Genomic DNA, 56560 nt, shown 5'->3' with positions numbered 1-56560 from the left:
AGATAAGCTTTCCCTGAAAGAAAGATACGAGCATGATAAAAAGATCAACTTGCAGAAGCAATTTGAAGTAACTCATGAATTACAAAAGTTAGTTTCATCAGCATTACCTCTGGCTCTAATTCCTGAGTTGCTTGCTAGCACCTCAAATCAGCTTCATATTGAGAAAAATGCTCAGATATTTAAAAGTGCTAATAAGCTACTTGAACAACAAAAAAATGAGATTCTAAATATTTTAGCTAGCGAATTTGGCACAAAAAAATCTCTATCTAGCATTAAGAAAAAGATTGAAAAACTAGAAATTGAAAAAGAAGACAAGTATAAAACTGATTGTTACATCAATATTGATCCGGTTTATTTTGATGGGCTTAATGAAAAATTATCTTGTGAAAAAAATAATGCTAAACAATTAGTGCAAACAAAACATCAGCTTAAAGATGAGCTGATTTTTATTGAAAGTAACATAAATACAATACCTAGTTTTGATGCTGTCAAAGATTTATTGTCCAATAGCGCGGTTAGAGAATCTAATCTGGATAAGACCAGAAATGATATTAATAATTTAAATAAAGAAATCGTGGAATTGGACGATAAGATAAAAACTTTAGAGAATAAGTATAATTCCGTTCTTTTAAGAAATAACTCTGTTCATTTTGAGCAAAAAAGGCAGAATCAGATTATTAGCCATATCGATGTCTTAAATGATATAGTTAATTCATTCAATGAAGAACTTGTTAAAGAAAACATCTCTAAACTTGAAAGAAATATAAAATCAAAATTTGACTTATTGAAAAGAAAAGATAGTTTAATTAGTAAGTTAAATATTGACCCCATTGATTACACCATTACTTTATTTACAACAAATAGAGATACTATTACCCCTGACAGGCTTTCCGCTGGTGAGAGACAGTTATTTGCCATTGCTATTTTATGGGGTCTCGCGGATAGCTCTGGTAAAGAGTTACCAACTATTATTGATACTCCAATGGGTCGATTGGACGGACAACATCGAAATCGTTTGATTGAAAAATACTTCCCCAATGCCGCTTCACAAGTAATCTTACTTTCTACAGATGAAGAGATATATGGTAAATATTATAAAGATATAAGACCTTATCTAGCTCAAGAATATAGTATAAGTTATGATGAATTCCGAAAAACGTCTTATTTTGAGAAAGGATATTTAGAGGTTGCAAGATGAGTATTGATAATGTCCGATTATCAGAAAAAGCAAAACAACAACTTATAACACTTAAGCGCAGGACAGGCATTGAAAATTGGAATGTGCTTTGTCGTTGGGGCCCTTTGCCTATCATTAGCTGAAAAGTCACTTCCGCCTCACGAAGATATTATTACTGACAGTTCTGTTGAGATGACATGGAAGACTTTCGGTGGAGAACATTCAGAAATTTATACGGCTGTGCTTAGGCAACGATTTTATAAAGATTATGGTAAAAATACCAATTTCAACTATTATTTTAAATTGCATTTACATAGAGGTATATCTTATTTGCTCAATAAAGTTGATAATATAGAGGACATTTTTTCTTTATAATATTAAAACTGGTATACCTTATTTTAAGTTTGTACCAGTTTTAAATTTTTCGGAAGATATAGCATTAGCAACCCACTCTACTACCTCTTGAGCTGAGTATTTTTTTGATAAACATGCAGCAATTTCTCTCGCATATCTAATTTTAATAGTTCTTGATCTTGCATAGGATATCGCGGATTTACTTAGCTCATTATTAGTGAAAAAATGGTATACAACTTCAAGAGCTAAAGAGTGCTCTTTTACGTTTATTTTTTTAAGATGCTGAGACAAAATATCCTTTCTTATAATCTGATCCCAATAATTTGCATGTTCATAAATCACCATTTCTTTTCCTATGGAACTGCTAGCTTTTTTCACCTGTGCTAATACTACTTGGCAATTATAATCAGAATTTTTATTCTTTGCTATTAGATCAACACCACCATCATTGGGGGCCGTCATTCACAACCACCATATAGTTCCCGTCAGATATTAAAGCAAGACCAGAGATTAATAATAATTGCTTTGGCTCGGCTTCGATAATATATTTTTCTATCGTTTTGAATTCATCCCATTTTATTTCGGTACTATAGTTAATATGATTAAATGATTGAATACTTCCAGTATCTTCATTTCTCGAATATGGACAATCAACCCCAGCAGATTCAAAGTAAGTTTGTACATCATCAAAAATATCTTCCAAACGTGAAATTAATTTTATGGCAAGATCGTCCGCTTTTAATTTTTCGAATGAATATTCTGAAATCAGAAAACGTTTAAACTCTGATATGAGAGTGAAGGTTGGGGTATGAACCCCTAACCCACATAGGTGATTTTTAAACATAGCCAAGAAATTATTGGACATTTTATTCAATCATACCAAGGAATTTATGGATAGATTCTTTAATATCTTCAAGCTGCTTTTTTGCATCTGCTAAATATTTAGCAGGAATATGCTCGATAGCTTTTTTTGCACGATCTAATTCATTTTTCCAATCATATTCCTTACTTTCATCTGCTCGGGCCAGTTGCCTGTTCAATGGTAATTTCAAATTGGTCAATTTGTGAAATAAGATCGTCTCTATTTTTACTTATTAAATTACCAAGCATTCTAACATGTCGTGAGTCATGCAATCTTCTAGGGGATTCATTAGAATTTTCACGATCTTCATCTTTCGATATCCAGCTACAAAATTGTTTGAAGTTATCAGGTTCCTCAAATAGATACTTCTCATCATTCCATTTCATCCATTTTCTAACATCTTTATTTTTATGAGCTTCCTCAAAAAGAGTAAAATAATCATTCTGGGCTTTATTCGAAAACTCAGAATCTTCTTTCATTTGTTGCAATCCTCTATAGCCGCGATATAAGCGTCCAACAGCGATCGCACTTAAACCAAATTGCTTACCAACACTTGTAAAATCTTGATCTTCATTTTCAATGAGTTCACTAACAAGTTTAGCTCTTTGAGTCGGAGACCAATCTTTTATTCCAGAAATATGTCTGATGCCTTGAAGCATCCAAGAAATATTATTTCTATCACCTTTATAGATCAACACTTCAATATTTTCTAAGCTTTTATTTAATGCTGTGTAATAACTTTCAGTTAATTTATCGTCAAGTTCTACAGAATTACTATCAATTTGATGTCTAATACTTTTTATGGATGCGAGCCTTCTATTCCCTTCAAGTGCATAATAGTTTTCTGTATCACCAATTTGTTTGACAACAATTCTATCCATTGGCAAAAAACCATTAGCAATTATACTGTTGACCAAATCATTTACGTTATAATCCTTTATAGCTTTTAAAGCTTCATCTTGTATCTTCTTTTCAGTATATCTTGCTAACGGTATTTTTTTGTTTTTTTCAAAAAACCTAGGGTTATTAGGATCCAAATAAAGGTTATCAACTGGAATTTTAGCAACTTCGAGTTCATCATTATACATTTGTTACATCCTTATCTAAATTAATATAATAGCACTCAGCATAAAAACAATATTCATTATAATGATAACCTTACCATACAAAACATTACATATAATAGCAATTAGTTTTTCTAAGCGACAACTTAAGAAATTAAATTTTTATGATCCACATCTATTAAAGATGTTTCACTGTTTAAAAGAAAAAGCTAATAAACGTTTGATATCTTGTAAAAAGGACACAAAAAAAGCCACCCGAAGGTAGCCTGATTTGCATAACGATGGTGCCGAAGGCCGGACTCGAACCGGCACGTATTTCTACGGTTGATTTTGAATCAACTGCGTCTACCGATTTCGCCACTTCGGCACGAAGAGGTATGCGGAAAACGTTGTGGATTATACCTGTAGTGTGTCGCCGTGCAAGCAACTCCGCTTGTAAGTGGTACTGAGTGCTGAAATTTTCAGCGCATCATTCGCCTGAAATCCCCGCCCGAATAAACTCCCTTAGCCAGCGGTGCGCCGGGTCGCGATGCACGCGCTCGGGCCAGAACATCGCCATCTCAAAGCCCGGCAGCTCGACCGGCGGCGGCAGGACGATCAGCGTCGGGTTCGCCGTCGCTAACCTTGCCGGCAGCATCGCAACCAGGTCGCTGCTTTCCAGCACCGCTTTCATAAACAGGAAGTGCGGCACCGAAAGCACCACGCGGCGGGACAGGCCTCTGCCCGCCAGAATTTCATCGGTAATGCCCTGAAAGCCGCCGCCGGTGGGCGAGACGATAACCTGCTCCAGCTCGCAGAACGCTTCCGGGGTGAGCGGCTGCCGCAGCCGTGGATGGTTCGCCCTTCCTGCCAGCACATACTTTTCGCTAAACAGCGCCTGCTGGCGTAGCCCCTGCGCGCCTTCGTCGCCGGTGTGAAAAACCAGGTCAACGCCTTCCTGCACCGTCTGCTGCGCCAGGCGCTGCGGGGCGTGTTCAACCATCGCCATTCGCGTAGCCGGAGCCTGCCGACGCAGCTCCGCCATCAGCGGCAGTAAGATGGCGGATTCGCTGTAGTCCGAGGCGGCCACGCGCCAGGTATGGGCGTCCCGCTGCGGGTCGAAGGGCGCGGCGGGCGCAATCGCCTGTTCCAGCGCCGCCAGCGCCTGCCGCAAAGGTTCGCGCAGCGCTTCGGCTCTTGCCGTAGGCTGCATGCCGCGCGGGCCGGGCAGCAGAAGCGGGTCGGCAAATATTTCCCGCAGCTTCGCAAGGTGCACGCTTATCGACGGCTGCGAAAAATGCAGCCGTTCGGCGGTACGGGTGACGTTTTGCTCCTTCAGCAGGGCGTCCAGCGTCAGCAGCAGGTTGAGGTCGATGCGGCGAAGATTACTCATCTTAATACCTGGTATAGTAGCTATTCATTTCAACTATACCTCGCGGCGGCCTATCCTGCTGTTATCCATTACCAGCAGGAGCGCCCATGAATATCTTAATCGTTTACGCCCATCCGGAACCGCAGTCGCTTAACGGCTCGCTGAAAGATTTTACCGTTGAGCGCCTGAGCAACGCCGGGCACCACGTGGAAGTCTCAGACCTCTACGCCATGAACTGGAAAGCAGCGCTGGACCAGTACGACAGCGCAGACTTCGACGCGCGGCAGCGTTTCGATCCCTCTTCCGCCTCGCTTCACGCCTTTGAGCACGGGCTGCAAAGCGCCGACATCGCCGCCGAACAGCAAAAGCTCGACCGCGCCGATATGCTGATCCTGCAGTTCCCGCTGTGGTGGTTCTCCATGCCCGCCATCATGAAAGGCTGGGTAGACCGGGTGTACGCCTGCGGCTTTGCCTATGGCGTCGGCGAACATTCGGACAGCCACTGGGGTGACCGCTACGGCGAGGGAAGAATGGCCGACAAGCGGGCGATGCTTATCGTGACGGCGGGCGGCTGGGCGTCGCACTACGGGCCGCGCGGGGTGAACGGCCCGATTGACGATCTGCTGTTTCCCATCCAGCACGGCATGCTGTGGTATCCGGGGTTCGCGGTGCTGCCGCCGTTTGTGGTGTATCGCACCGGCCGGGTGGACGAGCAAAAGTACGCTCGGCTTTGCGATGAGCTAGGAAAGCGGCTGGACACACTGGAGCAGACACAGCCCATCGCCTGGCACCGGCAAAACGGCGGGGCCTACACCATTCCGGAGCTGACGCTGCGTGAAGATATCGCCCCGGGCGAAGAGGGTTTTGCTATCCATAAGGTGCTCTGACCGGCGCGCCCCGCTGCCGTGCGCCGGGAATTGCTCTACACTGGTTGGCTGAGCCAACACAGAGGAAAAGCTGATGTCCATTATAAAAAGTTACGCCGCGCAGCAGGCCGGCGCAGAGCTTGAGCTTTATGAATACGACGCGGGCGAACTGCTGCCGGAAGACGTTGAGGTCAAAGTCGAATACTGCGGCATCTGCCATTCCGACCTGTCGATGATCGACAACGAATGGGGCTTCTCGCAGTATCCGCTGGTGCCGGGGCACGAGGTGGTTGGCCGCGTGCATGCCCTGGGCAGCGCGGCGCAGAACAAAGGCCTGAAGGTGGGCCAGCGCGTGGGCATCGGCTGGACGGCGCGCAGCTGCGGGCACTGCGACGCCTGCATCAGCGGCAACCAGATTAACTGCCAGCAGGGCAGCGTGCCGACAATCGCCAACCGCGGCGGCTTTGCCGATAAAATCCGCGCCGACTGGCAGTGGGTTATCCCTCTGCCGGAATCCATCGATATCGAATCCGCCGGCCCGCTGCTGTGCGGCGGCATCACCGTCTTTAAACCGCTGCTGATGCATCACGTTACGGCCACCAGCCGCGTGGGCGTGATCGGCATCGGCGGCCTCGGGCATATCGCCATCAAGCTGCTGCACGCCATGGGCTGCGAGGTCACCGCGTTCAGCTCCAACCCGTCCAAGGAGCAGGAAATCCTGAAGATGGGCGCGGATAAAGTGGTTAACAGCCGCGACCCGCAGGCGCTGACGGCGCTCGCCGGGCAGTTCGATCTCATCATTAATACCGTCAACGTCGATCTGGACTGGCTGCCGTACTTCGAAGCGCTGGCTTACGGCGGCAAGTTCCACACCGTCGGCGCGGTGATGAAACCCTTCGCCGTTCCGGCGTTCAAGCTGATTGCCGGCGACCGCAGCATTACCGGTTCGGCTACGGGCTCCCCGCACGAGCTGCGCACGCTGATGAAGCTTGCCGGACGCGCGAAGGTCGCGCCGCAGACCGAGCTGTTCCCGATGTCGAAAATCAACGAGGCTATCCAGCACGTGCGCGACGGCAAGGCCCGCTACCGCGTGGTGTTAAAGGCTGATTTTTGATGTGAAAAAGGCCCCGTAAAGGGGCCTTTAGTATCGGATGTTTTAACGTCGGATGTTTTAACGTCGGATGGCGCTGCGCTTATCCGACCTACGTTATTTGACCAGTGCGGTAAAGACTTCAGCTACGGCGACCGCGCCCGGATCTTTCACTCCGTCCAGGTTGCCGCTGTTAACGTACGACGAGCGGCCCGCGTTGGCTTTTTGCATCTGCGCCGTCGCGTCTGCGCCTTTGCGTGCCGCTTGCGCCGCGGCGTTCAGATTTTTATCCCTTAAGGCTTCCAGCGCCGGCTGCAGGGCGTCGATCAGCGTGCGATCGCCCAGATCCGCGCCGCCGTAGCGCTTCATCTGCTCCAGGCCAAACAGCAGCGCTTCCGGCAGCGGCTTTTTCTCGCCCACTTTCTGCCCGGCCGCGGTAAAGAAGATCGACATCAGCACGCCGCTTGAACCGCCCATCACCGTCGCCAGCCTGTCGCCCACCAGCTCCAGCAGGGCAGCCGGATCGTTGAGCGGCAGCTTGCCGCTGTCGTTAAGCTGCGCGATATCCCTCGCCCCTTCGGCGAAGGTGGAGCCGGTATCGCCGTCGCCCACTTTCGCATCCAGCGCGTTCAGGTGGTTTTCCTGCTCGATAAGGGTTTTCGCCACGCTCGCCACCAGCGCTTTCGCGGCGGCGTTGTCGGACGGGGTGATTTCCACGTCGCGGCGCAGCAGGCTGTGCTTCTGCGTGGGCATTGCGTGGCATTTCACCATCGGCTGCCAGCCTGCGGTTTCCACCTCGGCCTGCAGCGCCCTGGTAAAGTCGTCGTTCAGAGTAATGGCCGAAAGCGAAAAGCCTTTCATATCCAGCGCGCTCACCAGCGGCGCCGGGCCAATCAGGTAGTCGAGCTGATCTTTAAGGTCGGAGTGCGCCAGCTCTCTGGTCAGCAGCGCCATCTCCAGCGACGACACGCCGCCCAGGTTGTTAATCAGCACCGCAAGTTTTGCCTCCGCGCCGGTTTTTTGACGCAGGTGTTTGACCAGCGTGGCGATAATTTCTTTGCTGTTCTGCGTGTCTATAGTGCTGGCGCCCGGCTCGCCGTGAATGCCCAGCCCCAGCTCGACGTGGCCGCCTTTAATGCGCCCTTCTTCATCGTCGCTGCCCGGCAGGTTGCAGGTCTGCATCGCCACGCCCATGCTGGCGACGCTGTCGCAGGCCTGCTGAGCGATGGCTTTTACGTCGCTCAGGGATTTGCCCTGCTCTGCGGCGAAGCCCGCAATTTTGTGTACCAGCGCCGTGCCGGCAATGCCGCGCGGCTGTTTGTTATCCGGCAGCGAGATATCGTCGCCGACGATCACCATCTCGACCTTCAGGCCGTGCTTTTTGGCTTTTTCCGCGGCGAGGCCGAAGTTCAGGCGGTCGCCGGTGTAGTTTTTCACAATCAGCAGGCAGCCGCGGTCGCCGGTTACCGCCACGATGGCGTTGAGCACCGCGTCCACGCTTGGCGAAGCGAAGAGGTCGCCGCACACCGCGGCGGTGAGCATGCCTTTGCCCACAAACCCCACGTGCGCGGGCTCATGGCCGGAACCGCCGCCGGAGATAATGGCGACTTTGCTTTTATCCCAATCGTTACGTACCACTACGCGGATGGCGGGATCTATTTCAAGGCGCGTCAGATTGCGGTAGCGGGAGCTGATGATAACGCCTTCGATGGCGTCGTTGACCAGCTGTTTGCGGTCGTTAAAGAAGAATCTGGACATAGGTTCCTTAAAATCTGAAAAACGTATGCAAAGCATAGTTCTTACTTCGGGAGTCGCCGCAAACATGGGAATATGCCGATGACGATATTTATGCGATTGCTATGCTTATGGAAAATTACCTCAGGGAAACGATCATGACCGCGCCGCTGCTAATAGCCAGAACTATCGACAAACAACTGCATTTACTGCCCGCGATGGCGAACCGCCACGGGCTGATTACCGGCGCGACGGGCACCGGTAAAACGGTCACGCTGCAAAAGCTTGCCGAATCCTTCTCGGAAATCGGCGTGCCGGTGTTTATGGCCGATGTGAAAGGCGACTTAACCGGCGTGGCTGAAGAAGGCGCGGCGTCGGAAAAGCTGCTGGCAAGGCTTGCCAACATCGGCGTTACGGACTGGTCGCCGCACGGCAATCCGGTGGTGCTGTGGGACATTTTCGGCGAGAAGGGCCATCCGCTGCGGGCCACCGTCTCGGACCTCGGGCCGCTGCTGCTTTCCCGGCTGCTGAACCTTAACGAGGTACAGTCCGGCGTGCTGCAAATCATCTTCCGCATTGCCGACGACCAGGGGCTGCTGCTGCTTGATTTTAAAGACCTGCGCGCCGCCACGCAGTACATCGGCGATAACGCCAAGTCGTTCCAGAACCAGTACGGCAATATCAGCAGCGCCTCCGTCGGCGCCATTCAGCGCGGGCTGCTGCAGCTTGAACAGCAGGGCGCGGAATACTTCTTCGGCGAGCCGATGCTGGATATCAAAGACTGGATGCGCACCGCCAAAGACGGCAAGGGCGTCATCAATATCCTCTCGGCGGAAAAGCTCTACCAGATGCCGAAGCTGTATGCCGCAAGCCTGCTGTGGATGCTCTCGGAGGTCTACGAGCAGCTGCCGGAAGCGGGCGATATGGAGAAACCAAAGCTGGTGTTCTTCTTCGACGAGGCGCACCTGCTGTTTAATGACGCCCCGCAGGTGCTGCTGGATAAAATCGAACAGGTGATCCGCCTTATCCGCTCCAAAGGCGTTGGGGTGTATTTTGTTTCCCAGAACCCGTCGGATATTCCGGATACCGTGCTCGGGCAGCTGGGCAACCGCGTTCAGCACGCGCTGCGCGCCTTTACGCCAAAAGATCAGAAGGCGGTAAAAACGGCGGCGCAAACCATGCGCGCCAATCCGGCATTTGATACCGAAAAAGCGATCCAGGAGCTCGGCACCGGCGAGGCGCTGGTCTCTTTCCTGGACGAGAAGGGCAGCCCGACGGTCGTTGAGCGCGTCATGGTGATTGCGCCCTGCTCGCGCATGGGGCCGGTGACGATTGACGAGCGCAACGGCCTGCTGAACCATTCGCCGCTGTACGGCAAATACGATGAGGCGGTGGACCGCGAATCCGCTTATGAAAGGCTGCAGCAGGGCGTGCAGGCGGCGGGCGAAAAGCAGAACGCGCCGCCGGCGAAAGGCGACGCGGTAGCCGTGGACGGCGGTATTCTCGGCGGGCTGAAAGATATTCTGTTCGGCACTACCGGGCCAAGAGGCGGCAAGAAGGACGGCGTGGTGCAGACCATGGCGAAGAGCGCGGCGCGGCAGGTCACCAATCAGATTATCCGCGGCGTGTTGGGCAGCATTATGGGCGGCCGCAGGCGCTGATTATCCCCTTCTGACATTTGTTGCAGGGCGGATAAGCGTAGCGCCATCCGCCAATGCCCACCGCAGCCCTGTAGGGCGGATAAGCGTAGCGCCATCCGTCAATGCCTACCGCAGTCCTGTAGGGTGGATAAGCGTAGCGCCATCCGCCAATGCCCACCGTAGCCCTGCAGGGTGGATAAGCGCAGCGCCATCCGCCAATGCTCACCGCAGCCCTGTAGGGCGGATAAGCGCAGCGCCATCCGCCATCTGCGCACCGAGAGCACGCTTATCCGCCCTGCGTTTCTCTCCCCTCCCTCCCGCAGCAGCGTTCTTTGAATCCCGTCACAATCGCTCGATCTCTTTTACCCATTCTTTGCGGATGTGGCTAAATTGTTAACTCATCCGACCACATAATAATAATGACGCTGCAGGAAGAGAATATGAGCTATCCGTCGCTGTTCGCCCCGCTTGATCTTGGCTTTACCACGCTGAAAAACCGCGTGCTGATGGGCTCGATGCACACCGGTCTTGAAGAACATCCCGACGGCGCCGAACGGCTGGCGGCGTTCTATGCCGAACGCGCCCGCCACGGCGTGGCGCTGATTGTCACCGGCGGCGTTGCCCCCTCGCCTTCGGGCGTGGGCGTGGAAAGCGGCGCGGTGCTAAACGATGAAAGCCAGCTTGCCCACCACCAGGTGGTTACCGAGGCGGTACATCGCGAAGGCGGTAAAATCGCCCTGCAGATCCTGCATACCGGCCGTTACAGCTATCAGCCCAACCCGGTGGCGCCTTCCGCCATTCAGGCGCCCATCAACCGTTTCAAACCCCACGCCTTAACCCACGGCGAAATCCTGGCGCTGATTGAGGATTTTGCCCGCTGCGCAGAGCTTGCAAAACAGGCCGGGTACGACGGCGTTGAGGTTATGGGTTCGGAAGGGTATCTGATTAACCAGTTTTTAGCCGCGCGCACCAACCAGCGCGACGACGAATGGGGCGGCGATTATCCGCGCCGCATGCGTTTTGCCCTGGAGGTGGTGCGCGCCGTGCGGGAAAAAGTCGGGCCGGACTTCATCATTATTTATCGCCTTTCGATGCTCGACCTGGTCGACGGCGGCGGCACTTTCGACGAAGCCGTCCAGCTTGCCAAAGCCGTTGAAGCGGCTGGCGCCACGCTGATTAACACGGGCATCGGCTGGCACGAGGCGCGCATCCCCACTATCGCCACGCCCGTTCCCCGCGGCGCCTTCAGCTGGGTGACGCGTAAACTTAAGGGCCTGGTCTCGATCCCGCTGGTCACCACCAACCGCATCAACGATCCAAAAACCGCCGAGGAGATCCTGGCTAACGGCGATGCGGATATGGTGTCGATGGCACGGCCTTTTCTTGCCGACGCGGAGCTGGTGTCGAAGGCGCAGCAGGGGCGTGAAGATGAGATCAACACCTGTATCGGCTGTAACCAGGCCTGCCTCGACCAGATTTTTGTCGGCAAAGTGACTTCATGCCTGGTGAACCCGCGCGCCTGCCACGAAACCAAAATGCCGGTTGTGCCTGCCAGCAGCAGAAAAAATCTGGCGGTCGTCGGCGCGGGGCCCGGCAGGCCTTGCGTTTGCGGTAAATGCCGCGGGCCGCGGGCACAAGGTCACGCTGTTCGACGCGGCGGCGGAAATCGGCGGGCAGTTTAATATCGCCAAACAGATCCCCGGCAAGGAAGAGTTCTACGAGACGCTGCGTTACTACCGCCGCATGCTGCGGCTGACGGACGTGGATATCCGCCTGAATCAATATGTCACCGCGCCGATGCTTAAGGATTTCGACGAGGTGATTCTCGCCTGCGGCATCGAGCCGCGCATGCCGCTTATCGACGGCATTATGCACCCCAAAGTGCTGAGCTATATCGACGTGCTGCGCGACAAAGCGCCGGTCGGCGAGCGCGTGGCGATTATCGGCGCGGGCGGCATCGGCTTCGATACGGCGATGTACCTCAGCCAGCAGGGCGAATCCACCAGCCAGAATATCGCCGAGTTTTGTGTGGAATGGGGAATCGACACCAGCCTGCGGCACGCGGGCGGCCTGCGCCCGGAAGGCGTGCATCTGGCGAAAAGCCCGCGTCAAATCGTGATGCTGCAGCGTAAAAGCAGCAAGCCAGGCGAAGGCCTGGGCAAAACCACCGGCTGGATCCACCGCACCACGCTGCTGGCGCGGGGCGTGAAGATGCTGGCGGGCGTAAGCTACGAGCGCATTGATGACGAAGGGCTGCACATCACGGTGAGCGGCGAACCGCAAACGCTAGCGGTGGATAACGTGATTATCTGCGCGGGACAGGATCCGCGCCGGGAACTGGCGGAGCCGCTGCGCGAGCTGGGGAAAACGCTGCATCTGATTGGCGGGGCGGACGTGGCGATGGAGCTGGATGCCCGGCGCGCTATCGCGCAGGGCACCCGTTTAGCGCTGGAAATTTAGCGGCGACGGCCAAGCTTCACGGCTTTCAGCACCACGAATTTGGTGTTGGAAGCAATGGTTTCGCAGTTGCCGAAGATCTTCTTCAGCTTGCGGAAGTAGTCCAGGTGGCGGTTGGCCACGATATACAGCGCGCCGTTGTTAACAAGGCAGCGCCGCGCGTGGTGGAACATCTCCCAGGCGACCTGATCGGTCAGCGCGTGCTGCTGGTGGAACGGCGGGTTGCACAAAATGGTGTCGAAGCGGTAAGGCTCCACGCCGGACAGCGCGTTGTTAATCATAAACTCGCAGCGGTCCAGATTTTCCGGCATGTTGATTTCCACGTTCAGGCGGCTTGACGCCACCGCCATCGGCGATTCATCAACGAACACCACCTTCGCCTCCGGGTTTTGCTCCAGCAGGTGCAGACCCACCACGCCGTTGCCGCAGCCCAGGTCCACAATCTCCCCTTCCAGGCCGGTCGGCAGATTCTCGATAAAGAAGCGTGCGCCAATATCCAGCCCCGTGCGGGAGAAGACGTTCGCGTGGTTATGGATGGTCCACGGCGTGCCGGCCAGCTTCCAGCTCAAGGTTTCCGGCGCGTCTTTGAGCTCCGGATTCGTAAAGGTGCCGTTGATCAGGCGCGCTTTTTTCCAGGCCAGCGTGGTGGTAGTCGGCCCGAGGATTTTCTCGAACAGCTCCAGCGTGGAGTTATGGATGTCGCGGGCTTTGGCTCCGGCAAGGATCCGCGTTTCAGGCGTCACCACTTTACGCAGGGCGCGAAGCTGCTGCTCCAGCAGGGCCAGCGTTTTTGGGATCTTGATAAGCACGGTGCCCGGCGCCTGCGGATACGGCGCGGTGCTGTCCAGAAACGTCACGCTGGATTCAACGATGTCGTTGTTGCTGAGGTTCTGGCGGGTGGCCAGCTCGCTCAGATACGAATCGCTGATGCTGTACGGCTTATGCCCGGCGAGCACGGTTGCCAGCGCGCCGAAGGTGTCGTTAAAAATCAGGACCGGGCCGCTGATTTCGGTGTCGTCCAGCTGTTGCAGCAGATATTCATCCGCCGCTTCCCACGCCTGCAGCGGGTTGACGTCGTCCGTTTCCGGGAAACGTTTTAAAGTCAGTGAACGGAAACCGTTGTCTGATTGGCTCATCGGCCCTCCTGGATGGTAAAATTTCGGCGTTATCCCCGAATGGGGGCGTGAGTATACCCTTTTTCCTTCCCAAGAGCGTGCGAATGAGCGAACTGACTTACTTAAACGGCTATCCCGAGCATTTGCTCTCCCAGGTTCGCACGCTGATTGCGGAGCAACGCCTCGGCGAGGTGCTGCAAAAACGCTATCCGGACGGCCATAGCATCGCCACCGACAAAGCGCTTTACGCCTATACGCAGGATCTGAAAAACCAGTACCTGCGCAACGCGCCGCCCATAAACAAAGTAGCCTACGACAGTAAAATCCACGTGCTGAATAACGCTCTGGGGCTGCACACGGCCATTTCCCGCGTGCAGGGCGGCAGGCTCAAGGCGAAAGCGGAGATCCGCGTGGCGACGGTTTTTAAATCCGCGCCGGAAGCCTTTTTGCGAATGATAGTGGTGCATGAGCTGGCGCACCTGAAAGAGAAAGACCACAACAAGGCGTTTTACTCGCTGTGCTGCCATATGGAGCCGCAGTATCACCAGTTCGAGTTCGATACGCGCCTGTGGCTGACGCAGCTGGCGTTGCAAGGTTCCGCATAAAACGCCGGCGGAGGGCGCCGGCGCTTATCCACCGGCGTAACTTATGATAAAAACATACCGATAAACCTCTTACCTGGACCCATCTATGATTCGATTTGCCGTTGTTGGAACTAACTGGATCACCCGTCAGTTTGTGGATGCCGCCCACGAAAGCGGCCACTATAAGCTCACCGCCGTTTACTCCCGCACCCTTGAGCAGGCGCAGACCTTCGCTAGCGATTACCCGGTTGAGCACCTGTTTACCGATCTCGAAGCGATGGCAAAGAGCGATGCGATTGACGCGGTTTATATCGCCAGCCCGAACGCCCTGCACGCTCCGCAAAGCCTGCTGTTCTTAAGCCATAAAAAGCACGTGATTTGCGAAAAGCCGCTCGCCTCTAATCTTCGCGAAGTCGAAGCCGCCATCGCCTGCGCGCGGGAAAATAACGTGGTGCTGTTCGAGGCCTTTAAAACCGCAAGCCTGCCGAACTTTATCGCTCTGCGGCAGGCGCTGCCGAAAGTGGGCAAGATCCGCAAGGTGCTGCTCAATTACTGCCAGTATTCCTCACGCTATCAGCGTTATCTGGACGGCGAGAACCCCAACACTTTTAATCCGGCCTGGTCCAACGGCTCGATTATGGATATCGGCTTCTATACGCTGGCCTCGGCCGTCGCGCTGTGGGGCCAGCCGCATGCCGTGCACGCCACGGCGAGCCTGCTGGAAAGCGGCGTGGATGCCCACGGTTCGGTGCAGATGAACTACGGCGATTTCGACGTCAACCTGCTGCACTCGAAGGTGAGCGATTCGGTTATCCCAAGCGAGATTCAGGGCGAAGCGGGTTCGCTGGTTATCGAAAAAATCTCCGAATGCCAGCGCATTACCTTTGTGCCGCGCGGCGGCAAGCCGCAGGATCTGTCACTGCCGCAGCATATCAACACCATGCTGTACGAAGCCGAAACCTTTGCCCGCCTGGTGGCGGACAACGAGGTCAATCATCCGGGCCTTGAGACATCGCGCATCACTTCCGCGTTAGCCACGGAAATTCGTGCCCAGACCGGCGTGAAATTCCCCGCGGACGAGATGCCCGCCTCCCTCACGGCGTAAAGCTGTGTAAGGCCGGGCGGCATATATTGACGGCGTTTATATCTCGTAATATTTTGTTACCTGCAAAGGGGAGTAACTTCATTGCCGGTTAATCGTCATTACGGTGCGCAAGCACCCGGTTGCCGGGCAACGCGAAGGGTTTTCACAACCGTTCCGCGCTGTAAGTGAGACCTTGCCGGAAGGCGAGATCCCTGTTGCAAGCGAAAGCGGCTGGCGTCTTCCGACGTTGGCCGTTTTTGTTTTGAAGGAAACTCTTATGAATAGTGTTGGCACGCCGTTACTGTGGGGCGGTTTTGCCGTCGTCGTCATCATCATGCTGGCAGTCGACCTCCTGCTTCAGGGCCGCAAAGGCTCGCATACCATGTCCATGAAGCAGGGCCGCCGCCTGGTCCATGGTGTGGGTGACGCTTTCGCTGCTGTTTAACGCCGCCTTTTGGTGGTATCTCACCGGGACCGCCGACCGCGAAGTGGCGGATACCCAGGCTCTCGCCTTCCTCACCGGCTACCTGATTGAAAAAGCGCTGGCGGTGGATAACGTCTTCGTCTGGCTGATGCTGTTCAGCTACTTCTCCGTTCCCGCCGCTTTGCAGCGCCGCGTGCTGGTCTACGGCGTCCTGGGCGCAATCGTGCTGCGTACGGTGATGATCTTCGCCGGCAGCTGGCTGATTACCCAATTTGAGTGGCTGCTTTATGTATTCGGCGCCTTCCTGCTGTTCACCGGCGTCAAGATGGCGCTGGCGAAGGAAGACGAAGGCGGCATCGGCGATAAGCCGCTGGTGCGCTGGCTGCGCGGCCACCTGCGCATGACGGACAAGATCGAAGGCGAGCATTTCTTCGTGCGCAAAAACGGCCTGCTGTTCGCCACGCCGCTGCTGCTGGTGCTGATTCTGGTTGAGCTGAGCGACGTGATTTTCGCGGTCGACAGCATCCCGGCTATCTTCGCGGTGACCACCGACCCGTTTATCGTGCTGACCTCTAACCTGTTCGCCATCCTCGGCCTGCGCGCCATGTACTTCCTGCTGGCGGGCGTGGCGGAGCGCTTCTCCATGCTGAAGTACGGCCTGTCGGTTATCCTGGTGTTTATCGGCGTGAAGATGCTGATTGTCGACTTCTGGCATATCCCGATTGCCATTTCGCTGGGCGTGGTGGGCGGCATTCTGGCGCTGACGCTGGTGATTAACGCCGTGGTGAACGCGCGTAACGATCGGAAGAAGCTGGCTAAATAAGTAAATCGGGTGGCGCAAGCGTCACCCGATCTGCATTTCCTTAGGGCGGATGAGCGCAAGCGCCATCCGCCGAAACGAAGCGAAACCCTTCCCCGGCATTTGTCGACAATGTCACAAACTTGTTAATCAACAGTTATAAAACCTGGATACCGGCTAAATATTTAGTCATTAACGCTTCCTGACCCGCCGCTTTTCCTTATACTCGACCGTGCAAACACATTTTCTTACATCCGCTCACAGAAGTGCCACAGAGTACCGATGCGGAATAAGACGACACATTACAGGAAGGTATTAAATGGCTACACAATCCCCGGGATTAATTAAGCGCCTCACGCAGGGCAGCCTGGTCAAACAGATTCTTATTGGCCTGGTGCTCGGCGTTGCGCTGGCGCTGGTTTCAAAACCTGCCGCCATCGCCACGGGCCTGCTGGGCACGCTGTTCGTCGGCGCCCTGAAGGCCGTAGCGCCGGTGCTGGTACTGATGCTGGTGATGGCGTCTATCGCCAACCATCAGCACGGGCAAAAAACCAGTATCCGCCCTATTTTATTCCTTTATCTGCTGGGGACTTTCTCCGCCGCGCTCACCGCCGTCGTCGTCAGCTTTATCTTCCCTTCCACTTTGCATCTCACGACCGGCGCAACGGATATTACGCCGCCTTCGGGCATCGTTGAGGTGATGCGCGACCTGCTGATGAGCATGGTTGCCAATCCGATAAACGCGCTTTTAAACGCTAACTATATCGGCATTCTGGTGTGGGCCGTAGGTCTGGGCTTCGCCCTGCGTCACGGCAAAGAAACCACCAAAAACCTGATCAACGACGTTTCCGACGCGGTGACCTTTATCGTTAAGGTGGTGATCCGCTTTGCGCCGATCGGTATTTTCGGCCTGGTCGCCTCAACGCTTGCCACCACCGGCTTCTCAACGCTGTGGAGCTATGCGCAGCTGCTGCTGGTGCTTGTCGGCTGTATGCTGGGCGTGGCGCTTATCGTTAACCCGCTGCTGGTTTGGTACAAAATCCGCCGCAACCCGTATCCGCTGGTGTTTACCTGCCTGCGTGAAAGCGGCGTGACCGCGTTCTTCACCCGCAGCTCCGCCGCCAATATCCCGGTGAATATGGCGCTGAGCGAGAAGCTGAATCTGGATCGTGATACCTACTCGGTCTCTATTCCGCTGGGCGCCACCATCAACATGGCCGGGGCGGCGATTACTATTACCGTACTGACGCTGGCCGCGGTAAATACGCTGGGCATACCTGTCGACCTGCCGACGGCGCTGCTGCTGAGCGTCGTGGCTTCGCTGTGCGCCTGCGGGGCCTCTGGCGTGGCGGGCGGTTCGCTGCTGCTGATCCCGCTGGCCCTGCGGCATGTTCGGCATCCCTAACGAGATTGCCATGCAGGTGGTAGCGGTGGGCTTTATTATCGGCGTGCTGCAGGATTCCTGCGAAACGGCGCTCAACTCCTCAACCGACGTGCTGTTCACCGCCGCGGCATGCCAGGCGGAAGACGCGCGCCTGGCGAATAACAATCTTTTACGCGGCTAGCCGCCCTTCTCCCCGTCGGCAACGGCGGGGAGCTGTTCCTGAGACTGCGCTTTCCTCTCCACGCTAAACGGGTCAATCCCTCGTTTTTGCATGCGCCAGAAACGGATGATATTCAGGCCGTTCATCACCAGAAAGCTGCCTTCAATTAACGTCCCGCCTATCGATCCCAGCCAGAAGTTATGCGTCACCCAGCAGGCGGTGGAGCACCACATCACGCAGCGCGTGGTCAGGCCTTTGCTGCGAAACAGCGCCCAGGTGCTGGCCACCGTGCCGACAATAGGCAGCAGCTCCACCAGATGATTAAATCTCGCCAGCCCCAGGCCAAGCGTAAGCAGGATAAAAGTCGTCATCACCCACAGGCTGCGGGTGCGCAAAGAGATAACGGTGCGGATGGCGTTAAGTTCGGCGCTGATGCCCGCCGGACCTGCGCCCATCAGAAAGAAGTGAAGGCCGATAATGGCGCTGTAGCCCGCCAGCTGCAGCTTAAAACGTTTCTCATCGCGGTTAATGAACGTAGTGATCCCGACCATAAAGGCGAGAACGCCTACCCCCTGAGCAATCCAGTACGCGCTCATGACAGCTCCTTGCCCGCCTCAGGCCCCGCCACCCAAACACCGGCGGGCGGCGCGTTGCCTGCCCGCCCGACAAGACGGCTTACAGCGTTACGCCGCTTTTGAAGATGGCGAGCTCGCGGAAGTCGTTGCGTTCGTTACAGGTTTTTTTGCCGTTGGCGATTTCGACGATGGTGTCGATAAAGCGGTTTAGCAGCGACGGCATGTCGCTGCCGTGCAGCAGCTGCCCGGCGTCAAAATCAATCCAGTGGGGCTTTTTCGCCGCCAGCTCGCTGTTGGTGGCGATTTTTACCGTCGGCACAAAACCGCCGTACGGCGTGCCGCGCCCGGTGCTGAACAGCACCATATGACAGCCTGCCCCGGCCAGCGCGCTGGTGGCTACCGCATCGTTACCCGGCGCGCTTAGCAGGTTCAGCCCCGGCGTTTTCAGCCGCTCGCCATAGCGCAGCACGTCCACCACTTCGCTTTCCCCGGCTTTTTGCGTACAGCCAAGCGACTTTTCTTCAAGCGTGGTGATGCCGCCGGCTTTGTTGCCCGGCGAGGGGTTTTCGTAAATCGGCTGATTGTGCGCGATAAAGTACTGTTTGAAGTCGTTCACCATGGTGACGGTTTTTTCAAACGTCGCTTCGTCGCGGCAGTGGCTCATCAGGATGCGTTCCGCGCCGAACATTTCCGGGACTTCGGTCAGCACCGTGGTGCCGCCGTTAGCCACCATGTAGTCGGAGAAACGCCCAAGCATCGGGTTGGCGGTAATGCCGGACAGGCCGTCCGAACCGCCGCACTCAAGGCCGAACTTCAGCTCGCTGAGCCTGCCCGGCTCGCGTTTATCGTGGCGCATGGCCTCGTAAAGCTGCTGCAGCTGTTCCAGCCCCGCCTCCACCTCATCGTCCTGCTGCTGGCAGATCATAAAGCGCACGCGCTGCGGGTCGTATTCGCCCAAGGTTTCACGGAAGGCGTCGACCTGGTTGTTCTCACAGCCCAGGCCGATAACCAGCACCGCCCCCGCGTTCGGGTGATGCACCATATTTTGCAGCATGGTGCGGGTGTTGATATGGTCCTCGCCCAGCTGCGAGCAGCCAAACGGGTGGCTGAACAGAAAGACGCCGTCGATATCTTCCGCGTCATTATTCTGCTTCAGGAAACGGTTCTGGATCTGCCGCGCTATGCCGTTTACGCAGCCCACGGTCGGCAGGATCCACAGTTCGTTACGCACGCCGACCCTGCCGCCGCCGCGGCGATAAACGTTCACGTCACGATCCGCAGCCTGCTCTGCCAGCGCCTGAAAAGCAGGTTGATAGCGATACTCGTCCAAATCGCTCAGGTTGGTACGCGCATTGTGCGAGTGAATATGCTCGCCCGGTTCAATTGCCGCCAGAGCATGACCAATCGGCAGGCCGTACTTGATGACGTTTTCGCCCTGCGCAATGGCGCACAGCGCGAATTTATGGCCGCGCGAGACCGGCTGGCGCAGCGTAATTTCTGCGTCTTCGACGGTAACGGCTTCGCCTTCTGCCAGGTCCACTAACGCGACGGCGACGTTGTCCTGCGAATGGATCTTGATGTATTGCATATCAACCTCGAAGCCGGTTAGTTCAGTTCAATGCCGAAGTAGTCGCGGGCATTGTTAAAGCAGATGTTTTTCACCATTTCACCCAGCAGATTCATATCCGCCGGCGCTTCGCCCGCGGCCACCCAGCGGCCAATCATCTGGCACAGGATGCGGCGGAAATATTCATGGCGGGTATAGGACAGGAAGCTGCGGCTGTCGGTAAGCATGCCGACGAAACGGCTCAGCAGGCCCCAGCTGCGCAAGCTGCGTCATCTGGCGTTCCATACCGTCTTTCTGATCGTTAAACCACCAGCCGGAGCCAAACTGCATTTTCCCCGGCATCCCTTCGCCCTGGAAGTTGCCGACCATGGTGCCAATCACTTCGTTATCGCGCGGGTTCAGGCAGTAAAGAATGGTTTTTGGCAGCTCGTCGTTCTCATTTTGCTTGCTGAGCAGGCGGGAGAGCTCAACGGCTAAAGGACGGTCGTTGATCGAGTCGAAGCCTACGTCCGCGCCCAGCAGCTTAAACTGGCGCAGGTTGTTATTGCGCAGCGCGCCGATGTGATACTGCTGCACCCAGCCGCGGCGGCTGTATTCCGCCCCCAGCCAGACCAGCACGGCGGTTTTAAACTGCGCCACTTCCTGCTCGCTTAGCTCATTGCCCGCAAGGCGGCTCGCCAGGATGCCGTCAAGGGTGGCCTCATCCGCTTCCGCGAACAGCACGATATCCAGCGCGTGGTCCGACACCTTGCAGCCATGCTCGGCGAAGTGGTCGAGACGTTTGCTCAGCGCGGCCTGCAGGTCGCTGAAACGACGGATGTCGGTATCTGAGACCTCGGCCAGCTTGCCCATGTAATCGGCAAAGGTGGGCTGTTCGATATTGAAGGCTTTATCCGGACGCCAGCTTGGCAACACCTTGATGTCAAAGCCATCTTCCGCCAGCTGGCGGTGATAGCGCAGGTCGTCGACCGGGTCGTCGGTGGTGCCGACCATTTTCACGTTCATCTGTTTCATGATGCCGCGGGCGGTGAAATCGTCCTGCGCCAGCAGCTCGCTGCACCGGTTCCAGATTTCGTCAGCCGTCGTCGGAGAAAGGAGCTTGCCGGTAATGCCGAACGGGCGGCGCAGCTCGAGGTGCGTCCAGTGATAGAGCGGGTTGCCGATGGTATGCGGCACGGTCGCAGCCCAGGCATCGAACTTTTCACGGTCGCTTGCGTCGCCGGTACACAGGCGCTCCGCCACGCCGTTGGTGCGCATCGCGCGCCACTTGTAGTGATCGCCTTTTAACCAGATGTCATACAGGTTTTTAAAACGGTAATTTTCCGCTACCTGCTGCGGCGGCAGATGGCAGTGATAGTCGAAAATGGGCTGATCTTTCGCGTATTCGTGAAACAGACGACGGGCGAATTCGGTATCAAGAAGAAAATCTTCAGTCATAAACTGGTTCATATCCTTGCTTCCTCTGTACGTATCGGTTCGATGCTTGCGCATAATGATGACAAAGTTATCACACCAATTTACGCAGACCGAATGGATTTTTGGGGTATCCATCACAAAAACCACACAATTATTGGCAATATTTCAGCCTGAAAAGGCCGCAGACCCGCGCCATTACTGGCCCTGAAGCCCCTACCGTCCTGGTTCGCGCCGAAAAATGCTTTTGTGATGTCACTCAACTTTTAAAGATGTATGACAAGTTATCTTGCACCCGTCGCAATATCTCTGATGACGGATAGCTTCACACGCTGGCATGACAATCAGCGCACAGCGGTACGGACGCCGGTTTGCCAGCAGCACTTTTCTGTATGGCAAGGTACGGGTCTTATCGGGCAACGCCCCGGCATGCACCCCAGAACATAACTAACGCTCAGGCAAAGCCTGACGCCTGCGGCCCTGTTTACAGGGCCGTTTATAAGATGGGATGAGGTTAGAAATGCGAAAGATTAAAGGCTTACGCTGGTACATGATTGCGTTAGTAACGTTGGGCACCGTGCTGGGCTATCTTACCCGTAACACCGTGGCGGCGGCCGCGCCAACGCTGATGCAGGAACTGCACATCTCCACTCAGCAATACTCTTATATTATCGCGGCCTACTCGGCCTGCTACACCATCATGCAGCCTGTCGCAGGCTACGTGCTTGATATTCTGGGGACTAAAATCGGCTACGCGTTCTTCGCTATCGCCTGGGCCGTTTTCTGCGGCGCCACGGCGCTGGCGGGAAGCTGGGGCGGACTGGCGGTTGCGCGCGGCGCGGTCGGCGCCGCCGAAGCCGCGATGATCCCTGCCGGCCTGAAGGCCAGCAGCGAGTGGTTCCCGGCAAAAGAGCGTTCCATTGCGGTAGGCTATTTCAACGTCGGCTCTTCTATTGGCGCGATGGTTGCCCCGCCGCTGGTGGTGTGGGCGATTCTGATGCACAGCTGGCAGATGGCCTTCGTGATTTCCGGCGTGCTGAGCTTCGCCTGGGCGATGGCGTGGCTGTTCTTCTATAAGCACCCGCGCGATCAGAAGAAGCTCACCGAAGAAGAACGCGAATACATCATCGGCGGCCAGGAGGCCCATCACCAGGTCAACAACAGCAAAAAACTGTCCGCCTGGCAGATTGTGCAAAACCGCCAGTTCTGGGGCATCGCCCTGCCGCGCTTCCTCGCGGAGCCGGCCTGGGGTACGTTCAACGCCTGGATCCCGCTGTTTATGTTTAAAGTCTACGGCTTTGACTTAAAACACATTGCGATGTTCGCCTGGATGCCGATGCTGTTTGCCGACCTCGGCTGTATCCTCGGCGGCTATCTGCCTCCGCTGTTCCAGCGCTGGTTCGGCGTCAACCTGATCGTTTCCCGTAAGATGGTGGTGACCATGGGCGCGGTGCTGATGATTGGTCCGGGCACCATCGGCCTGTTCACCAGCCCTTACGCGGCGATCGCGCTGCTGTGCGTCGGCGGCTTCGCTCACCAGGCCCTTTCCGGCGCGCTGATTACGCTCTCTTCAGACGTGTTCGGCCGTAACGAAGTCGCGACCGCTAACGGCCTGACCGGGATGGCGGCGTGGACGGCGAGCACCCTGTTTGCGCTGGTTGTCGGCGCGCTGGCTGACACCCTCGGCTTCAGCCCGCTGTTCGCAGCCCTGGCGGTGTTCGACCTGCTTGGCGCGGTCGTTATCTGGACCGTGCTGAAGAACCAGCCGATTAGCGAGCTGAAGAAAACGCCGAATACCGGCCCTGCTGTCACCCAGCCTTAGCCGCTTTCGCGCTTCACCAGGCCGCCTTCAGGGCGGCTTTTTTCATTTTTACCCTGCCGCGCGTTCTGGAGCAAAGTTGAGAAAAGTGGTATAACAAATCAGGTCACCCCCGCCGCATCTCCCGGAGCACTTATGGAAGTCATGGAACCTCGTCGCCTTTATCAACAGCTGGCCGCTGAGCTAAAACATCGCATTGAAAACGGCGTATACCAGGTGGGCGAAAAGCTTCCGGCGGAGCGCTTTATCGCCGAAGAGAAGAACGTCAGCCGCACCGTGGTGCGCGAAGCGATTATCATGCTCGAAGTGGAAGGCTACGTGGAGGTGCGCAAAGGCTCGGGCATTCACGTCATCTCCAGCCAGGCGAAATACACCACCCTTCCGGATGAACGCTTTGAATTTGCGACCTTTGGGCCGTTTGAGCTTTTGCAGGCGCGCCAGCTTATCGAGAGCAATATCGCCGAGTTCGCCGCCACCCAGGTGACCAAGCAAGATATTGTGAAACTCATGGAAATCCAAGAAATGGCGCGCAACGAGAAAAGTTTCCGCGATTCAGAGTGGGATCTTCACTTCCATACCCAGGTAGCGCTGGCCACCCAGAACAGCGCGCTGGCGGCGATTGTTGAAAAAATGTGGAGCCAGCGTATCCACAACCCTTACTGGCAAAAGCTGCATGAGCATATCGATATGCGCACGGTGGACAACTGGTGCGACGATCACGATAACATTCTTAAGGCGTTGATCCGAAAAGACCCGAACGCGGCGAAACTCGCCATGTGGCAGCACCTGGAAAATACCAAACAGATGCTGTTTAATGCCACCAGCGACGATTTCGAATTCAACGCCGACCGCTACCTGTTTGCCGAAAATCCGGTGGTTCATTTAGATACGGCGGCAAACGGTCAAAAATAGCAATCTCCTCGCGCGAGGGTAAGCAAACCAACAATAGTGTCAGCGTTTGTAAATACCCTCGCCAGCCTCCCGCGCAGTAAGCAAAATCAATCGTCAACAAAGCATAAATACTATGACGCACTCCGCGCGGCTTTGTTACAATTAGACTTAATTTCACCGTCGGTGAGGGCTCATTTATCCTCCACCAGGCTCTATCGCATTCACAAGGAAGGGTGGCGATACGCTTTCATCAGGCTGTGGGTAAGGACGGCTTAATAAAAAATTCTAACAGTGCCGTTACACTTCTCGACCCGTTTTAAACCGGCGACCTTAATCGATGTGCCAGGAACACTGAATGGAACTTTTGACGCAACTGCTTAACGCTCTGTGGAGCCAGGATTTTGAAACACTCGCCAGGCCAGGGATGATCGGCATGCTTTATTTTGTCTTGTTTATGATTCTCTTTTTAGAAAATGGATTGCTTCCTGCCGCCTTCCTGCCCGGCGACAGCCTGCTGGTGCTGGTCGGGGTGCTGATTGCCAAAGGCGCGATGGGTTTTCCGGAAACGATAATTTTACTGACCGCCGCCGCAAGCCTGGGCTGCTGGCTTAGCTATATTCAGGGGCGCTGGCTTGGCAACACGCGCATCGTGCAAAACTGGCTTTCGCACCTTCCTGCCCATTATCACCAGCGCGCGCACAATCTTTTCCATAAGCACGGCCTGTCCGCGCTGCTGGTCGGCAGATTTATCGCTTTTGTTCGCACCCTGCTGCCAACTATTGCCGGTTTGTCGGGTCTGAATAATGCTCGCTTCCAGTTTTTTAACTGGATGAGCGGTTTGCTGTGGGTATTAATTCTCACCACCCTGGGATATTTACTCGGCAAAACGCCGGTATTTTTGAAGTATGAAGATGCCTTGATGTCCTGCCTGATGCTGCTGCCCGTCGTGCTGCTGGTGTTTGGCCTGATCGGTTCGTTAATTGTGCTTTGGCGTAAAAAATACGGTAACCGCGGCTAGGGGAATAACAATGAAAATAACATTTACGCGTCGCCTGCAGGCGGCGGCGCTGTTCGCCTGTCTTGCCGCAGGCGCATGGCTTGCGTGGTCCGGCATGCAAAGTAACGGTTCCACCCTGCAAATCCGCGCCACTCAGCAAGGCATCATCATGCCTGACGGCTTTTTCGTCTGGCATCACCTGGACGCCAACGGCATCCGTTTTAACAGCATCACGCCGGCAAACGACTCGTTATTAATCAAGTTTGATTCCAGCGCCCAGAGCGAAGCCGCCAAGGCGGTGCTTTATAAAACGCTTCCCCACGGCTACGTTATCGCCCAGCAGGATGACGATAACAGCGCCAGCGCCTGGCTGTCCCGCCTGCGCACCCACGGCGATCGCATCGGTTAATCCCCCTCCAGAATTCTTAATTTGTTAACGGAAATTGGGTTTTTACCCAATTTCTGACTATGCTTGAATTTGCATTAAGCGCCAGAAATCAGCGTCTTTAATCGGCATTACTGGACTATGGGTGTCAGGCTTCGCGGCTATTACACGCATTCACAATGGAAGGTCACTATCATGAATTACCGTACCGTACTGGCTATTGCTCTGCTGTCATCAGCTTTTGCCTCGCAGGCTGCTTCGCTATGCGGCGAAAAAGAGGCGGATATACAGCGTGAAATCGGCTATGCGGAAAAGCACCACAACCAGAACCGTATCGACGGTCTGAACAAAGCCCTTAAAGAGCTGCGCGCTAACTGTAGCGACAGCGGCCCTGCGCGCCGAACATCAAAAGAAAGTCACCAGACAAAAAGAAGAGGTCGCCGAACGGAAAGCGGACCTTCAGGAAGCGCGCCAGAAAGGCAACGCGGAAAAAATCACCAAGCGGGAAAAAAAGTTATCTGAAGCAGAACACGAGCTGAAAACATTAGAAGCGCGTGATTACTAAAGCCTAAGGATTATCCTCAAACACCTGGAGAGAACTATGTCAAAAGATACTACATCAGAACATTTGCGCGCTGAGTTGAAATCCCTGGCAGATACCCTTGAAGAGGTGCTGAGCGCATCGACGGGCAAGTCGAAAAGCGAGCTGGAAAAACTGCGCGGCAAGGCGGAAAAAGCGCTGAAAGAGAGCCGCTCCCGCCTGGGCGAAACCAGCGACGCTATTGTGAAGCAAACGCGCGAAACCGCGGAGAAAGCGGAAGACTATGTGCGTGAAAACCCATGGACCGGCGTAGGTATCGGTGCGGCGATTGGCGTCGTGCTGGGCGTTCTGCTGACGCGTCGTTGATTATGGCTGATTCCCGTCAAACTCAGGGGCCGGGTAAAGGGGTCCTAGGTATCGGTCAGCGTCTGGTCACCATCATCGTCGGCATGGTGGAAACCCGGGTGCGTCTCGCGGTGGTTGAGCTGGAAGAAGAGAAGGCGCATATCGTCCAGCTGCTGCTTATGCTTGGCTTAACCATGCTGTTTGCCGCTTTCGGGCTGATGAGCCTGATGGTGCTGGTTATCTGGGCGGTAGATCCGCAGTATCGCCTTAACGCGATGATTGCCACAACGGTCGTGTTGCTGGCGCTGGCGCTGATCGGCGGCCTGTGGACCCTGCATAAATCCCGCAAATCCACCCTGCTGCGCCATACGCGCCGCGAGCTGGAAAACGACCGCGAGCTGCTGGAGGAGGATAAGTCATGAGCGACCGCGAGCGCGACAAGCGAAAAGCGCTTTTACTGAGCCGTATCCAGCAGCAAAGGCTGGATCTGAGCGCGGGAAAGCGTGACTGGCTGGAAGCGACAGGGGCTTATGACCGCGGCTGGCATACGCTGTTAAGCCTGCGCAGCTATGCGCTGGTTGCAAGCAGCGTGATGGCTATCTGGACCGTTCGCCATCCCAGCTTCTTCATGCGCTGGGCCAAACGCGGATTCGGCGCCTGGAGCGCCTGGCGGCTTCTGCGCAATACGCTGGCGCAGCAGACGCGCTAAACAAGATGCCGTCCTCTGGGGCGGCATTTTTTTGCCCTGTAAACCTCACTCAATATATTTGATGTACTTTGACAGTTTTCCTTGCTAACAATCCATAGCCGTCACGTCTATTATCCCCTCCAACGACAGCAAACGCCGGTAAATACCGGAAATTGCACAGACATTAACCCACGGGTTCATAACGCCCACACAAAGTTCGTTGGAGAATAAAATGAAAAAATTAGATGATGCTGGCGTTCTGTTAGCGCGTATCCTGATGCCGGTGCTGTTTATCGTGGCGGGCTGGGGCAAAATTACCGGCTACGCCGGCACCCAGCAATACATGGAAGCCATGGGCGTTCCGGGGTTCCTGCTGCCGCTGACCATTCTGCTGGAGTTCGGCGGCGGCCTGGCGATTCTGTTTGGTTTCCTGACCCGGACTACCGCCATCATTACCGCGGTGTTCACCCTGCTGACGGCTTTCCTGTTCCACTCGGATTTCGCCCAGGGTCCAAACTCCATCATGTTTATGAAGAACTTCACCATCGCGGGCGGCTACCTGCTGCTGGCAATCTTCGGGCCGGGCGCCTACAGCATCGACCGCCTGCTGAATAAAAAGTGGTAAGGGTTCTATACTGAATAACAATCAAACGAAGGCTACGCCTTCGTTTTTTTTATGATGGTTTGCGCACTCAATGAAAGGAGAGAAGCATGGGACAGCTAATCGACGGCGTCTGGCACGATACCTGGTATGACACCAAATCCACCGGCGGGCGCTTTAAACGTTCTGAATCCGCCTTTCGTAACTGGCTGACCGCCAATGGCGAAGCGGGGGCCGACCGGCAAAGGCGGATTTGCCGCCGAAAAAGATCGCTACCATCTGTATGTTTCTCTCGCCTGCCCCTGGGCGCACCGCACTTTGATTATGCGCGCGCTAAAAGGGCTGGAAGCTTTTATCCCCGTCTCCGTGGTTAGCCCGCTGATGCTGCAGGACGGCTGGACGTTCGACGATGGTTTCCCGGACGCCACCGGCGACGGGCTTTACCAGCATGAGTACCTCTACCAGCTTTATCTGCAGGCCGATCCTGAATATACCGGGCGCGTGACCGTTCCCGTGCTGTGGGATAAGAAAACACAGACCATCGTCAGCAATGAATCTGCGGATATCATCCGCATGTTTAATACGGCTTTCGATGCGCAGGGCGCGCGTGCCGGCGATTATTACCCGCCGGAGCTGCGCGAGCAGATTGATGAGCTGAACGGCTGGATTTATGACACGGTAAATAACGGCGTGTATAAGACCGGTTTCGCCACCACGCAGGAAGCCTACGACGAAGCCGTCGAGAAAGTGTTTGCGTCGCTGTCGCGCCTGGAGCACATCCTCGATAAGCATCGCTACCTCACCGGCAACCGCCTGACGGAAGCGGATATCCGGCTGTGGACGACGCTTGTGCGCTTCGATCCGGTTTACGTTACGCACTTCAAGTGCGATAAGCACCGGATTAGCGATTACCCGAACCTGTACGCCTTCCTGCGTGATATCTACCAGCTGCCGGGCGTTGCTGAAACCGTCAGCCTGCCGCATATCCGCAACCACTATTATCGCAGCCACAAAAACATCAACCCGACCGGCATTATTTCCATCGGTCCGACGCAGGATCTGGATGAGCCGCACGGCCGCGACGTTCGGTTTAGCAGGGGTTGATAATATTCAGCGCAACGTTAATTTACCTCTGTGCCATTCGCGGCTATTCTTGATAGAGATCGCTTAGAGATCAACTGATTGAAGAAGACTCAAGGCAGGCCGCATATGGATTGGTATATCAAGGTATTAAGAAACTACGTGGGATTTGGCGGACGTGCTCGCCGTAAAGAGTACTGGATGTTTATTCTCGTCAACCTGGTGTTGACCGGCGTGTTGAGCATTCTGGATAAGATGTCGGGGCTGCGAATTGCCGAAGACGAAGGCGCGCTGACCACCATTTACGGCGTGCTTATTTTCCTGCCGTACTGGGCCGTTCAGTTCCGCCGCCTGCACGATACCGATCGTTCCGCCTGGTGGCTGTTGCTGCTGCTTATCCCTGTTATAGGCTGGCTGATTATCCTGGCGTTTAACTGCCAGGACGGTACGCCGGGCATGAACAAGTTTGGGGCAGACCCAAAAATGCTGGACGCAACGTTAGTCAGCGAATAGCTCCTCTCTCGCTTTGGCCCTCTCGCCGCAAGGACGAGGGGGCTTATCGCGCCTTTTACTTCAAAAGCTTCGGGATCTCCCGCAGGCACCAGGCTTTCGCCTCACCCATGCTGTCGCGTCGCCATGCCATGATGATATCAATTTCATTGGTGTACTCCGGGCTTACCACGCGCAGCCGTCCTTCGGCGATGTCCTGCTCCACCAGCGGATAAGGCATGGTCGCCACGCCCAGCCCGGCCAGCAGGGCCTGCCGTTTGTCTTCGATAGTGCTCACCGTCAGGCGCGGCTGCTTATCCAGCAGCTGCACCGTCAATACCGGGCGCTCGCGTGCGGTGTCCGCCACCGCAATGCCGCGATACTTCACGCGGGTTACCTCTGACAGCGGCTCCGGTTCGCTGTGAATGGGATGGTCGGGCGCGGCGACGTAGACATTCATCACCGTGTAAAGCCTGCGTGAGTTAATTTCTGAGGATGAGCGAAAATGCATGTCCGGCGCGATAACGATATCCGCTCTGCCCTGTTCAAGGCGTTCCCATGCCCCGGCCAGCACTTCGGTGATAAGAGAAAGCTGGGTGTCGGCCTTATCCGCCAGCTTATCAATCAGCGGGAACAGGCGGGCCGTGGGCACCAGCGCTTCGGTGACGATGGTGAGATGGGTTTCCCAGCCGCGGGCCAGCGCCTCGGCGTCGGTAGTCAGCTTGTCTGCCGCCTCCAGCAGCACGCGTCCCCGCTCAAGCAGCATGCGCCCTACGTTGGTGAATTTTGTGCGATGCCCTGAACGGTCGAACAGCACCACATCCAGTTCTTCTTCTAATTTTTGCATGGTGTAGCTCAGCGCCGAAGGCACCCGCCCCAGCTCGTCCGCCGCGGCGGCAAAGCTGCCGCGGCGGTCGATTGCGTCCATCACCCTTAACGCCTCAAGCGTCAATGCTTTATCTTTAGCCATCTCGTTCTCATTCAGGAAATTTGAACATACCGAGCAGATTAACTGGCTAACAATGCATCGTCCAGACCTTTACCATGGGTTGAGTGTAAAAAGAGGTCAGGACATTATGATTACGCCAAGAACTGCCAAACAATGCGGGAAAGCGGACTACGGGTGGCTGCAGGCGCGCTATACGTTTTCCTTTGGACACTATTTCGACCCGAAATTGCTGGGCTATGCCTCTTTGCGCGTACTTAACCAGGAAGTGCTGGCCCCCCGGCGCGTCTTTCCAGCCGCGAACCTATCCGAAAGTCGATATTCTGAACCTGATTCTGGAAGGCGAAGCAGAGTACCGCGACAGCGAAGGCAACCACGTTCAGGCCAAAGCCGGCGAAGCGTTGCTGCTGGCTACCCAGCCGGGCATCAGCTACAGCGAGCATAACCTCAGCAAGGAAAAGTCGCTGACGCGCATGCAGCTCTGGCTGGACGCCTGTCCCGAGCGGGAAAACGCGCCGGTGCAAAAAATTGCCATTGCCGACGTAGCCCGGCAGCTCATCGCCTCGCCGGACGGCAGTAAAGAGAGCCTGCAGCTGCGCCAGCAGGTCTGGATCCACCATATTGAGCTGGAAAAAGGCGAGCAGCTTAGCTTCCAGCTGCACGGGCCGCGCGCCTATCTGCAGTCCATTCACGGCACGGTGCATGCGCTCACCCCTACGGAAGAAAAAGAAGGGCTGACCTGCGGCGACGGCGCGTTTATCCGTGACGAGGCTAACATTACGCTGGTCGCCGATACCCCGCTGCGTGCATTGCTGATAGATTTACCTGTATAACGAAGGGATGACGCTGTGAAAACCGGGAGTAATCAATGAGTAAGAAGTCGACTACCAGGAAAAACGGCAAAAAAGTAGTGCGATCCGCAGCCCCGGCGGCGGCGACGGCAAGCGCCGAAGCTGAACTGAGCTATGACGAGATGCTAAGCGAGCTGGAAGCCATCGTCAGCGAAGCGGATGTACGCCTGGCGGAAGAGGAAGCCGTTCTCTGACGGGTTAAGAAAGGCGCTGAATATGAGCAAAAAAAACCGGGGCTAGCCCCGGTTTTTTGTTTCAGGAAGCTTATTCGCCGCCGCTGCCCTTAACGCGTTCAATGTTGGCGCCCAGCGCCTGAAGCTTGTCTTCAATACGCTCGTAGCCGCGATCGATATGGTAGATACGGTCGACGATGGTGGTGCCCTGCGCAATACAACCCGCCAGCACCAGGCTTGCGGATGCGCGTAAATCGGTGGCCATAACCTGTGCGCCGGAGAGTTTTTCAACCCCGTGGCAGATAACCGTGTTGCTTTCGATTTCAGCGTGCGCGCCCATGCGAATCAGCTCCGGCACGTGCATGAAGCGGTTTTCGAAGATGGTTTCGGTGATGACGCCGGTGCCTTCGGCAACGAGGTTCAGCAGCGTGAACTGGGCCTGCATGTCGGTCGGGAAGCCCGGATGCGGCGCGGTGCGTACGGTAACGCCTTTCGGACGCTTGCCGTGCATATCAAGGCTAATCCAGTCCGCGCCCACTTCGATGTCGGCGCCCGCTTCGCGCAGCTTCGCCAGCACCGCGTCCAGCGTATCCGGCTGCGCGTTGCGGCAGACGATTTTACCCCGGGAGATAGCCGCCGCCACCAGGAAGGTCCCGGTTTCGATACGGTCCGGCAGCACGCGGTAAACGCCGCCGCCCAGGCGCTTAACGCCTTCAATGGTGATGCGATCGCTGCCTGCGCCGCTGATTTTCGCGCCCAGCGTGTTGAGGAAGTTCGCCGTATCGACGATTTCCGGCTCGCGCGCCGCGTTTTCAATGACGGTGGTGCCTTCCGCAAGGGTGGCCGCGCTCATGATGGTCACGGTGGCGCCAACGCTCACTTTGTCCATCACGATGTGCGCGCCTTTCAGGCGGCCGTTGACGGAGGCTTTAACGTAGCCTTCTTCCAGCTTGATTTCAGCGCCCAGCTGTTCAAGACCGGTAATGTGCAGGTCAACCGGACGAGCGCCGATGGCGCAGCCGCCCGGCAGGGAAACCTGGCCCTGACCAAAACGAGCCACCAGCGGGCCCAGCGCCCAGATAGAGGCGCGCATGGTTTTCACCAGATCGTAAGGCGCGCAGAAGATGTTTACCTCGCTGGCGTCGATATACACGGAGCCATTGCGCTCAACTTTGGTTCCCAGCTGGCCGAGCAGCTTCATCGTAGTGTCGATGTCTTTCAGCTTGGGAACGTTTTGGATCTCAACCGGCTCTTCAGCTAACAGGGCGGCAAAAAGGATCGGCAGCGCGGCGTTTTTTGCCCCTGAGATCGTCACTTCACCGCTTAGCTGGGTCGGACCCTGCACACGAAATTTATCCATTACAACAGCTCTCTTTTAAATTCAAATCGTTACAACCCGCCTGCGGCAGGCTGCTCAAAAACCGTTTAGCTTGCGATCGCGATCCCACTCCTGCGGGGTATAGGTCTTGATCGACACGGCGTGAATGCGGTTATCGGCGATAAATTCCATCAGCGGCGCATAGACCGTCTGCTGCTTCTTCACGCGGCTTAACTCGCCGAATAGCTCACCCACCGCAATCACTTGAAAGTGGCTACCGTCGCCGGAAACGTGGACTTCCTGGAGGGGCAGTGCGTTCATCAGCACTGTCTGAATTTCATGATTTTCCATGGGATATATATTCGTCGGTTAATGAATTAGCCACACATCTTAGAGGAAAGTGGCGTCGGCTTAAATAAGCAAAAAGCCCCCGATCGCAACGGATCGAGGGCATGAACAGTAACGCTATGAAATTACTGGCTTGCAAAGGCGGGCAGCAGGCCGTCGGGCAGGTTATAAAGTTTGACCAGCGTTTGCAGTTTGTCGCTCGCGCCCTGCATTACCACCTCGCTGCCCTGCTTTCTGACGAAAGCGACCAGATGGATAAGCAGCGCGAGACCGGCGGTGTCCACGCGCGTCAAACCTGAAAGCTCGAAGGTCTGAACGCCGCTCATGGCCTCGGCACGCGCCTGCCAGAGAGGCCCGACGGTATCGCCGTCCAGCTCGCCGGCAAGGATCAGCGTGCCGCCTTCACGTTTCCAGCTCAGCTGCTCCATTACTTTTTGTTGTCCAGGGTAATCGGCTGCTGCGAGATGGACTTCAGCTGCGCGGTCAGGCCGTCGATCCCTTTGGTGCGCAGAATGTCGCTCCATTCATTTTGCTTGGTGGTGATCATGCTGACGCCTTCGGCGATCATATCGTAAGCCTGCCAGTTGCCGGTCTGGCTGTTTTTACGCCACTGGAAATCCAGGCGCACCGGCGGACGGCCGTTTGGATCGACAATGGTGACGCGGATGGCGATGATATCGGCATTACCCAGCGGCTGCTCCGGGGCAATCTGATAGGTCTGGCCGTTATACATCGCCAGCGCCTGGCCGTAGGCCTGTTTCAGATACTCTTCGAAGGCCTTGAAGTACGCCTCGCGCTGAGCAGGCGTCGCTTCTTTGTAATAGCGGCCCAGAACCAGCGCGCCGGCGTATTTTATCTGCACGTACGGCAGCAATTCCTGGCCTACGATATCGCGCAGGTAGTTCGGGTTCTGGCGGATTTTAGGCTGTTCGTTCTTCAGGCGGTCGAAGGTTTTCTGCGCCGCCTCGCCCATCTGCTTGTAAGGGTTACTCTGGTCCGCCGCCATCGCCAGCGGCGCAATCACCAGCATGGCGATCATCACAAGACGTTTAAACATAAATAATATCCTCTTTGATTAGTTCGTCGTGCCTGACTGCGGCGCTGCTTCATTACTCTGTGCTGGTGCCGGTTGGGCATCCCCGGCGTTCTGCTTATCGCCGTTGCCGCTCTTATACAGGAACTGGCCGATCAGGTCTTCAAGCACCAGCGCTGATTTCGTATCCTGAAGGGTGCCGCCATCCTTAAGGATAGACGAGCCCAGTTCCGGATCGTCAAAACCAAGATTCATCGCAATATATTGCTCGCCCAGCAGGCCGGAGGTGCGAATCGCCAGCGAGCTGGTATCCGGAATATGGTCGTAGCGTTTTTCGATTTCCATCGTCACGCGCGGCAGGTAGGTTTTTTCATCAAGGGAGATGTCGTCCACGCGGCCGATGACCACGCCGCCCAGACGAACGGGTGAACTTACCTTTAAGCCGCCGATATTGTCGAAGGTGGCGTATACACGATAGGTTGGCTCGCTGCGCAGCGAGGTGACGTTGGCCACCTTCAGACACAGGAAGACGACGGCGATAAGCGCCACCAGCAGGAAAGCCCCAACCCAGATTTCAAATTTCTTTGTTTGCATGAACTCAATTCCCAAACATCAGTGCTGTGAGCACAAAATCAAGGCCAAGAACGGCCAGTGAGGCGTGCACAACGGTACGTGTCGTTGCCCGGCTAATCCCTGCGGACGTCGGAATAGCGTCGTAGCCATTGAATAACGCAATCCACGTTACGGTAACGGCGAATACCACGCTTTTAATGACACAGTTTACTAAATCGAGACGCCAGTTAACGGCGTTCTGCATGGCGGACCAGAAGAAGCCGGCGTCAATGCCTTTCCAGTTCACCCCGACCAATGTTCCGCCCCAGATACCGACGGCGACAAAAATCAGGGTAAGCAGCGGCAGTGAAATGACGCCCGCCCAGAAGCGCGGCGAAACGACGCGGCGCAGCGGATCTACGGCCATCATTTCCATGCTGGAAAGCTGCTCCGTGGCGCGCATCAGGCCAATTTCGGCGGTAAGAGCCGACCCCGCGCGCCCGGCGAAGAGCAGCGCTGCAACCACCGGCCCCAGCTCGCGCAGCAGCGAGAGCGCCACCAGCATGCCGAGGCTTGACTCCGCGCTGTAGGTGGTCAGCACCAGGTAGCCCTGCAGGCCGAGCACCATACCGATAAACAGGCCGGAGACGATAATAATCAACATCGACAGCACGCCGACGTTGTAGAGCTGACGCATAAGAAGCGGCGCGTGCTTACGGAATTCCGGTTTCCCTATCAGCGCATTAAAGAGCATCAGCCCGGCACGGCCGAACGAGGCGCAGGTTTTTAAGCCGCGTCGTCCGAACGATGCCAGTGCGTTAAAGAGCATAATCCGCTAACTCCCTGTTTCTGATAATAAATCACTTTGATAGTCCGCGGCGGGATAACGGAACGGCACCGGGCCGTCCGCGATACCGTCGAGGAACTGCCGCACCCGCGGCTCGCGGTTTTCACGCAGCGCTTCAGGGCTGCCTTCAGCCACGATATGCCGGTCGGCGACGATGTAGGCGTAATCGGCGATGCTCAGCACTTCCGGCACGTCGTGGGAAACCACGATGCAGGTCACCCCTAACGCGCTGTTCAGCTCCGAGATCAATTTTACCAGCACGCCCATGGTAATAGGGTCCTGGCCGACGAAAGGCTCGTCGAACATGATGAGATCCGGCTCCAGCGCAATCGCCCGTGCGAGCGCGGCGCGACGCGCCATCCCGCCCGATAGCTCCGACGGCATCAGTTTCGCCGCGCCGCGCAGGCCGACCGCTTCAAGCTTCATCATCACCGTGCTATGTAACAGCGGCTCCGGCAGCCGAAGATGCTCGCGCAGCGGATAGGCGACGTTTTCAAAAACGTTAAGATCGGTGAACAGCGCGCCGGACTGGAACAGCATGCTCATGCGCTTGCGCACGGTAAACAGCCGCGAGCGCGACATAGCCGGAACGTTTTCACCGTCAAAGAGAATTTCGCCGCTGTCCGGCGGAATTTGACCGCCGATCAGACGCAGCAAGGTGGTCTTTCCTATGCCGGAAGGCCCCATAATGGCAGTGATCTTGCCCCGCGGTACGGTCAAAGAAATATTGTCGAAAATGCGCCGCTCGCCGCGGGTAAAACTCACCCCGCGGATGTCGACCAGATTCGTCGCGGTCTGGCTCATCATCCTTCCTTTTAAAGAGTCTGTTGATCAAGCATGGTTAAAACACGGCGGAAACCCATCATTTTTACAGAATATTACCTGCTGCACTTAGCGAAAGCAGGCATTTGTTTTACTTTTCGGACGCATAAAGTCAGAATTAAGAGTGATTGCCACGCTCTTCAGATCTGTACGCAAGCCGGGATTTTCCAGGCCAGGACCGGCGATTATACCTTAATAAAGGATTTTGCATGCTGTTAGCTACGGCTCTGTTAATTATCGGTTTACTCCTGGTGGTCTATGGTGCCGATCGCCTGGTGTTTGCCGCTTCTCTACTCTGTCGCAGTTTCGGCATCCCGCCGTTGATTATCGGCATGACCGTCGTCAGTATCGGCACCTCCCTCCCGGAGATGATAGTGGCGGGCTCGGCGGCCCTGCACGGCCAGCTGGATTTAGCTATCGGCACCGCGCTGGGCTCCAATATTACGAACATCATGCTGATACTCGGGCTCGCGGCGCTTTTGCATCCATTTACCGTGAATTCCGATATCCTGCGCCGCGAATTGCCCCTAATGTTAGTCGTGAGCGCGGTGGCCGGATTATTTCTTTTTAATAATCAGCTAAGCCGCCTCGACGGATTGCTGCTGATCGCAATGGCCGTGTTGTACCTGCTGTTTATCGTGAAGATCGCGCGTCTGGCTGAAAAGCAGGGGCAGGACAGCCTGACGCGGGAGCAGATGGCGGAGCTGCCGCGCGAAGGCAGCCGCTCCGTGGCCTATCTCTGGCTTGCGGTGGCGCTGATCGTTTTGCCGATGGCTACGCGCATGGTTATCGACAACGCCGCCGTGCTTGCGAATTACTTCGGCGTAAGCGAGCTGGTTATCGGCCTGACGATTATCGCGGTCGGCACCAGCCTGCCGGAACTGGCGACAACGATAGCGGGCGCGCGCAAAGGCGAAGACGATATCGCCATCGGCAACATTATCGGTTCGAATATTTTTAATATAGTTTTTGTGCTGGGCATTCCGGCGCTCATCGCCCCGGGCGCCTTCGACCCGCTGGCCTTTGCGCGGGATTACTGGGTAATGTTAGCGGTAAGTGCCATTTTCGCACTACTTTGCTGGCGCAGGCCTCGCTCTATCGGCAAGGCGGCGGGCGGTCTGTTAACATGTGGTTTCATCGTATGGATCGTGATGCTGTGGTTTGTGGCGTCACCAGTCGTTGGATAAAGCGGAAACGGGAATATATGTCACAAGCAGATTTACAGCCGGGTTTTGACTTTCAACAGGCAGGCCGGGACGTCCTGAACATTGAACGTGAAGGTCTGGCGCAGCTCGATCAATACATTAACGCCGACTTCTCGCAGGCCCTGCGAGAAGATCTTCTATTGCACGGGCAAAGTCGTCGTGATGGGCATGGGCAAGTCGGGCCATATCGGTAAAAAAATGGCGGCTACCTTCGCCAGCACCGGCACGCCGGCGTTTTTCGTCCATCCGGGCGAGGCGAGCCACGGCGATCTGGGTATGGTTACCGCGCAGGACGTGGTGATCGCCATTTCCAACTCCGGCGAATCCAACGAAATCCTCGCGCTGATCCCGGTGCTTAAACGCCTGCAGGTGCCGCTGATCTGCATGACGGGCCGTCCCGATAGCGCCATGGGCCGCGCCGCCGATATTCACCTGTGCATCAAAGTGCCGCAGGAAGCCTGTCCGCTGGGGCTGGCGCCGACCTCCAGCACCACGGCCACGCTGGTGATGGGCGATGCGCTTGCGGTGGCGCTGCTTAAGGCCCGCGGCTTTACCCAGCAGGATTTCGCCCTCTCCCATCCGGGCGGCGCGCTGGGACGCAAGCTGCTGTTGCGCGTCAACGACATCATGCACACCGGCGAAGAAATTCCCCACGTCAGCAAAGAGGCTTCCTTACGGGATGCGCTGCTGGAGATTACCCGTAAAAATATGGGCATGACGGTTATCTGCGACGACCTGATGAAAATCGAAGGGATCTTTACCGACGGCGACTTACGCCGGGTCTTTGATATGGGCGTCGATTTGCACACCCTTAACATTGCCGATGTGATGACCGCGGGCGGTATTCGCGTCCGGCCAGGAACCCTTGCGGTAGACGCTTTAAACCTGATGCAGTCCCGCCATATTACTTCAGTGCTGGTTGCCGATGGCGACCAGCTGCTCGGTGTGGTACATATGCACGATATGCTGCGCGCAGGCGTGGTTTAACAAAGGATTAGAATTAATGAGTAACCACGAAGCGTCGCTCGATACCTGCTATGGGCCCGTGAGCGCTCGCGTGATGGAGCGGGCAGCAAAGGTGCGCCTGCTGATTCTGGACGTTGACGGCGTCATGTCAGACGGCCTGATTTTTATGGGCAACAGCGGCGAAGAGCTGAAAGCTTTTAACGTGCGCGACGGCTACGGCATTCGCAGCATTCTTACCTCCGGCATCGAGGTGGCTATTATTACCGGCCGTAAGGCAAAGCTGCTTGAAGACCGCTGCGAAACTTTAGGTATTACCCATCTTTATCAGGGGCAGTCCGATAAGCTGCTGGCTTTTCGCGATCTCCTGGATAAACTCGCCCTGGCGCCGGCTCAGGCGGCGTATGTCGGTGACGATCTTATCGACTGGCCCGTGATGGCTGAATGCGGGCTGAGCGTCGCGGTTGCCGATGCGCATCCGCTGCTGACGCCGCGCGCGGACTACGTGACCCGCATCAACGGCGGTCGCGGCGCCGTACGCGAAGTCTGTGACCTGTTATTACTGGCGCAGGGGAAGCTTGATGAGGCCAAAGGGCTATCCATATGAGTAAAACAAGGCGTTGGGTTATCATCCTGCTGTCGCTTGCAGCCCTGGTGCTGATCGGTATTAATCTGGCCGATAAAGACATGATGGCGCCGGTTACTGTGAACACTAACGAGCCAACCTATAAAAGCGAACACTCCACTACCGTGGTGTACAGCCCTGCGGGGGCGTTAAATTATCGGTTAGTGGCGGAACACGTTGAATATTTTTCAGAAACGGCCATTTCCTGGTTCACCAACCCGGTAATGACGCAGTACGATGAAAATAAAGTTGCCACCTGGTCATTACGTGCAGATCGCGCCAAACTAACTAATGATCGGATGCTGTATCTGTATGGGAATGTTGTACTCACGGCACTGACTCCCGATTCGCAGTTACGCAAAATTACCACAGACAATGCGCAGGTTAACTTGATCACTCAGGATGTCGCGTCTGATGATTTGGTGACGCTGTACGGTACCAGCTTTAACTCCAGCGGCCTGAAAATGCGCGGAAATTTACGCAGCAAAAACGCCGAGCTGATTGAAAAGGTTAGAACATCCTATGAAATCCAGAATAAACAAACTCAGCCTTAACCTGGTGTTAACCAGTACGCTTTTGGCCGCCAGTTTTTCGGCCTTCGCGCTGACCGGCGATACCGAGAAGCCTATTCATATTGAATCAGATCAGCAGTCGCTGGATATGCAGGGCAACGTCGTGACCTTTACCGGCAACGTGGTTGTGACGCAGGGCAGCATCAAGATCAACGCCGATAAAGTCGTGGTGACCCGTCCGGGCGGCGAACAGGGTAAAGAAGTGATTGACGGCTTCGGCAACCCGGCGACGTTTTACCAGATGCAGGACAGCGGCAAGCCCGTAAAAGGCCACGCCTCCACCATGCATTATGAATTGCAAAACGACTTTGTGGTGCTGACCGGCGACGCCTTCCTGGAGCAGCTCGACAGCAACATCAAAGGCGACAAGATCACCTATCTGGTCAAAGAGCAGAAAATGCAGGCCTTTAGCGATAAAGGCAAGCGCGTGACCACTATCCTTGTGCCTTCACAACTGCAGAATAAAGACGGCAAGGCGGCCCCCGCTCCTGCCGCACCGAAAAAGAGTAACTAATTCGTTATGGCAACTTTAATCGCGAAGAACCTCGCCAAGGCCTATAAAGGCCGCCGCGTGGTGGAAGACGTCAGTCTGACCGTTAACTCCGGCGAAATTGTCGGCCTGCTTGGGCCAAACGGCGCGGGGAAAACCACGACTTTCTATATGGTCGTCGGCATCGTGCCGCGTGACGCGGGCAACATCATCATCGATGATGAAGATATCAGCATGCTGCCGCTTCACGCGCGCGCGCGCCGCGGCATCGGCTACCTGCCGCAGGAGGCCTCGATTTTCCGTCGACTGAGCGTGTTTGACAACCTGATGGCGGTCCTGCAAATCCGTGACGATCTCAGCCCGGAACAGCGCGATGATCGCGCCAACGAGCTGATGGAAGAGTTCCACATCGAGCATCTGCGCAACAGCCTCGGCCAGTCCTTGTCCGGCGGCGAGCGTCGTCGCGTGGAAATTGCCCGCGCTTTAGCCGCCAATCCAAAATTTATTCTGCTTGATGAACCTTTTGCCGGGGTCGATCCGATTTCCGTCATCGACATCAAGCGAATCATCGAGCATTTGCGCGACAGCGGGCTCGGGGTGCTGATTACTGACCATAACGTACGCGAAACCCTCGCCGTTTGCGAACGCGCTTATATCGTCAGCCAGGGCCAGCTAATCGCACACGGCACGCCGGGCGAAATCCTGGAAGACGAGCATGTTAAGCGCGTCTATCTGGGCGAAGAGTTCAGACTCTGATAGGGTAGGTAAAATTAACCTGTACATCTGAGGACGTTCGCTCTGAATATGAAGCAAGGTTTGCAACTTCGGCTTAGCCAACAACTTGCTATGACTCCGCAGCTGCAGCAGGCCATTCGTCTGTTGCAGCTGTCGACGCTGGAGCTACAGCAGGAACTTCAACAGGCGCTGGAAAATAATCCACTGCTTGAGCAAACCGACCCGCATGAAGAAATCGACGCTCAGGAAACTCGCGAAAACGAAGCGCTGGACACCCGTGAGGCGCTCGAACAAAAAGAGATGCCTGACGAGCTGCCGCTGGATGCGAGCTGGGATGAAATCTACACTGCGGGAACGCCTTCCGGCACCGGAACCGACTATATCGACGATGAGCTTCCGGTTTATCAGGGCGAAACCACCCAGTCGCTGCAGGACTACCTGATGTGGCAGGTCGAACTGACTCCTTTTACCGACACCGATGCCGCTATCGCCACCTCCATCGTGGATGCCGTTGATGAAACCGGCTATCTCACCGTTACCCTTGAAGAGATTCTGGAAAGCATGGGCGACGATGAGGTGAGCCTTGATGAAGTGGAAGCGGTGCTCAAACGCGTTCAGCGTTTCGATCCCATCGGCGTGGCGGCACGCGATCTGCGCGACTGCCTTCTGATCCAGCTTTCGCAATACGCCAAGGAGACGCCGTGGCTGAACGAGGCCCGGCTGATCGTCAGCGAACATCTGGATCTGCTCGCCAATCACGACTTTCGCAGCCTGATGCGCGTCACGCGGCTGAAAGAAGACGTGCTGAAAGAGGCGATGTGCCTGATTCAGTCTTTGGATCCGCGCCCGGGGCAGTCCATTCAAACCGGCGAGCCGGAATACGTGATTCCTGACGTGCTGGTGCGTAAGGCCCAGGGAAAATGGACCGTCGAGCTCAATTCAGATAGCATTCCACGCCTGAAAATAAACCAGCAGTACGCCGCGCTCGGCACCAGCAGCAGAAGCGACAGCGATTCGCAGTATATCCGCAGCAACCTGCAGGATGCGAAATGGCTGATAAAAAGCCTGGAGAGCCGCAACGATACGCTGCTGCGCGTCAGCCGCTGCATCGTCGAGCAGCAGCAGGGCTTTTTCGAGCACGGCGAAGAACACATGAAGCCCATGGTGCTGGCGGATATCGCGCAGGCGGTGGAAATGCACGAATCCACCATCTCGCGCGTGACGACGCAGAAATATCTGCACAGCCCGCGGGGCATTTTTGAACTGAAGTATTTCTTCTCAAGCCATGTAAACACCGAAAGCGGCGGCGAAGCCTCCTCGACGGCGATACGCGCGCTGGTGAAGAAGTTAATTGCTGCGGAAAACCCCGTGAAACCTCTTAGCGACAGCAAGTTAACGACTATGCTGTCAGATCAGGGGATCATGGTGGCGCGCCGCACTGTTGCGAAGTACCGAGAGTCTTTATCCATACCACCGTCAAATCAGCGTAAGCAGCTGGTCTGACTCAACTGATAAGGAAGACACTATGCAGCTCAACATTACAGGACAAAACGTCGAAATCACGGACGCACTGCGCGATTTTGTGAATGCGAAATTTGCCAAACTGGAGCAGTACTTCGAACGCATTAATCAGGTCTACATCGTATTAAAAGTGGAAAAAGTGACCCACCTTGCGGATGCGACGCTTCACGTAAACGGAGGGGAGCTACATGCCAGCGCCGAAGGCCAGGACATGTACGCGGCCATTGACGGCCTCATCGATAAACTGGCTCGCCAGTTAACTAAACATAAAGATAAACTAAAACAACATTGATAATCCAGGTCTCTGTTTACGCCTCGACGGCTCGTTGTCCCAAGGTCAACGGGCCGTTAGCATAACAGGGTGCTTAGGTGAACTTATGATGAACAACGATTCCGTTCTACAGCTTAGTAACGTCCTTAACCAGGAATGTACCCGAAGTGGCGTCCACTGCCAGAGCAAAAAGCGCGCGCTGGAAATCATCAGCGAGCTGGCTGCAAAGCAGCTTGGCCTGGCGCCGCAGATTGTTTTTGAAGCGGTGCTCACGCGCGAGCGTATGGGAAGTACCGGCATTGGCAACGGTATCGCCATTCCGCACGGGAAGCTTGAAGAAGACACCCTGCGCGCGGTGGGGGTATTTATCCAGCTGGAAACGCCTATCGCTTTCGATGCGATCGATAACCAGCCCGTCGACCTTTTGTTTGCGCTGCTGGTGCCTGCCGACCAGACCAAAACACATTTGCACACCCTGTCGCTGGTGGCAAAGCGCCTGGCGGACAAAACAATCTGCCGCCGCCTGCGCGCGGCGAGCAGTGACGAAGAGCTCTATCAGATCATTACCGATACTGAAAACGGTAATAAAAGTGAATAATCTGGCTGCGGCGTGGCGAATGCCGCGGTTTGCGATGGCGGGGGAATGATGAAATGGTGCTGATGATAGTCAGCGGCCGCTCTGGTTCAGGGAAGTCTGTAGCCTTGCGTGCACTGGAAGATATGGGATTCTACTGTGTGGATAACCTGCCGGTAGTGCTGTTGCCGGATCTGGCGAAAACCCTCGCCGAGCGGCAGATATCCGCAGCGGTCAGTATCGACGTGCGTAACATGCCGGAAAACCCGGAGATCTTTGAACAGGCGATGACCAACCTGCCTGACGCCTTCTCCCCGCAGCTTCTGTTCCTCGATGCGGATCGCAATACCCTGATCCGTCGCTACAGCGACACCCGCCGCCTGCACCCGCTTTCAAGCAAGAATTTGTCGCTGGAAAGCGCCATCGACGAAGAAAGCGACCTGCTTGAACCGCTTAAGTCCCGTGCCGACCTGATTATCGACACCTCTGAAATGTCGGTGCACGAGCTGGCGGAAATGCTGCGCACCCGCCTGCTGGGCAAGCGCGAGCGCGAGCTGACGATGGTCTTTGAGTCCTTCGGCTTTAAGCACGGCATTCCCATTGATGCCGATTACGTTTTCGACGTGCGTTTCCTGCCGAACCCGCACTGGGACCCCAAGCTGCGTCCCATGACCGGCCTGGACCGTCCCGTCGCCGCCTTCCTCGACAGGCACACGGAAGTTCACAATTTTATTTACCAGACCCGCAGCTACCTTGAGCTATGGTTACCCATGCTGGAAACCAACAACCGTAGCTATCTGACCGTCGCCATCGGCTGCACCGGCGGCAAGCATCGCTCCGTTTATATCGCCGAGCAGCTGGCCGACTACTTCCGTTCGCGCGGTAAAAACGTTCAGTCTCGTCACCGTACGCTGGAAAAACGTAAAACATGACCGTAAAGCATACCGTTGAAATCACTAATAAGCTGGGCATGCACGCGCGCCCGGCGATGAAACTGTTTGAGCTGGTGCAAAGCTTCGATGCGGAAGTGATGCTGCGGAATGAAGCGGGAACCGAGGCCGAAGCCAGCAGCGTTATCGCCCTGCTGATGCTGGATTCGGCCAAAGGCGGCCAGATTGAAATCGAGGTCACCGGCCCGCAGGAGGAGCAGGCGCTGGCAGCGGTTGTCGCGCTGTTCAACGCCGGCTTCGACGAAGACTAACTATTTCAGCTTATGCTGCGCCAGGTACGACTCCCCTCCCAGCTGGCGCATCTGCCGTAAAATCCACTGCTGGCGCTGGCTCACGTAGCCGGAAGGCGCGTTCGCCTTAAAGCGAATCGGGTTTGGCAGCACCGCGGCAAGCAAAGCGGCTTCAGACGCGGTCAGGCGGCTGGCCGGCTTGTGGAAATAGCGCTGCGCGGCGGCCTCCACGCCAAACGTCCCTTCGCCGAACTCGGCGACGTTCAGATAAACGGTCAGAATACGGCGTTTCGTCCATACGGCCTCCACCCCGAGCGTAAGCCCGGCCTCCAGCCCTTTTCGCGCCCAGCTACGCCCGTCCCACAAAAAGAGATTCTTCACCGTTTGCTGCGACAGCGTGGAAGCGCCGCGCACGCGGTTCACGTTGCGTTCATTGTAGGAGAGGGCTTTTTCAATGGAGGCCATATCGAACCCCCAGTGCTCGGGGAACTTTTGGTCTTCGGCGGCGATCGCCGCAAGGGGCATCCACGGAGAAATTTCATCCATGCTCACCCAGTCCGAATGCGCTACATAGCCAAAATCGCCCGTCAGCCAGGCGCTGAGCTGGCGCTCGGCCATCACCGCCGAAAACGGCACCGGCAAAAAGCTAAACAGGACGATGCCCGCAAGCCACAGCCCCACAACGGCGAGTACTGCCCGTATAATCCAGCGTCTGATCGAGGTCCAGAGCGCGAAACGCCCTTTCTTCATGCGCTGAGATCCAGTACGCGGGCCACCAGCTTCTCTATGCCGGCAGCCGCTTCGTCAATGCGGGCGGCCAGCATATAAGCAGGCGTTGTCACGACCTTATGCTCTTCGTCGACCACGATGTCATCGACCGGACAGGGAACGTGTTCCGCACCCATCTCTTCAAGAAGCTCGGCCAGATCGATATCCGTGCCAATCGTCAGGCGCACGGGCATATCCAGAATTTTGGGCAACATGGCTGGCGCAATGCACATAAAGCCAATTGGCTTACCCTGCTCATGAAGCGCGCGCGTGAGGCGACGCAGTTCGCCGTCGACCCGGCAGTCGATGCCCTTTGCCGCGAAATTACTGAGGTTCTTAGCCGCGCCGAACCCGCCGGGCACAATCAGCGCGTCAAGCTCGTCGGCGTTAGCTTGCGCCAGCGACGTGACCGCGCCGCGGGCGATACGGGCCGCTTCCGCCAGCACGTTGCGCCCTTCATTCGCCGCCTCGTTAGTAAGATGATTGATAACCTCCGCCTGAGGTTTGTCGGGCGCAAAACAGACGGCCTGCGCTCCCGCACGCGCTATCGCCAGCAGCGTAATCACCGCCTCGTGGATTTCGCTGCCATCGTAGACGCCGCAACCGCTGAGCACCACGCCAACTTTCTTCATCCGGCTTTTCCTTTTGGTCATGCGGCCCTTATTATCAGTCAGGTTAATTTGGCCGCTATGGTTCACACATTTTACTGATTCATGTAACAAACGTTTTAAGATTTGCTATCTTAATTCCTGAGCATCCCGCGAATAACGGGTTGCGCCGCTTGATGACAACTTATAAATATCCGGCGCAATCCACGTTTTCCCTGGTGTTGGCGCAGTGTTCGCGCACCCCGGTTTATCCGGGGTCATTTTTTGGGCGCGTTCGCGACCCAGACCTTCAGAACGTCCACGTCGTGCTGCCACTCCTGCTTGAGCTCTTCAATCCACTCCCCTACGTTATCTGACCATGCGGGCAGATCCGGCGACTGAATTTGCTGGGCCAGCTGCTGCAAATGGCGCAGGCCGACGGACCCGGCGGCGCCTTTGATTTTATGGCCTTCCTCCACCACGCCCTTCTGGTCGCGGGCGGTCATATTCGAGTCCAGAATGCTTAAATAACCCGGCATCATTTTTTCAAACATCGCCAGGCCATCGGTAATCAGCTTCGGCCCGACTAATTCCATGTACTGTTCGAGCATCGGTATATCAAGTAACGCTTGCTGTTTTTCACTATCAACTTGAGTCATTACAGGTTCCTTCTCGTTGTCAGTCTGTTGGTTGTCCCAGAATTTCTGGATAACGGCCATCAGCGCCGGTACCGCAAGCGGCTTGCTCAGGACGTCGTTCATGCCCGCATCCAGATACTCTTTTTTATCTTTCAGGACGTTGGCCGTCAGCGCCACCAGCGGCGGGAGATCGGCTTTGTCGAAGCGGGCGTTGAGCTCGCGAGAAATATCCAGCCCGGTCATATCCGGCAGCTGAATATCCAGCAGCACAAGGTCATATTCGCCCGGCGTGAATTTCTCCAGCGCCTCCTTGCCGGTCATGGCGACGTCAACGCTGTTGCCGAGCTTCTCCAGCACCGAGCGGGCAACGATGACGTTTAGCTCAATATCCTCCACCAGCAGCACGTGCAGCGCCGGCAGCGGCATTTCGTCATCTTCGAAGGTGTCTTCCACTTCTTCCGCCACGCGCGGAGCCTGCACCGTCAGCGTAAACAGCGAGCCTTCGCCCGGCCTGCTGCTGACGGTAATGTCCCCGCCCATGCTTTTCGCCAGGCGGCGCGAAACCGCAAGCCCGATACCGGTGCCGGTGGCGGGTTTGCCGCCCTGGCTGTCTTTTACCTGGTAATACATGGCGAAGATCTTGTCCTGCTCGTCCTGCGGGATCCCGATGCCGGAATCCTGAACTTCAAATCGCAGGCTGCTTTCATCGTAGCGCACGCGTACCGTGACCTGTCCGCCTTTCGGCGTGAACTTCACGGCGTTGCTGATGAGGTTCCAGAGGATCTGGCGCAGGCGCGTACCGTCGGTAACCACCTTATGCGGCAGCGGCAGCGTTGGCTCCATAACGAACGCCAGCCCTTTTTGCTGCGCCTGCAGCCCGGAAAGGTTTTCAAGGTCGGCGAGGAAGCTGGTGAAATCGACCTGCTGGTTATCAAGCTGGACTTTATGACGCTCAAGCTTATCCATATCAATAATATCGTTGAAGATATTGCCAAGCGTAATGGCCGAAACATGGATGGTTTTCAGGTAGTTGGTCTGCTCGGCGTTCAACTCGGTATCCAGCAGGATACGGCTCAGCCCGACGATGCCGTTCAGCGGCGTGCGTAGCTCATGGCTGATGGTGGAGATAAAGGTGGTTTTGTCGCGGCTGGCGCGCTCAAGGGCGTCCTGATAGCGTTTACGCTCTGTGATATCGCGTCCAAAGCCCATCAGTCCGTGGCGCTTGCCTACCCGGTCGTAATACGGCACCTTGCGGATTTCAAAACAGGCTTTGCGCCCGTCCGGATAATCCAGCCACTGTTCGTAGGTCAAAGAAACGTTGTGGCGGAAGACCTTTTCGTCGGTCTCGATAACCTTCAGCGCCGCCTCTGGCGAATAAACGTCCTGCGGCTTCAGGCTGATGAGCTGCTTCTCGCTTTTGCCGGTCAGCAGCTCCATGGCGCGGTTGCAGCCGGAGAACTCTTTGTCTTCGTTGCGGTAGAAGACCAGATCCGGCGAGGCGTCGAGGAAGGAGCGCAGAAACGAGGACTGCTGCTCAAGAAGGATTTGCGTCTCTTCGCGCTCCTGCATCTCTACCTTGAGCTGCTCAAGCATGGTCTGACGTTCGTCTTCCGCTTTCACACGGTCGGCTATCTCCTGATTAAGCTGCGCGATATTGTCCTTAAGCTGCACGTTGAGCTTGAGATCGCGCTCGCGCATCTCCTCGAGCTTTTCAACCAGCCTAGACAGCCGCTGGCGCGACTCCTCGAGCTGTTCGACCACCACGGAAAGAAAATAGACCGCCCAGGGCGTAATCAGCAGGCCGAAAAAGATGGAGCGCACGACGTCTATGCTTTCGACCTGGCCGCGCAGCAGCATGGTGACCGCCATCTGCACAACGATGGCCAGCACCACCAGCGCCGAAGCCAGCAGCAAAGAGAAGCGCACCAGGCCGAGCTTCACCATTAAATCAACGTAATACTGCGCCAGTAACCGGATTTGCTTCATGGAACCTTTCCTTCGCCAACAATGCGCTAAATATACCGCAAAAAAAGATAACGCTCAGAATTACGCGAGTATAGTGGGATCCCACGGCGTTCCGAGAGCCGATCCCTGCGCGCCATGTGCAAGCAGATACCTGTCGATTTCAACCATGCCGGTCCAGCGGTTCTCGCACCACAGCGGCGCAAGCAGCGTCGGGCGGCGAGCGCTGGCGGAAATACGGTGAAAGACGATATCAAGCGGCGTATGGCGAATCATCTCGCCGGCGGTCTGCGTATAGTCTTCCAGTTCAATGGCCTGTAAACGCCCCGCCTGCCAGCTTTTCGCCATGGTGCTGCCGGTGACGATATGCAGAGGGTGGAGCTTGATGCCGTCCACGCCCGTCTCCACGACCTTTTCCAGCGTTTCCATGCAGCGCGCCTGCCCTTCTCCCGGCAAACCGACAATCAGATGGCTGCACACCTTCAGGCCGCGCTGGCGGGCGCGGCGGGTGGTTTCCTGATAGCAGGCGAAGTCGTGGCCGCGGTTGATGCGGCGCAGCGTTTTGTCATGCGCGGTCTGTAAACCCAGCTCCAGCCAGACCTCAAAGCCCTGTTCGCGGTATTCGCTGAGCAAATCCAGCACGCTTTCCGGCACGCAGTCAGGCCGGGTGCCTACGCAAAGGCCGACGATGTTCGCCTGGCTGACCGCCTGCTGGTACATCGAGCGCAGCACCTGTACTTCCGCCCATGTGCTGGTGTAGGCCTGAAAATAGGCGAGATAATGCTGCGCGCGGTTTACCAGCTTCGCCTGTCGGGCGAGCTGCCCGGCGATGGAATGCTGCTGCTGCGTTTCATCGGCAAAGGAGGCGACGTTGCAAAAAGTGCATCCGCCGCGGCCGATGGTGCCGTCGCGATTCGGGCAGCTAAAGCCGCCGTGAAGGGTGAGCTTATGGACTTTATGCCCGTAGCGGCGAGTAAGATCCCCACCAAACATGTTGACTAATTTCTGTAACTGCATAATCTGATGGGCCGGCCCAAAAAGGATAGTAAAGACGTCTGGCAGACCGCGTTGTCCTGCGGATGCTGAGAAGCGCTGAATATTTCTTTGAAAATCTTTTGATTTTCTGGTGTTAGCGCAGACTTTAGAAAACCACGCTTTTCTGAAGCCTGCCCGCAACCCTGGGGCGTAGCCTGCCATTTTCTGCGTTAAAGGGCGATGACCTGGATCAATCGCACTGGCGCAGCTTTACCTATTGAATAATCATTCACAATAAGTGCAACTCTACGCATCCTCCGGATGATTACTTTTCCTTATATTGCCGCCCGTCGTTGAAAGAATATGACGTCCGGTAAAAAACAGTGTCATGCTGCACGCTCACGCCCGATTGCAGCACAACATGCTGGCAATATTGATGATGCCAGCATGGACTGTAATTTTGCCGCCTTGCAGACAGTGAGAGAGATCACATAACCCGATGCGCTCGCTAAGGGTTTAATTGTGAATAAAAAGCCTTAATTCCCTTAATAATCAAAATATTAAATCCCACTTAGCACAAATATGTATAAATAAGAATGCCATTTGACCTGTGTGCGCTTTCCCGATAACTTGGAAATCCGCTGGAAGCTTTCTGGGTGGGTTCTGTGCCCATCATATTTATGCAGTAATTAAGATTCCCTCTAAAGCAAGTCCTCAACACTTGTGACACCGGATGCGTTGGTCTGATGAGGGCGACACGCGAGGTCGGCGTAGAATGCGCAAACCCCGTCGCCATGCCCTTGCTGCGCCCACGCGCAAACGGTATCGGGAATCACGTAGAGCCTGGGGAGGTTCACTGATATGTTGTACGATAAATCCCTTGAGAAGGATAACTGTGGTTTCGGCCTGATCGCCCACATAGAAGGCGAACCTAGCCACAAGGTAGTGCGTACCGCTATTCACGCACTGGCCCGAATGCAGCACCGCGGCGCGATACTCGCCGATGGTAAAACCGGTGACGGTTGCGGCCTGCTGTTACAAAAACCCGATCGTTTCTTCCGCATCGTTGCTGAAGAGCGCGGCTGGCGTTTAGCTAAAAATTATGCCGTCGGCATGATTTTCTTAAGTAAAGACGAAGCGCTGGCTAATGCAAGTCGCCGTATTGTGGAAGAAGAGCTGCAAAACGAAACGCTGTCGATTGTTGGCTGGCGCCAGGTGCCGACCAATGAAGACGTGCTCGGTGAAATCGCCCTCTCCTCAAAGCCCCGCATCGAACAAATTTTTGTTAATGCTCCGGCCGGCTGGCGTCCGCGTGATATGGAACGTCGCCTGTTTATCGCCCGTCGCCGCATTGAGAAACGCATCCAGGATAAAGACTTCTACGTCTGTAGCCTCTCAAACCTGGTAAACATCTATAAAGGTCTGTGTATGCCGGCAGATTTGCCGCGCTTTTACCTGGACCTGGCGGATCTGCGTCTGGAATCGGCCATCTGCCTGTTCCACCAGCGCTTTTCCACCAACACCGTGCCGCGCTGGCCGCTGGCGCAGCCGTTCCGCTATCTGGCGCACAACGGTGAAATCAACACCATCACCGGTAACCGTCAGTGGGCGCGCGCGCGTACCTATAAATTCCAGACCCCGCTGATCCCCGATCTGCACGATGCGGCGCCGTTCGTTAACGAAACCGGCTCTGACTCCAGCTCGATGGATAACATGCTCGAACTGCTGTTGGCAGGCGGCATGGACATCGTGCGCGCCATGCGCCTGCTGGTTCCGCCGGCCTGGCAGAACAACCCGAACATGGATCCGGAGCTGCGCGCCTTCTTTGACTTTAACTCCATGCATATGGAGCCGTGGGACGGCCCCGGCCGGTATCGTTATGTCCGACGGGCGCTTCGCCGCCTGTAACCTGGACCGTAACGGCCTGCGTCCCGCGCGCTACGTTATCACCAAAGACAAGCTCATCACCTGCGCCTCCGAAGTCGGCATCTGGGATTACCAGCCGGACGAAGTGGTGGAAAAAGGCCGCGTCGGCCCGGGCGAGCTGATGGTTATCGACACCCGCGTCGGCCGCATTCTGCACTCCGCGGAAACCGATGACGATCTGAAAAGCCGCCACCCTTATAAAGAGTGGATGGAAAACAACGTTCGTCGCCTGGTGCCGTTTGAAGACCTGCCGGACGAAGAGGTGGGCACCCGCGAGCTGGACGACGATACGCTGGCCAGCTTCCAGAAACAGTTTAACTACAGCAGCGAAGAGCTGGATTCCATCCTGCGCGTGCTGGGTGAAAACGGCCAGGAAGCGGTCGGCTCAATGGGCGACGATACGCCGTTCGCCGTGCTCTCCAGCCAGCCGCGCGTTATTTACGATTACTTCCGCCAGCAGTTTGCGCAGGTCACCAACCCGCCAATCGACCCGCTGCGCGAAGCGCACGTTATGTCCCTTGCCACCAGCATCGGCCGTGAGATGAACGTCTTCTGCGAGGCAGAAGGCCAGGCGCACCGCCTGAGCTTCAAATCGCCGATCCTGCTGTGGTCGGATTTCCAGCAGCTCACCCAGCTGGAAGAAGAGCATTACCGCGCCGACACGCTGGACATCACCTACGATGTGACGGAGAAATCGCTGCACGAAACCGTCAGCGCGCTGTGCGACGAAGCCGAACGCATGGTACGCAGCGGCACCGTTCTGCTGGTGCTGTCTGACCGCAACATCGCTAAAAACCGCCTGCCGGTTCCGGCGCCGATGGCGGTTGGCGCCATCCAGACCCGCCTCGTTGAGAAGAGCCTGCGCTGCGACGCCAACATCATTGTCGAAACCGCAAGCGCGCGCGACCCGCACCACTTCGCGGTGCTGCTGGGCTTCGGCGCGACGGCAATCTACCCGTACCTTGCCTACGAATCGCTGGCAAGGCTCGTGGATACCGGCGCCATCGATAAAAACTACCGCACCGTGATGCAGAACTACCGCAACGGCATCAACAAAGGGCTGTACAAGATCATGTCCAAAATGGGCATCTCGACTATCGCCTCTTACCGCTGCTCGAAGCTGTTTGAAGCCGTGGGCCTGCATAAGGAAGTTTCCGAGCTGTGCTTCCAGGGCGTTGTCAGCCGTATCGGCGGCGCGGGCTTTAACGACTTCCAGCAGGATCTGCTGAACCTCTCTAAACGCGCGTGGCTGGTGCGCAAGCCGCTGGATCAGGGCGGACAGCTGAAGTTCGTCCACGGCGGCGAATATCACGCTTACAACCCGGACGTGGTGCAGACGCTGCAAAAAGCGGTGCAGAGCGGCGAATATCAGGACTACCAGGAATACGCGAAGCTGGTGAACGAGCGTCCGGTGGCAACGCTGCGCGATATGCTCGCGCTCAATCCGCAGGGCGAAAGCGTGCGTATTGAAGAGGTCGAGCCGGCAAGCGAGCTGTTCAAACGCTTCGATACCGCAGCCATGTCCATCGGGGCGCTGAGCCCGGAGGCGCATGAATCCCTGGCGGAAGCGATGAACAGCATCGGCGGAAACTCCAACTCCGGCGAAGGCGGCGAAGATCCTGCGCGTTACGGCACCAACAAAGTGTCCCGCATCAAGCAGGTGGCTTCCGGCCGCTTCGGCGTAACCCCGTCTTATCTGGTCAACGCCGACGTTATCCAGATTAAAGTCGCTCAGGGCGCGAAGCCTGGCGAAGGCGGCCAGCTGCCGGGCGATAAGGTCACGCCGTATATCGCCAAGCTGCGCTATTCCGTTCCGGGCGTTACGCTGATTTCACCTCCGCCGCATCACGATATTTACTCTATCGAAGATCTGGCGCAGCTGATTTTCGATCTGAAACAGGTCAACCCGAAAGCGATGATCTCCGTGAAGCTGGTTTCTGAACCGGGCGTGGGCACCATCGCGACCGGCGTGGCCAAAGCCTATGCGGATCTGATCACTATCGCCGGCTACGACGGCGGTACGGGCGCAAGCCCGCTGTCCTCGGTGAAATACGCGGGCTGTCCGTGGGAGCTGGGGCTGGTCGAAACGCAGCAGGCGCTGGTGGCTAACGGCCTGCGCCACAAAATTCGTCTGCAGGTTGACGGCGGCCTGAAAACCGGCCTCGATATCATCAAAGCGGCGATTCTCGGCGCGGAAAGCTTCGGTTTCGGTACCGGGCCAATGGTTGCGCTGGGCTGTAAATATCTGCGTATCTGCCATCTTAACAACTGCGCGACGGGCGTTGCGACCCAGGACGAGAAGCTGCGTAAGAACCACTATCACGGCCTGCCGTTCCGCGTGACCAACTACTTTGATTTCATTGCTCGCGAAACGCGTGAACTCATGGCGCAGCTGGGCGTAAAACGTCTGGTGGATCTGATTGGCCGTACCGACCTGCTCAAAGAGCTCGACGGTTTTACCGCCAAACAGCAAAACCTGGATCTGTCGAACCTGCTGAAAACGGCCGAGCCGATGCCGGGCAAAGCGGTCTACTGCACCGAGCATAACCCGCCGTTCGATAAAGGCGATCTCAACGCGCAGCTGCTGGCCCAGGCGAAGCCGTATGTGGACGACAGGCAGAGCAAAACGTTCTGGTTTGATATCCGCAATACCGACCGCTCCGTCGGGGCGATGCTCTCCGGCTATATCGCTCAGCACAACGGCGATCAGGGCCTGGCGGCGGATCCGATTAAGGCGCACTTCAGCGGCACCGCGGGCCAGAGCTTCGGCGTATGGAACGCAGGCGGCGTCGAGCTGCACCTGACCGGCGACGCCAACGACTACGTGGGCAAAGGCATGGCGGGCGGTTTGATCTCCCTGCGTCCGCCGGTGGGCTCCGCCTTCCGCAGCCACGAAGCGACGATTATCGGCAACACCTGCCTGTACGGCGCAACCGGCGGCAAGCTGTATGCCGCAGGCCGCGCGGGCGAGCGTTTCGCGGTGCGTAACTCCGGCGCTATTACCGTGGTGGAAGGCATCGGCGATAACGGCTGTGAATACATGACCGGCGGTATCGTCTGCGTGATTGGCAAAACCGGCGTCAACTTCGGCGCGGGCATGACCGGCGGTTTCGCCTACGTGCTCGATGAAGACGGCGATTTCCGTAAGCGCGTTAACCCTGAGCTGGTCGAGCTGCTCAGCGTTGAAGAGCTGGCCATCCACGAAGAGCATCTGCGCGGCATGATTACCGAGCACGTGCAGCTGACGGGTTCCCAGCGCGGCGAAGAGATCCTGGCGAACTGGCCAGCCTTTGCGGCGAAATTCACGCTGGTTAAACCGAAGTCCAGCGATGTCAAAGCATTGTTGGGTCACCGTAGTCGTTCTGCAGCTGAGCTGCGGGTTCAGGCGCAGTAAGAGGTCACGATGAGTCAAAACGTATATCAATTTATCGACTTACAGCGCGTTGATCCGCCAAAGAAACCGCTGAAGATCCGTAAAATTGAATTTGTGGAAATTTACGAGCCGTTCTCAGAAGGCCAGGCCAAGGCGCAGGCAGACCGCTGCCTGTCCTGCGGCAACCCCTACTGTGAATGGAAATGCCCGGTTCATAACTACATTCCAAACTGGCTGAAGCTTGCCAACGAAGGGCGCATTATCGAAGCGGCTGAACTGTCGCACCAGACCAACAGCCTGCCGGAAGTGTGCGGCCGCGTTTGCCCGCAGGACCGTCTGTGCGAAGGTTCCTGCACCCTGAATGATGAGTTCGGCGCGGTCACCATCGGCAACATCGAGCGCTATATCAACGATAAAGCGATTGAGATGGGCTGGAAGCCGGATCTGACCGGCGTGAGGCAAACCGGCAAACGCGTGGCGATTATCGGCGCGGGCCCGGCGGGCCTGGCCTGTGCGGACGTGCTGGCGCGTAACGGCGTGAAAGCGGTGGTTTACGATCGTCACCCGGAAATCGGCGGCCTGCTGACCTTCGGTATCCCGGCGTTCAAACTGGAAAAAGAGGTGATGACCAAGCGCCGCGAGATTTTCAGCGGCATGGGCATCGAGTTCAAGCTCAACACCGAAGTGGGACGCGACGTACAGATCGACGATCTGCTCAACGAGTTTGATTCCGTATTCCTCGGCGTGGGCACCTATCAGTCCATGCGCGGCGGTTTAGAGAATGAAGATGCGCCGGGCGTGTTCGACGCCCTGCCGTTCCTCATTGCGAACACCAAGCAGATCATGGGCTTTGGTGATTCCCCCGAAGAGCCGTATGTGAACATGGAAGGCAAACGCGTTGTGGTGCTGGGCGGCGGCGATACCGCGATGGACTGCGTGCGCACCTCCGTTCGCCAGGGCGCAACGCACGTTATCTGCGCCTACCGCCGTGACGAAGAGAACATGCCGGGCTCGCGCCGCGAAGTAAAAAACGCGCGGGAAGAAGGCGTGGAGTTCCAGTTCAACGTGCAGCCGCTGGGCGTGGAGATTAATGCTAACGGCAAAGTGTCGGGCGTGAAGTTTGTCCGCACTGAACTGGGCGCGCCGGATGCTAACGGCCGTCGCCGTCCTGAAATCGTGGCGGGCTCGGAGCACGTGGTTCCTGCCGATGCGGTTGTGATGGCGTTTGGTTTCCGTCCGCACAGCATGCAGTGGCTGGAAAAACACAGCGTTGAGCTGGACAGCCAGGGGCGTATTATCGCGCCGGAAGGCAGCGAAAACGCGTTCCAGACCAGCAACCCGAAAATCTTCGCCGGCGGCGACGCGGTGCGTGGTTCCGACCTGGTGGTGACGGCAATTGCCGAAGGCCGCAAAGCGGCTGATGGGATCCTGAACTTCCTTGAAGTGTAATTAGCGTCGGGTGGCGCTCGCGCTTACCCGACCTACGGGAATATGCTTGTTGTTGCGTCGGGTGACACTCGCGCTTACCCGACCTACGGGAACGTTTAAAGCGTAGGGTGGATAAGCGTCAGCGCCATCCACCAAATTGTTAAGCCCGGAGGCGTCATCGCCTCCGGGCTTTTTTATGCTTCCAGCGCGCTGCGATGCAGCTTTATCACCACTTTCTTTAACGGCCCGGGCGAATCAACCACGCAGCCGGGCTTGTGTGGCTCCAGCGGCATAAACACGGCGAACTGGCCGGGTCGAAGCGTCAGCGCCTGTTCGTTTTC

51 protein-coding genes, 1 tRNA gene and 9 pseudogenes (2 of these 61 running past the window's edge) are annotated in these 56560 nt (G+C 56.1%); 37 read left to right on the top strand and 24 right to left on the bottom strand.

All coding sequences use genetic code 11. From position 1 onward, the window contains the following. The 3 genes in view from dndD to WLO32_RS02505 are tightly spaced (each overlapping or abutting the next) and all read left to right on the top strand, a layout consistent with a single transcriptional unit that may run on beyond the window. On the top strand, positions 1-1198 hold the 3' portion of the coding sequence (dndD, locus tag WLO32_RS02515; protein WP_435947068.1) for a DNA sulfur modification protein DndD. The gene continues 779 nt to the left of window position 1, outside the view; only the last 1198 of its 1977 coding nucleotides appear in the window; the start codon falls outside the window, past its left edge; it ends in the stop codon at positions 1196-1198. Next, on the top strand, positions 1195-1320 hold the full coding sequence (locus tag WLO32_RS02510; protein ID WP_435947067.1) for a DndE family protein: 126 nt from the start codon (positions 1195-1197) through the stop codon (positions 1318-1320). Before dndD ends, WLO32_RS02510 begins: the two co-directional genes overlap by 4 nt. Then, a complete protein-coding gene (locus tag WLO32_RS02505; protein WP_435947066.1) occupies positions 1268-1552 on the top strand; it encodes a DndE family protein in 285 nt (94 codons plus the stop codon). The genes WLO32_RS02510 and WLO32_RS02505 overlap by 53 nt, the downstream gene beginning before the upstream one ends. 18 nt (positions 1553-1570) lie before the next feature. On the opposite strand, the gene WLO32_RS02500 is transcribed toward WLO32_RS02505, so the two are convergent. From WLO32_RS02500 to WLO32_RS02475, 6 genes are all read right to left on the bottom strand, one after another. Then, positions 1571-1993: a hypothetical protein gene (locus tag WLO32_RS02500; RefSeq protein WP_435947065.1), complete on the bottom strand. Its 423-nt coding sequence runs from the start codon at positions 1991-1993 to the stop codon at positions 1571-1573. After that, entirely contained in the window at positions 1977-2396 is a 420-nt protein-coding gene (locus WLO32_RS02495; protein WP_435947064.1) for a hypothetical protein, read from the bottom strand. The genes WLO32_RS02500 and WLO32_RS02495 overlap by 17 nt, the downstream gene beginning before the upstream one ends. A gap of 1 nt (position 2397) precedes the next feature. Next, on the bottom strand, positions 2398-2571 hold the full coding sequence (locus tag WLO32_RS02490; protein WP_435947063.1) for a hypothetical protein: 174 nt from the start codon (positions 2569-2571) through the stop codon (positions 2398-2400). Continuing rightward, the gene (locus tag WLO32_RS02485) at positions 2543-3481 is read right to left on the bottom strand and encodes a hypothetical protein (RefSeq protein WP_435947062.1); all 939 of its coding nucleotides are present in this window, start codon (positions 3479-3481) and stop codon (positions 2543-2545) included. The genes WLO32_RS02490 and WLO32_RS02485 overlap by 29 nt, the downstream gene beginning before the upstream one ends. 258 nt (positions 3482-3739) lie before the next feature. Continuing rightward, positions 3740-3824 (bottom strand) — tRNA-Leu (locus tag WLO32_RS02480). Positions 3825-3926: 102 nt separating this feature from the next. Beyond that, on the bottom strand, positions 3927-4829 hold the full coding sequence (locus WLO32_RS02475) for a LysR family transcriptional regulator (protein WP_435947061.1): 903 nt from the start codon (positions 4827-4829) through the stop codon (positions 3927-3929). Positions 4830-4915: 86 nt separating this feature from the next. On the opposite strand from WLO32_RS02475, the gene WLO32_RS02470 reads away from it, so the two are divergent. Together WLO32_RS02470 and ahr are read left to right on the top strand one after the other, a co-directional pair. After that, entirely contained in the window at positions 4916-5695 is a 780-nt protein-coding gene (locus WLO32_RS02470) for an NAD(P)H-dependent oxidoreductase (protein WP_435947060.1), read from the top strand. 73 nt (positions 5696-5768) lie between these two features. Then, complete coding sequence (gene ahr / locus WLO32_RS02465) at positions 5769-6788, top strand: NADPH-dependent aldehyde reductase Ahr (protein ID WP_435947059.1); 1020 nt, start codon at positions 5769-5771, stop codon at positions 6786-6788. Positions 6789-6881: 93 nt separating this feature from the next. Here the strand turns inward: ahr and WLO32_RS02460 are convergent, their stop codons facing one another. Continuing rightward, on the bottom strand, positions 6882-8522 hold the full coding sequence (locus tag WLO32_RS02460; RefSeq protein ID WP_435947058.1) for a dihydroxyacetone kinase subunit DhaK: 1641 nt from the start codon (positions 8520-8522) through the stop codon (positions 6882-6884). Between the two features lie 134 nt (positions 8523-8656). Here WLO32_RS02460 and WLO32_RS02455 point away from each other — a divergent pair, with 134 nt between their 5' ends. Together WLO32_RS02455 and WLO32_RS02450 are read left to right on the top strand one after the other, a co-directional pair. Beyond that, positions 8657-10159, top strand: a complete 1503-nt coding sequence (locus tag WLO32_RS02455) for a helicase HerA-like C-terminal domain-containing protein (RefSeq protein ID WP_435947057.1) — start codon at positions 8657-8659, stop codon at positions 10157-10159. Between the two features lie 419 nt (positions 10160-10578). Further along, positions 10579-12598: pseudogene (locus tag WLO32_RS02450) on the top strand (FAD-dependent oxidoreductase). On the opposite strand, the gene rlmG reads toward WLO32_RS02450, so the two are convergent. Continuing rightward, positions 12595-13731 carry a 23S rRNA (guanine(1835)-N(2))-methyltransferase RlmG gene (gene rlmG / locus WLO32_RS02445; protein WP_435947056.1) on the bottom strand — a complete coding sequence of 379 codons (1137 nt, stop codon included), beginning with the start codon at positions 13729-13731 and terminating at the stop codon, positions 12595-12597. The pseudogene WLO32_RS02450 and the gene rlmG sit on opposite strands and share 4 nt — an antisense overlap. Positions 13732-13814: 83 nt before the next feature. Between rlmG and WLO32_RS02440 the strand changes: the two genes are divergently transcribed. From WLO32_RS02440 to sstT, 4 genes and pseudogenes are all read left to right on the top strand, one after another. Continuing rightward, the gene (locus WLO32_RS02440; RefSeq protein ID WP_435947055.1) at positions 13815-14315 is read left to right on the top strand and encodes a M48 metallopeptidase family protein; all 501 of its coding nucleotides are present in this window, start codon (positions 13815-13817) and stop codon (positions 14313-14315) included. 85 nt (positions 14316-14400) lie between these two features. Further along, positions 14401-15399, top strand: coding sequence for a Gfo/Idh/MocA family protein (locus tag WLO32_RS02435; protein ID WP_435947054.1), 999 nt, complete (start codon positions 14401-14403; stop codon positions 15397-15399). Between the two features lie 256 nt (positions 15400-15655). Continuing rightward, positions 15656-16625 (top strand): annotated as a pseudogene (locus WLO32_RS02430) (TerC family protein). Positions 16626-16920: 295 nt separating this feature from the next. Beyond that, positions 16921-18166, top strand: a pseudogene (gene sstT, locus WLO32_RS02425) (serine/threonine transporter SstT). Here sstT and WLO32_RS02420 read toward each other — a convergent pair. The 3 genes and pseudogenes from WLO32_RS02420 to uxaC all read right to left on the bottom strand — a co-directional run bounded on the left by WLO32_RS02420 (position 18163) and on the right by uxaC (position 21736). After that, positions 18163-18741 (bottom strand): YgjV family protein, encoded by a 579-nt coding sequence (locus WLO32_RS02420; RefSeq protein WP_435947053.1) that lies wholly within the window; start codon positions 18739-18741, stop codon positions 18163-18165. The pseudogene sstT and the gene WLO32_RS02420 overlap by 4 nt on opposite strands. 79 nt (positions 18742-18820) lie before the next feature. Beyond that, a complete protein-coding gene (locus WLO32_RS02415) occupies positions 18821-20308 on the bottom strand; it encodes a UxaA family hydrolase (RefSeq protein ID WP_435947052.1) in 1488 nt (495 codons plus the stop codon). Between the two features lie 17 nt (positions 20309-20325). Further along, positions 20326-21736, bottom strand: a pseudogene (gene uxaC / locus WLO32_RS02410) (glucuronate isomerase). Between the two features lie 484 nt (positions 21737-22220). Here uxaC and WLO32_RS02405 point away from each other — a divergent pair. The 11 genes and pseudogenes from WLO32_RS02405 to WLO32_RS02355 all read left to right on the top strand — a co-directional run bounded on the left by WLO32_RS02405 (position 22221) and on the right by WLO32_RS02355 (position 29560). Beyond that, positions 22221-23522: an MFS transporter gene (locus WLO32_RS02405; RefSeq protein ID WP_435947051.1), complete on the top strand. Its 1302-nt coding sequence runs from the start codon at positions 22221-22223 to the stop codon at positions 23520-23522. A 132-nt stretch (positions 23523-23654) separates the two neighbouring features. Beyond that, positions 23655-24431, top strand: coding sequence for a transcriptional regulator ExuR (gene exuR / locus WLO32_RS02400; RefSeq protein ID WP_121266354.1), 777 nt, complete (start codon positions 23655-23657; stop codon positions 24429-24431). Between the two features lie 334 nt (positions 24432-24765). Beyond that, on the top strand, positions 24766-25428 hold the full coding sequence (gene yqjA, locus WLO32_RS02395; protein ID WP_121266356.1) for a DedA family general envelope maintenance protein YqjA: 663 nt from the start codon (positions 24766-24768) through the stop codon (positions 25426-25428). 10 nt (positions 25429-25438) lie between these two features. Further along, positions 25439-25816 carry an EnvZ/OmpR regulon moderator MzrA gene (mzrA, locus tag WLO32_RS02390; protein WP_435947050.1) on the top strand — a complete coding sequence of 126 codons (378 nt, stop codon included), beginning with the start codon at positions 25439-25441 and terminating at the stop codon, positions 25814-25816. A gap of 171 nt (positions 25817-25987) precedes the next feature. After that, positions 25988-26357 (top strand): annotated as a pseudogene (locus WLO32_RS02385) (DUF1090 domain-containing protein). A gap of 36 nt (positions 26358-26393) precedes the next feature. Beyond that, complete coding sequence (locus WLO32_RS02380; protein ID WP_435947049.1) at positions 26394-26699, top strand: DUF883 family protein; 306 nt, start codon at positions 26394-26396, stop codon at positions 26697-26699. A 2-nt stretch (positions 26700-26701) separates the two neighbouring features. Beyond that, positions 26702-27100 carry a phage holin family protein gene (locus WLO32_RS02375; protein ID WP_435947048.1) on the top strand — a complete coding sequence of 133 codons (399 nt, stop codon included), beginning with the start codon at positions 26702-26704 and terminating at the stop codon, positions 27098-27100. Next, the gene (locus WLO32_RS02370; protein ID WP_435947047.1) at positions 27097-27387 is read left to right on the top strand and encodes a YqjK-like family protein; all 291 of its coding nucleotides are present in this window, start codon (positions 27097-27099) and stop codon (positions 27385-27387) included. Before WLO32_RS02375 ends, WLO32_RS02370 begins: the two co-directional genes overlap by 4 nt. A 211-nt stretch (positions 27388-27598) precedes the next feature. After that, complete coding sequence (locus tag WLO32_RS02365) at positions 27599-27991, top strand: DoxX family protein (RefSeq protein ID WP_121266368.1); 393 nt, start codon at positions 27599-27601, stop codon at positions 27989-27991. Between the two features lie 86 nt (positions 27992-28077). Next, positions 28078-29071 (top strand): annotated as a pseudogene (locus WLO32_RS02360) (glutathione S-transferase family protein). A 105-nt stretch (positions 29072-29176) separates the two neighbouring features. Beyond that, on the top strand, positions 29177-29560 hold the full coding sequence (locus WLO32_RS02355; RefSeq protein ID WP_435947046.1) for a DUF805 domain-containing protein: 384 nt from the start codon (positions 29177-29179) through the stop codon (positions 29558-29560). Positions 29561-29615: 55 nt separating this feature from the next. Here WLO32_RS02355 and yhaJ read toward each other — a convergent pair whose 3' ends face one another. Further along, positions 29616-30506 (bottom strand): DNA-binding transcriptional regulator YhaJ, encoded by an 891-nt coding sequence (gene yhaJ / locus WLO32_RS02350; RefSeq protein ID WP_435947045.1) that lies wholly within the window; start codon positions 30504-30506, stop codon positions 29616-29618. 106 nt (positions 30507-30612) lie between these two features. Here yhaJ and WLO32_RS02345 point away from each other — a divergent pair. Both WLO32_RS02345 and WLO32_RS02340 read left to right on the top strand, forming a co-directional pair. Next, positions 30613-31315 (top strand): annotated as a pseudogene (locus WLO32_RS02345) (pirin family protein). Positions 31316-31350: 35 nt separating this feature from the next. Further along, entirely contained in the window at positions 31351-31527 is a 177-nt protein-coding gene (locus WLO32_RS02340) for a hypothetical protein (protein WP_435947044.1), read from the top strand. A gap of 70 nt (positions 31528-31597) precedes the next feature. On the opposite strand, the gene murA is transcribed toward WLO32_RS02340, so the two are convergent. The 7 genes from murA to mlaF all read right to left on the bottom strand — a co-directional run bounded on the left by murA (position 31598) and on the right by mlaF (position 36408). Then, complete coding sequence (gene murA, locus WLO32_RS02335; protein WP_435947043.1) at positions 31598-32866, bottom strand: UDP-N-acetylglucosamine 1-carboxyvinyltransferase; 1269 nt, start codon at positions 32864-32866, stop codon at positions 31598-31600. A gap of 54 nt (positions 32867-32920) precedes the next feature. After that, positions 32921-33175 carry a BolA family iron metabolism protein IbaG gene (gene ibaG, locus WLO32_RS02330; RefSeq protein WP_121266380.1) on the bottom strand — a complete coding sequence of 85 codons (255 nt, stop codon included), beginning with the start codon at positions 33173-33175 and terminating at the stop codon, positions 32921-32923. A gap of 122 nt (positions 33176-33297) precedes the next feature. Beyond that, positions 33298-33600, bottom strand: a complete 303-nt coding sequence (gene mlaB, locus WLO32_RS02325; protein WP_435947042.1) for a lipid asymmetry maintenance protein MlaB — start codon at positions 33598-33600, stop codon at positions 33298-33300. Further along, positions 33600-34229, bottom strand: a complete 630-nt coding sequence (mlaC, locus tag WLO32_RS02320) for a phospholipid-binding protein MlaC (RefSeq protein ID WP_435947041.1) — start codon at positions 34227-34229, stop codon at positions 33600-33602. The genes mlaB and mlaC overlap by 1 nt, the downstream gene beginning before the upstream one ends. Before the next feature lie 18 nt (positions 34230-34247). Then, positions 34248-34799, bottom strand: a complete 552-nt coding sequence (gene mlaD, locus WLO32_RS02315; RefSeq protein ID WP_435947040.1) for an outer membrane lipid asymmetry maintenance protein MlaD — start codon at positions 34797-34799, stop codon at positions 34248-34250. A 4-nt stretch (positions 34800-34803) separates the two neighbouring features. Then, on the bottom strand, positions 34804-35586 hold the full coding sequence (gene mlaE / locus WLO32_RS02310; protein WP_435947039.1) for a lipid asymmetry maintenance ABC transporter permease subunit MlaE: 783 nt from the start codon (positions 35584-35586) through the stop codon (positions 34804-34806). 6 nt (positions 35587-35592) lie between these two features. Beyond that, complete coding sequence (gene mlaF, locus WLO32_RS02305; RefSeq protein WP_435947038.1) at positions 35593-36408, bottom strand: phospholipid ABC transporter ATP-binding protein MlaF; 816 nt, start codon at positions 36406-36408, stop codon at positions 35593-35595. A gap of 227 nt (positions 36409-36635) precedes the next feature. Here mlaF and WLO32_RS02300 point away from each other — a divergent pair, with 227 nt between their 5' ends. The 11 genes and pseudogenes from WLO32_RS02300 (at position 36636) to npr (ending at position 44583) form a co-directional block, all read left to right on the top strand. Continuing rightward, positions 36636-37613 (top strand): calcium/sodium antiporter, encoded by a 978-nt coding sequence (locus tag WLO32_RS02300; protein ID WP_435947037.1) that lies wholly within the window; start codon positions 36636-36638, stop codon positions 37611-37613. Between the two features lie 17 nt (positions 37614-37630). Further along, positions 37631-38618, top strand: a pseudogene (kdsD, locus tag WLO32_RS02295) (arabinose-5-phosphate isomerase KdsD). A gap of 16 nt (positions 38619-38634) precedes the next feature. Next, positions 38635-39201, top strand: coding sequence for a 3-deoxy-manno-octulosonate-8-phosphatase KdsC (gene kdsC, locus WLO32_RS02290; protein WP_435947036.1), 567 nt, complete (start codon positions 38635-38637; stop codon positions 39199-39201). Further along, positions 39198-39773, top strand: coding sequence for an LPS export ABC transporter periplasmic protein LptC (lptC, locus tag WLO32_RS02285; RefSeq protein WP_435947035.1), 576 nt, complete (start codon positions 39198-39200; stop codon positions 39771-39773). Before kdsC ends, lptC begins: the two co-directional genes overlap by 4 nt. Continuing rightward, positions 39742-40305 carry a lipopolysaccharide ABC transporter substrate-binding protein LptA gene (gene lptA, locus WLO32_RS02280; protein WP_435947034.1) on the top strand — a complete coding sequence of 188 codons (564 nt, stop codon included), beginning with the start codon at positions 39742-39744 and terminating at the stop codon, positions 40303-40305. Before lptC ends, lptA begins: the two co-directional genes overlap by 32 nt. Before the next feature lie 6 nt (positions 40306-40311). After that, complete coding sequence (gene lptB / locus WLO32_RS02275) at positions 40312-41037, top strand: LPS export ABC transporter ATP-binding protein (RefSeq protein WP_435947033.1); 726 nt, start codon at positions 40312-40314, stop codon at positions 41035-41037. A gap of 48 nt (positions 41038-41085) precedes the next feature. After that, complete coding sequence (gene rpoN, locus WLO32_RS02270) at positions 41086-42519, top strand: RNA polymerase factor sigma-54 (protein ID WP_435947032.1); 1434 nt, start codon at positions 41086-41088, stop codon at positions 42517-42519. A gap of 22 nt (positions 42520-42541) precedes the next feature. Beyond that, positions 42542-42829, top strand: a complete 288-nt coding sequence (hpf, locus tag WLO32_RS02265; RefSeq protein WP_121266403.1) for a ribosome hibernation promoting factor — start codon at positions 42542-42544, stop codon at positions 42827-42829. An 85-nt stretch (positions 42830-42914) separates the two neighbouring features. Continuing rightward, positions 42915-43406, top strand: a complete 492-nt coding sequence (ptsN, locus tag WLO32_RS02260; protein WP_435947031.1) for a PTS IIA-like nitrogen regulatory protein PtsN — start codon at positions 42915-42917, stop codon at positions 43404-43406. Between the two features lie 53 nt (positions 43407-43459). Next, positions 43460-44314, top strand: coding sequence for an RNase adapter RapZ (rapZ, locus tag WLO32_RS02255; protein WP_121266407.1), 855 nt, complete (start codon positions 43460-43462; stop codon positions 44312-44314). Beyond that, a complete protein-coding gene (npr, locus tag WLO32_RS02250; protein WP_121266409.1) occupies positions 44311-44583 on the top strand; it encodes a PTS phosphocarrier protein NPr in 273 nt (90 codons plus the stop codon). Before rapZ ends, npr begins: the two co-directional genes overlap by 4 nt. Here the strand turns inward: npr and mtgA are convergent, their stop codons facing one another. The 4 genes from mtgA to WLO32_RS02230 all read right to left on the bottom strand — a co-directional run bounded on the left by mtgA (position 44584) and on the right by WLO32_RS02230 (position 49534). Beyond that, positions 44584-45312 (bottom strand): monofunctional biosynthetic peptidoglycan transglycosylase, encoded by a 729-nt coding sequence (gene mtgA, locus WLO32_RS02245; RefSeq protein WP_435947030.1) that lies wholly within the window; start codon positions 45310-45312, stop codon positions 44584-44586. Continuing rightward, positions 45309-45962 (bottom strand): isoprenoid biosynthesis glyoxalase ElbB, encoded by a 654-nt coding sequence (gene elbB / locus WLO32_RS02240; RefSeq protein WP_435947029.1) that lies wholly within the window; start codon positions 45960-45962, stop codon positions 45309-45311. The genes mtgA and elbB overlap by 4 nt, the downstream gene beginning before the upstream one ends. A gap of 233 nt (positions 45963-46195) precedes the next feature. Further along, positions 46196-48541, bottom strand: coding sequence for an aerobic respiration two-component sensor histidine kinase ArcB (arcB, locus tag WLO32_RS02235; protein WP_435947028.1), 2346 nt, complete (start codon positions 48539-48541; stop codon positions 46196-46198). Between the two features lie 60 nt (positions 48542-48601). Next, positions 48602-49534, bottom strand: coding sequence for a TIGR01212 family radical SAM protein (locus tag WLO32_RS02230; RefSeq protein WP_435947027.1), 933 nt, complete (start codon positions 49532-49534; stop codon positions 48602-48604). Between the two features lie 819 nt (positions 49535-50353). Between WLO32_RS02230 and gltB the strand changes: the two are divergent. Beyond that, positions 50354-54812 (top strand): annotated as a pseudogene (gene gltB / locus WLO32_RS02225) (glutamate synthase large subunit). Between the two features lie 9 nt (positions 54813-54821). Continuing rightward, positions 54822-56240 (top strand): glutamate synthase small subunit, encoded by a 1419-nt coding sequence (locus WLO32_RS02220; protein WP_435947026.1) that lies wholly within the window; start codon positions 54822-54824, stop codon positions 56238-56240. Positions 56241-56413: 173 nt separating this feature from the next. On the opposite strand, the gene nanQ is transcribed toward WLO32_RS02220, so the two are convergent. Then, positions 56414-56560, bottom strand: the 3' end of a protein-coding gene (gene nanQ / locus WLO32_RS02215) for an N-acetylneuraminate anomerase (RefSeq protein WP_435947025.1). The gene runs 321 nt beyond the window's last position; only the last 147 of its 468 coding nucleotides appear in the window; its start codon lies beyond the right edge, outside the window — the gene reads right to left on this strand; its stop codon occupies positions 56414-56416.

The sequence above is a fragment of the Dryocola mayonis genome, assembly GCF_051307045.1.
Lineage (GTDB): Bacteria > Pseudomonadota > Gammaproteobacteria > Enterobacterales > Enterobacteriaceae > Dryocola.
Note: the sequence above shows the minus strand (reverse complement) of the source record. Positions and strands in the feature narration are given on the sequence as shown.

Excerpts from the sequence above, each read along its gene's own strand:
- WLO32_RS02510 (WP_435947067.1), top strand. The coding sequence starts at position 1,195 with ATGAGTATTGATAATGTCCGATTATCAGAAAAAGCAAAACAACAACTT.
- WLO32_RS02500 (WP_435947065.1), bottom strand. The coding sequence starts at position 1,993 with ATGACGGCCCCCAATGATGGTGGTGTTGATCTAATAGCAAAGAATAAA.
- WLO32_RS02495 (WP_435947064.1), bottom strand. The coding sequence starts at position 2,396 with ATGTCCAATAATTTCTTGGCTATGTTTAAAAATCACCTATGTGGGTTA.
- WLO32_RS02485 (WP_435947062.1), bottom strand. The coding sequence starts at position 3,481 with ATGTATAATGATGAACTCGAAGTTGCTAAAATTCCAGTTGATAACCTT.
- WLO32_RS02475 (WP_435947061.1), bottom strand. The coding sequence starts at position 4,829 with ATGAGTAATCTTCGCCGCATCGACCTCAACCTGCTGCTGACGCTGGAC.
- WLO32_RS02470 (WP_435947060.1), top strand. The coding sequence starts at position 4,916 with ATGAATATCTTAATCGTTTACGCCCATCCGGAACCGCAGTCGCTTAAC.
- ahr (WP_435947059.1), top strand. The coding sequence starts at position 5,769 with ATGTCCATTATAAAAAGTTACGCCGCGCAGCAGGCCGGCGCAGAGCTT.
- WLO32_RS02460 (WP_435947058.1), bottom strand. The coding sequence starts at position 8,522 with ATGTCCAGATTCTTCTTTAACGACCGCAAACAGCTGGTCAACGACGCC.
- WLO32_RS02455 (WP_435947057.1), top strand. The coding sequence starts at position 8,657 with ATGACCGCGCCGCTGCTAATAGCCAGAACTATCGACAAACAACTGCAT.
- rlmG (WP_435947056.1), bottom strand. The coding sequence starts at position 13,731 with ATGAGCCAATCAGACAACGGTTTCCGTTCACTGACTTTAAAACGTTTC.
- WLO32_RS02440 (WP_435947055.1), top strand. The coding sequence starts at position 13,815 with ATGAGCGAACTGACTTACTTAAACGGCTATCCCGAGCATTTGCTCTCC.
- WLO32_RS02435 (WP_435947054.1), top strand. The coding sequence starts at position 14,401 with ATGATTCGATTTGCCGTTGTTGGAACTAACTGGATCACCCGTCAGTTT.
- WLO32_RS02420 (WP_435947053.1), bottom strand. The coding sequence starts at position 18,741 with ATGAGCGCGTACTGGATTGCTCAGGGGGTAGGCGTTCTCGCCTTTATG.
- WLO32_RS02415 (WP_435947052.1), bottom strand. The coding sequence starts at position 20,308 with ATGCAATACATCAAGATCCATTCGCAGGACAACGTCGCCGTCGCGTTA.
- WLO32_RS02405 (WP_435947051.1), top strand. The coding sequence starts at position 22,221 with ATGCGAAAGATTAAAGGCTTACGCTGGTACATGATTGCGTTAGTAACG.
- exuR (WP_121266354.1), top strand. The coding sequence starts at position 23,655 with ATGGAAGTCATGGAACCTCGTCGCCTTTATCAACAGCTGGCCGCTGAG.
- yqjA (WP_121266356.1), top strand. The coding sequence starts at position 24,766 with ATGGAACTTTTGACGCAACTGCTTAACGCTCTGTGGAGCCAGGATTTT.
- mzrA (WP_435947050.1), top strand. The coding sequence starts at position 25,439 with ATGAAAATAACATTTACGCGTCGCCTGCAGGCGGCGGCGCTGTTCGCC.
- WLO32_RS02380 (WP_435947049.1), top strand. The coding sequence starts at position 26,394 with ATGTCAAAAGATACTACATCAGAACATTTGCGCGCTGAGTTGAAATCC.
- WLO32_RS02375 (WP_435947048.1), top strand. The coding sequence starts at position 26,702 with ATGGCTGATTCCCGTCAAACTCAGGGGCCGGGTAAAGGGGTCCTAGGT.
- WLO32_RS02370 (WP_435947047.1), top strand. The coding sequence starts at position 27,097 with ATGAGCGACCGCGAGCGCGACAAGCGAAAAGCGCTTTTACTGAGCCGT.
- WLO32_RS02365 (WP_121266368.1), top strand. The coding sequence starts at position 27,599 with ATGAAAAAATTAGATGATGCTGGCGTTCTGTTAGCGCGTATCCTGATG.
- WLO32_RS02355 (WP_435947046.1), top strand. The coding sequence starts at position 29,177 with ATGGATTGGTATATCAAGGTATTAAGAAACTACGTGGGATTTGGCGGA.
- yhaJ (WP_435947045.1), bottom strand. The coding sequence starts at position 30,506 with ATGGCTAAAGATAAAGCATTGACGCTTGAGGCGTTAAGGGTGATGGAC.
- WLO32_RS02340 (WP_435947044.1), top strand. The coding sequence starts at position 31,351 with ATGAGTAAGAAGTCGACTACCAGGAAAAACGGCAAAAAAGTAGTGCGA.
- murA (WP_435947043.1), bottom strand. The coding sequence starts at position 32,866 with ATGGATAAATTTCGTGTGCAGGGTCCGACCCAGCTAAGCGGTGAAGTG.
- ibaG (WP_121266380.1), bottom strand. The coding sequence starts at position 33,175 with ATGGAAAATCATGAAATTCAGACAGTGCTGATGAACGCACTGCCCCTC.
- mlaB (WP_435947042.1), bottom strand. The coding sequence starts at position 33,600 with ATGGAGCAGCTGAGCTGGAAACGTGAAGGCGGCACGCTGATCCTTGCC.
- mlaC (WP_435947041.1), bottom strand. The coding sequence starts at position 34,229 with ATGTTTAAACGTCTTGTGATGATCGCCATGCTGGTGATTGCGCCGCTG.
- mlaD (WP_435947040.1), bottom strand. The coding sequence starts at position 34,799 with ATGCAAACAAAGAAATTTGAAATCTGGGTTGGGGCTTTCCTGCTGGTG.
- mlaE (WP_435947039.1), bottom strand. The coding sequence starts at position 35,586 with ATGCTCTTTAACGCACTGGCATCGTTCGGACGACGCGGCTTAAAAACC.
- mlaF (WP_435947038.1), bottom strand. The coding sequence starts at position 36,408 with ATGAGCCAGACCGCGACGAATCTGGTCGACATCCGCGGGGTGAGTTTT.
- WLO32_RS02300 (WP_435947037.1), top strand. The coding sequence starts at position 36,636 with ATGCTGTTAGCTACGGCTCTGTTAATTATCGGTTTACTCCTGGTGGTC.
- kdsC (WP_435947036.1), top strand. The coding sequence starts at position 38,635 with ATGAGTAACCACGAAGCGTCGCTCGATACCTGCTATGGGCCCGTGAGC.
- lptC (WP_435947035.1), top strand. The coding sequence starts at position 39,198 with ATGAGTAAAACAAGGCGTTGGGTTATCATCCTGCTGTCGCTTGCAGCC.
- lptA (WP_435947034.1), top strand. The coding sequence starts at position 39,742 with ATGAAATCCAGAATAAACAAACTCAGCCTTAACCTGGTGTTAACCAGT.
- lptB (WP_435947033.1), top strand. The coding sequence starts at position 40,312 with ATGGCAACTTTAATCGCGAAGAACCTCGCCAAGGCCTATAAAGGCCGC.
- rpoN (WP_435947032.1), top strand. The coding sequence starts at position 41,086 with ATGAAGCAAGGTTTGCAACTTCGGCTTAGCCAACAACTTGCTATGACT.
- hpf (WP_121266403.1), top strand. The coding sequence starts at position 42,542 with ATGCAGCTCAACATTACAGGACAAAACGTCGAAATCACGGACGCACTG.
- ptsN (WP_435947031.1), top strand. The coding sequence starts at position 42,915 with ATGATGAACAACGATTCCGTTCTACAGCTTAGTAACGTCCTTAACCAG.
- rapZ (WP_121266407.1), top strand. The coding sequence starts at position 43,460 with ATGGTGCTGATGATAGTCAGCGGCCGCTCTGGTTCAGGGAAGTCTGTA.
- npr (WP_121266409.1), top strand. The coding sequence starts at position 44,311 with ATGACCGTAAAGCATACCGTTGAAATCACTAATAAGCTGGGCATGCAC.
- mtgA (WP_435947030.1), bottom strand. The coding sequence starts at position 45,312 with ATGAAGAAAGGGCGTTTCGCGCTCTGGACCTCGATCAGACGCTGGATT.
- elbB (WP_435947029.1), bottom strand. The coding sequence starts at position 45,962 with ATGAAGAAAGTTGGCGTGGTGCTCAGCGGTTGCGGCGTCTACGATGGC.
- arcB (WP_435947028.1), bottom strand. The coding sequence starts at position 48,541 with ATGAAGCAAATCCGGTTACTGGCGCAGTATTACGTTGATTTAATGGTG.
- WLO32_RS02230 (WP_435947027.1), bottom strand. The coding sequence starts at position 49,534 with ATGCAGTTACAGAAATTAGTCAACATGTTTGGTGGGGATCTTACTCGC.
- WLO32_RS02220 (WP_435947026.1), top strand. The coding sequence starts at position 54,822 with ATGAGTCAAAACGTATATCAATTTATCGACTTACAGCGCGTTGATCCG.